Here is a 55723-nt window from a genome sequence, read left to right as displayed (position 1 = left end):
CCATCGAGTACGACGGCCTGCGCCCGGTCCGCCTCGACACCGTCGTCGTGTCGTCGCAGCACGCCGCCGACATCTCCCTCGAGTCGCTGCTGACCCCCGACGTCCGCGAGCACGTCATCGCCCCCGAGCTCGAGGGCCTCGGCATCGACACGGACAACTACCGCCTCCTGGTCAACCCCACCGGCCGCTTCGAGATCGGCGGCCCGATGGGCGACGCCGGCCTCACCGGCCGCAAGATCATCGTGGACACCTACGGCGGGTACGCCCGGCACGGCGGCGGCGCCTTCTCCGGCAAGGACCCGTCCAAGGTGGACCGCTCCGCGGCGTACGCGATGCGCTGGGTGGCGAAGAACGTCGTCGCCGCCGGCCTCGCCGAGCGCTGTGAGACCCAGGTCGCGTACGCGATCGGCAAGGCCCACCCGGTCAGCCTCTTCGTCGAGACCTTCGGCACCGAGAACGTCCCGGTGGAGCGCATCGAGAAGGCCATCAACGCCGTCTTCGACCTCCGCCCGGCCGCGATCATCCGTGACCTCGACCTGATGCGCCCGATCTACCAGCAGACGGCGGCCTACGGCCACTTCGGCCGCGAGCTCCCCGACCTGCTCTGGGAGAACACGGACCGCGCCCAGGACCTGAAGTCCGCCGCGGCCTGAACTTGGTGACGCCGGGAACGGGTGCCTCGACCTCGGTCGAGGCACCCGTCCTGTTCTCCGGAGAAGATGTCGTACCCGCGCGCCAGAATGTGCGGGTGAAGGCGGCGAAGGCGGCGAAGCCAAAACCCGACCGCGAACCCGCGGCCCGGCTGCCGATCGCCCGCGTGAGTGTCGAGGTCCCGCTCGCCCACCTCGACCGTCCCTTCGACTACCTCGTGTCGGTCGCCGACGACGAGGCGGCCCAGCCGGGCGTTCGCGTCAAGGTCCGTTTCGCGGGCCAGCTGGTCAACGGTTTCCTCCTCGAACGGGTGGAGTCGAGCCCGCACGGCGGAAAACTCGCCTACCTCGACAAGGTCGTCTCCCCGGAACGCATCCTCGACCCCGAGGTGGCCCGTCTGGCCCGGGCGGTCGCCGACCGGTACGCCGGCAATTTGTCGGACGTCCTCCGACTGGCCGTCCCGCCCCGCCACGCCCGCGTCGAATCACAGGCCCAGCCCGCCGTCGCCTCCCCCGCGTCCGTGGTGACGGCACCGCAGGATGATCCCGGGGAGCCTGGCGCGATCAGCTCACCCGGGTCCGCATCCGACGTCGCCGATCCGGGGGATGAGCCTTCCCGGGTTTCGGTCCCCGCGGCCGACCGCGAAGGCCCGACATCGGTGAAGTTGGGCCTTCGCGAGCCCGGTGATGGCGTGGAGGATGCGCCGGTCAACGGCCTGCCTCCACCGGTGTCGGCCACGAACGGCGGCGTTCCGGGCGAATTGTCCGGCGCCGGGGCTGATTTCAGTGGCCTCGACAATTCGACTGAAGGCGCGCCTGACGCAAGCGGCGGCGAAGACCTTTGCAGGGCGACGGAGGACTCGGAGCGGCAGGAGAGGTCAGGACAGCCATCGCCGGTCGGGGTGAGCGCGCCGCCGTCCGGAACCGAGGCAGATCCCGCGACGGGTGAGCTGGCGGAACCAGACGCTGGTCTTGGCGCAGCGGCTGGGGCCGGCTCGCTGGAGGGGCGGAGCGCCGAACCGTCCCCGAACGCCGGGTCGGCGGAAACGGCGGTTCAGCACGGGTGGGGGATCTATCCCACCGGGGACGCCTTTTTGCATGCGCTCGGGGAGGGGCGGGCTGCTCGGGCGGTGTGGTCGGCGTTGCCCGGTGAGGACTGGCCGGCGCGGATCGCTGAGGCCGCAGGGGCGACTGTCCGGGGTGGGCGGGGTGTGGTCATCGTGGTGGCCGACGCGCGTGATCTCGAACGGGTGGATCGGGCGCTGAGCAAGGTGCTCGGGGACGGGCGGCACGTGGCGCTGAATGCCGCGGCCGGGCCGGCCGAGCGGTACAGGCGGTTTCTTGCGGCCAGCCGGCATCGGGTTTCCGTGGTGGCCGGGACGCGGGCGGCGATGTTCGCGCCCGTCGCCGACCTGGGGCTCGTGGTCATCTGGGACGACGGGGACGACCTGCACGCCGAGCCGCGGGCGCCCTATCCGCATGCGCGGGACGTGTTGCTCACGCGGGCTCAGCTGGCGGGTTGTGCTGCGCTTGTGGCGGGCTTTGCGCGTACCGGGGAAGCGCAGTTGCTGTTGGAGACCGGGTGGGCGAAGGAGATCGTCGCCAACCGGGACACGTTGCGGGCGCGGAGTCCGCTGATCGCGCCGACCGGGGATGATCCGCAGCTGGCGCGGGATCCCGGGGCCGTCACCGCGCGGTTGCCGAGTTTGGCCTGGCAGGCCGCTCGCGGGGCGTTGCAGGCCGGGGCGCCGGTCCTGGTGCAGGTGCCACGCCGGGGTTATCTGCCGTCGACCGCCTGCGCCGAGTGCCGCACGCCGGCGCGGTGCCCGCACTGTTCGGGGCCGCTCGGGCTGGCCGGTTCGCGGGACGTGCCGGCCTGTCACTGGTGCGGGCGGGCCGCGGCCGACTATGCGTGCCCGGCCTGCGGCGGGCGGCGGCTGCGGGCCTCGATCACCGGGGCGCGGCGGACCGCGGAGGAGCTCGGCCGGGCGTTCCCCGGTGTGCCGGTGCGGACGTCCGGGCGGGACGAGATTCTCGACACCGTTCCCGGGGAGGCTTCGCTGATCGTCGCGACGCCGGGGGCGGAGCCGGTGGCCGAGGGTGGCTACGGCGCGGTGCTGCTGCTCGACACGTGGGCGCTGCTGTCGCGGGCGAATCTGCGGGCGGCGGAGGAGACGATGCGGCGCTGGCTGTCGGCTGCTGCCCTGGCCAAGCCCGGGCCCGCCGGTGGGCGCGTCGTGGTGGTCGCGGACGGTTCGCTGGCGCCGGTGCAGGCGTTGCTGCGCTGGGATCCGGGCTGGTTCGCCGCCCGTGAGCTGGCCGAACGTCGAGAGCTGGGGTTCCCGCCCGCGGCCCGGATGGCCAGCCTGACCGGCACGGCCGAGGCGGTGGCGGAATTTCTGGACGCGGCCCGGCTGCCCGAGGAGGTCGAGGTGCTCGGGCCGGTCCCGGCCCAGGAGGAGCAGGAACGCATGCTGCTGCGCGTGTCGCGCGGCCGTGCCGCCGAGCTGGCCCGCCTGCTGCACGAGGCCGCGGCGGTCCGCAGCGTGAAGAAGTCGGCGCTCCCGGTCCGCATCCAGATCGACCCCGCCGAACTCCTCTGACGGAATCGCCCGCGGAGGCCGCGCCGGCCGTGAAGGTGGGGAAGCCGGGCCCGGGAGCGGTGGGCCGCTCCCGAGCCCGGCAGGGAGTTACGGGAGGACGCGGGGGTCGGGGTTGAGGGACTTCGGGAGTTTGACGGTGATGAACTCGTTGTTGTCGGCGACACCCGGCGTCCGGCCCGCCGAGCCCGGGAAGTTGTTGTCGTTGAGCACCGCGATCGTGCGGCCGTCCAGCAGCGCCACGTCTTCGATGGTCACGAACGGGAAGCGGAAGACCTTGCCGAAGCCGCCCACACCGCGCGGGTTGGCGATGGCGAGGAGGTCCACCACCAGCGTCTTGTCCATGACGCCGTCGTGGTTGCGGTCGCGGCGGTCGGCCAGGTAGATCCGCTTCAGAGCTGCGGCGTCACCCTGGTTGTTGTCGCGTTCGATGATCAGGAAGCGGTTGGCGTCGACGGGGATGGCGTCGCCGATGGCGTTGGACGGGGAGTCCAGGCGGTAGGTCCAGCGCTTGCCGGTGTACGCGGCGCGCCGCACGTCGAACTCGTTGAAGCGCAGGTCACCCGGGGTGTCGCCGGCGACCGTGCCTTCGAGCAGGGGGTACAGGTAGCGGCCGTCGGGGGAGTGGGCCATGCCTTCGAAGCCCTTGCTGCCGCCGAGGTTGGGGGTACCGGCGGGGTTCTCCGGGGCGCGGACGTCGGGGAGGGGGATCGGCGCCGTGAGGAGCCGCCCGGCGCGGTCGAAGTGGAGGAGCCACGGGCCGAACTCGTCGCCGATCCACAGTGAGCCGTCGCGGTCGCGGACGATCGACTCGACGTCGAAGTCGGAGCCGGTCAGGACGCGGTCGGTGCGGGTGAGGGGGAACGGGACCTTCGCGTCCGGGTCGGTGAGGTTGAGACCGCCGAGGACGTCGACCTTGCCCGTCTGCGGCACCGGGCCGATGCGGTGGATGCGCAGCAGGAAGTCGGCGCTGTTGGCCTTGTTGCCGAAACCGTTGTCGGACAGCACGTCGTAGGTGCCGTCGCCGTTCGGGAGGACTCCGGAGAAGCCCTGGACCGGCTGGTCGTCCCAGGGCGCCGCGATGCCGTTGACCGGGGCGGTGCCGAGGGCGGCGCCGGACGGTTCGCTTCCGGGTACAAAAGTGAGAGCCGGCAGGGACGCGAAGCCGGTCAGGGTCGGGGTGGTGGCCAGGTGGGCGGAGGCCGGCGTGGCGATGAGGCCGAGGGCCGCCACCAGGAGGCCGGCACCGGCCGCACGGGTTACAGGTCGCATGGGCCGGACGGTAGAAGACCACGGTGAACCGTGATCGACATGGACGTGACAGGAGACGAGACACAATGGCCCGCATGGATGTCGCCGCCGCGGTCACCGCCCTGCTGTCACCGAACGCGGGACGTGATCCGTTCCCGGCCTACGAGGCGTTACGGGCGCACGGGCCGGTCGTCGCGTACGGCGGTGGGTTCTTCGTCACCGGGTATGCCGCGGCCGACCGCATCCTGCGGGACCCGGGCATGAGCGTCTACGACGCGAAGCTGCTCGACGCGAGCTGGGCCGACTGGCGGCAGAACAAGGGTGTGGCGCTCTTCGTCGACTCGATGCTGCGGCAGAACCCACCGAACCACACGCGGATGCGCCGGCTCGCGTCCGGGGTGTTCACCGCGCGGCGGGTGAGCGCGCTGCGGGAGGTCATCGTCGCGCAGGTCGACGAGGTGCTGGACAACATGGCGCTGGGCGGGCGGGCCGACATCATCGCCGATCTTGCGTATCCGCTGCCCATCGCCGTGATCTGCGCTCTGCTCGGGGTGCCGGCGGAGGACCGGGGGCAGTTCCGGCGGCTGGCGGAGGCGCTCACCGCCGTGCTGGAGGTGCGCTTCACCGAGGAACAGGCCGTCAGTGCGCACTCGGCCGCCAAAGAGCTGGAGGATTACTTCAGCTCGCTGATCGCCCTGCGGCGGGCCGAGCCCGAGGACGACCTGGTCACCGCTCTCGCTGCGGCCCACGACGCCGGTGGGGACAAGCTCACCGCCGAGGAGCTGATGGGCAACCTGGCGCTGCTGCTGGTCGCCGGTTTCGAGACCACCACCAACCTGATCGGCAACGGCCTGCATCTGCTGCTGCAGCATCCGCACCTGCAGGACCGGCTGGTCGCGGACCCGGAGCTGGCGCCGGCCTTCGTCGAGGAGATTCTCCGGTACGACTCGCCGGTGCAGCTCACCGAGCGGTTCGCCACCGCCGACACGGAGATCGACGGCGTACGGGTGCCGGCCGGCTCGGAGCTGATCCTGCTGCTCGGGGCGGCCAACCGGGATCCGGGCCGGTTCGCGGACCCGGGCGCGTTCGATCCCGACCGGCCCGGCAACACGCCGTTGTCCTTCGGCGCGGGGGCGCACTACTGCCTCGGCGCCCCGCTGGCCCGGCTCGAGGCGCAGGTGGCGCTGCCCGCGCTGCTGCGTCGGTTCCCGGGGCTCACCGAGGCGGCGCAACCGGTCCGTCGTGACCGGCTCACGCTGCGCGGATGGGCGACGCTACCGGTCTGGTTCGGCTCCGTAGACTAGGTGGCGACACCAGCTGTGTGAGTCGATCGTCAGGAGTGGCACCGCGTGACCGTCCAGCCCATCCGTCTGTTCGGGGACCCGGTGCTGCGTACGCAGGCCGACCCGGTCACCGGCTTCGACAAGGAACTGCGCAGGCTCGTCAAGGACCTCACCGAGACGATGCAGGACGAGGGTGGCGCCGGTCTGGCCGCGCCGCAGCTCGGTGTGGGACTGCGGGTGTTCGCGTTCGACGTCGACGACGTGGTCGGCCACATCGTCAACCCGGTGCTGTCCTTCCCCGACGAGGAGGAGCAGGACGGCCCCGAGGGCTGCCTGTCGATCCCGGGCGTCTACGTCGACACCAAGCGCCGGCAGAACGTCGTCGCGCAGGGCTTCAACGAGCACGGTGACCCGATCCAGCTGATCGGCACAGGGCTGATGGCCCGCTGCGTGCAGCACGAGACCGACCACCTCGACGGGGTGCTCTTCCTGGACCGGCTGGATGCCGCCGCACGTAAGGACGCGATGAAGCAGATCCGTGCCGCCGAGTGGTACGACGCCGGCGCCCCGCCCACGGTCAAGGCGAGCCCCCACGGCCGCGGCATCTTCGGTCTGGGCCGGTGAGCTGATGCGACTCGTCTTCGCCGGTACGCCCGAGGTGACCCTGCCCTCGCTCGACGCCCTGGCCGCGTCCTCGCACGAGATCGTCGCCGTGGTGACCCGCCCCGACGCCCCCGCGGGCCGGGGCCGTCGCCTGGTGCGGTCCCCGGCCGGCGCGTGGGCCGACGAGCGGGGCATCGAGGTGCTCACCCCGCAGCGCCCGCGGGAGCCGGAGTTCCAGGAGCGGCTGCGGCAGATCGCGCCCGACTGTGTGCCCGTGGTGGCGTACGGCGCCCTGGTCCCGCCGGCCGCGCTGGAGATCCCGAAGCACGGCTGGGTCAACCTGCACTTCTCGCTGCTGCCGGCCTGGCGCGGCGCGGCTCCCGTGCAGCACGCCGTTCTGCACGGTGACGAGGTGACCGGTGCGAGCGTGTTCGAGCTCGAGGCCGGCATGGACACCGGGCCGGTCTACGGCACGCTGACCGAGCAGATCCGCCCCGCGGACACCTCGGGTGACCTGCTCGCCCGCCTGGCCACCGAGGGTGCCGGCCTGCTCGTCGCCGTCCTGGACGCGATCGAGGCGGGCACCGCGCGGGCGCACCCGCAGCCGGCCGACGGTGTCTCGCTGGCGCCCAAGATCTCGGTCGAGGACGCCCGGGTCCGCTGGAACGACCCGGCGTTCGCGGTCGACCGGCGTATCCGGGCCTGCACGCCGGCCCCCGGCGCGTGGACGACCCTGCGCGACGAGCGCCTCAAACTCGGACCGGTCCGCCCGGTCGCGAACGCCGCCGCCCTGAAGCCCGGGGAGGTGCTCGTCGAGCGCTCCCAGGTGCTGGTGGGCACGGCGACCACCCCGGTCATTCTCGGCGAGGTCCGTGCCGCCGGTAAGAAGCCGATGCCGGCCTCCGACTGGGCGCGTGGCCTGCGCCTCAACCCGGGGGAGACCCTACTGTGAGCGACCCGAAACCCGCCGATCAGCCGCGTGGTGCCGACCGCCGGCACAGCGCCGATCGGCCGCACAACGCTGGTCCCCGCCGTCCAGCAGGTCCCGGCCAGGGCCGTGGCCAGGACAGGGACACACGGTCGGGGCGGGCTCCCCGTGCCGGTCGCCCGGCGTCGGATCCGGCCCGGCAGGCCGCGTACGAGGCGATCGCGGCGGTGCACCGTGACGATGCGTACGCGAACCTGGTCCTGAGCCAGATCCTGCGCGAGATGGGTCTGCACGGGCGGGACGCCGCGTTCGCCACGGAGCTGACCTACGGCACCCTGCGCACGCTCGGCACCCTCGACCTGATCATCGCCGACGCGGCCGGTCGTGAGGTGTCGCGGATCGATCCGCCGGCGCGCGACGCTCTGCGGCTGGGGGCGTACCAGTTGCTGCTCACGCGGGTGCCGCCGCACGCGGCGGTGAACCAGACCGTGGACCTGGTCCGGTCGGTCGCGCCCGGCGCGGCCGGTTTTGCCAACGCCGTCATGCGCAGCATCTCGGAGACCAGCTTCGACGACTGGCTGACCAAGCTCGCGCCGGACTACGCCGAGAACCCCGTCGGCAACCTCGCGGTGGTCCACAACCACCCTGAGTGGATCATCCGGTCGTTCGCCGAGTCGCTCGGTGGTGATCTCGAGGACACCGCCCGGCTGCTGATCGAGGACAACCAGCCGGCGACCGTGCACCTGTGCGCGCGGCCGGGACGCGCCGACGCCGTGGACCTGGCCGACGAGGTCGGCGGGACGCCCGGCGCGTTCTCGCCGTACGCCGTCTACCTCAACGGTGGTTCGCCGAGCGAGCTGGCCGCGATCCGTCAGGGCCGCGCCCACGTCCAGGACGAGGGTTCGCAGCTGGTGGCCGCGGCGCTGCTGGCCGCCCCGATCGAGGGTCAGGACAACCGCTGGCTCGACCTGTGTGCCGGGCCGGGTGGCAAGGCCGGTCTGCTGGGCTCGATCGCCGCCCAGCGCGGGGCCGAGGTCACCGCGGTCGAGGTCGCCGATCACCGCGCCCGGCTGGTCGAGCAGGCCACGGTCGGCCTGCCCGTGACGGTGCTGCCGACCGACGGCCGGACCGTCGGGCGTGACCCCGACCTGAACGAGGAAGGCTTCGACCGGGTGCTCGTCGACGCGCCCTGCACCGGTCTGGGGTCGTTGCGCCGGCGGCCGGAGTCGCGCTGGCGGCGTACGCCCGCGGACCTGCCGCCGCTGACCCGGCTGCAGCGCGAACTGCTCGTGGCGGCGCTGCGGGCGGTGCGCCCGGGTGGGGTCGTCGCGTACGTGACCTGCTCGCCGCACATGGTGGAGACCCAGGTGACCGTCACCGAGGGCGCCCGCCGCAGCGGTGTCGAGGTCGATTTTGTCGACGCCCGGCCGCTGCTCCCGCCGGGCATGCCCAAGCTCGGCAACGGCCCGACGGTGCAGCTCTGGCCGCACCGCCACGGCACCGACGCGATGTTCCTGGCGGTGCTGCGCCGCACCAGCTGACGGCTTTCTGCACCTTTCGGGTCAACAAGGTCCGGTATAAAGAGGGGCATGGATGTCATCGGGGCAGGATTCGGTCGCACCGGCACGCTCAGCCTGAAGGTCGCTCTCGAGATGCTCGGCCTCGGGCCGTGCCTGCACATGCTCCCGGTCCTGGGTGACGAGGACCGCGCCGGCCTGTTCCTGCGTGCCGCCGACGGTGACCCCGGCAGCCTCGACAAGGCTCTCGCGGGTCACCGTTCCACGGTGGACTGGCCGGGCACGTACTTCTGGCGCAAGCTCGTCGAGCAGTACCCGCAGGCCAAGGTGATCCTGACCGTCCGCGACCCGCAGCAGTGGTACGACAGCGCCGAGCGGACGATCTACCGGGCGGCGAACGCGGCGGTCGCCGGGCCGCAGGGACTGCCCGCGGCCGGGATCGCCATGCTGCAGCGTCTCATCTGGGACGGCACCTTCGGCGGCCGGTTCGCCGACCGCGAGCACACCGTCCGGACGTTCGAGCAGCACAACGAGGCGGTCCGGCGGACGGTGCCCGCCGAGCGGCTGCTCGAGTTCGAGGTGTCGCAGGGCTGGGGCCCGCTGTGCGACTTCCTCGGTGTGCCGGTGCCGGAGGCGCCGTTCCCGCGCACCAACGACACCGCGCAGTTCCAGGCCCGGACCGAGCACGCCCACACCGAGGGCCGGCTCTAGGGGGTTTCTGGTGGATCACGGCGAGTCTGCGGCGAGGTCCAGGTTTCGCGTCGCCAGTGGGCCGGAAGCTGGGCCCGGCGCAGGCCGTCGTGATCCACCAGACACCCCCTAGGGTCACCTGACCGGCAGCACCCGGGGGCCGGCGTTCTTCAGCGACCGCTCGAAGGTGCGCTCGGCGAAGTAGATGAAGCAGCGCACCCGGCGCTCGCCGGAGAGCCACTCGGTGCGGGTCGGGTTGTAGGAGATCCAGCCGCTGCGATATTGCAGGTCGTCGTTGTGGGGCAGGGCGGCGAACCGGGCGATCACGCTCCTGCAGCCCGTCGCGCTGCGGTCGATGTCCGATTCCAGCTTCGCGTACGCGACGTCGGGCGCTTTCCACAGCCCGGCGAACTCGGCGCGATGGGGTTCGGCGCAGGTGACCGGCAGCATGGTCTTCACGGTCTCGCCGTCGACCGTCGGGTCGAAGCAGGCCAGGTGCAGGGGTGAGGGCCCGGCCAGTTCACCGGCGAGGCTGCCCTCGCGGCTGGTGCGGCTCTGCCCGTCGAGGTCGGCGGTGGTGACGTCGCAGCGGAACCAGCGGGCGCCGCCGGCCCAGCCCGAGCGGGTCGGCCACACGACCTGGACCGCCACCCGGGCGCTGCGCCACGGGCCGCCCAGGAAGTCGGCGGCGACGTCCGAGCACTCCCGGAACGCCGCCTTCGCCCCCGGGGAGCCGGGTGCGGGCACCACGTCGGCGTCCGCGGCCGTGCCCACGTGGAACGTCTCGGAGACGTGCAGCTCGGCGCAGTCGACCGGCCGGTAGTCGTCCACGGGTGCGGTCGTGGCCAGCGCTTCGTGGCACTGGCCGGCGGCCGGACGGAACGGCGCGGGGGTGGCGAGCGCGGCCCAGTCGTCGGTCAGGTCGCCGTCGGTGCCGGGCGGGGGCGTGGCCGAGCAGCCGGCGGCGAACAGCGCCACCAGCAGGACCACCAGCGGCGCCGGCGCCCGTCGCATCTCTCAGCCTCCCGGAGAACCCCATGAGTATCCCGGGTGAGGGCAAACAGGCCATACACTGGCGCGGTGGAGTCATCGCCGATCATCGCCCCCAGCATCCTGGCCGCGGACTTCGCGCATCTCGCCACCTCGGTGCACAACATCGAGGGCGCCGCGGACTGGGTGCACGTGGATGTCATGGACAACCATTTCGTCCCGAATCTGACCATCGGTCTGCCCGTCGTGCAGAGCCTGCGCAAGGCCACCTCGATCCCGTTCGACGTGCACCTGATGATCACGGATCCGGAGCGCTGGGCGCCCGGATATGCCGAGGCCGGTGCGTACAACGTCACGTTCCACGCGGAGGCCTGCGAAAATCCGGTGTCGCTGGCCAAGACGCTGCGGGCGGCCGGGGCCAAGGCCGGTCTGGCCATCGACCGCGACACGCCGGTCGAGCCCTATCTCGAGCTCCTGCCCTATGTGGACACGCTGCTGATCATGACGATCAAGGCCGGGTTCGGCGGGCAGAAGTTCATGCCGGAGATGCTGGAGAAGGTGCGTGACGTGCGCCGCCGGATCAAGGCCAAGGATCTCCAGGTACGCCTGGAGGTCGACGGTGGCATCGCCGCGGACACGATCGAGCAGGCCGCCGAGGCCGGTGCCGACGCGTTCGTCGCGGGCACCGCGGTCTACGGCGCCGAGGATCCCGCCGAGGCCATCCGCAAGCTGCGGGCCCTCGCCGAGCGCGCCATGGCGCCCGCATGAGCACCGGGGTGATCCGGCACAAGGTCGACGCGACGGCGGCGGAGCCGGAGGAGAAGCCCGACCTGATCCTGGTCGTCGACGACGACGAGGACATCGCCAGTTTTGTCGCCTTCAACCTCAAGGTGCACGGTTTCGAGGTGATGCGGGCCCGCGACGGCCAGCACGCCCTCGAGGTGATGGAGACCCGGCGCCCCGATCTTGCGGTTGTCGACTGGATGATGCCGAACATGAACGGCGTCGAGCTGACCCGCCGGCTGCGGGCCGAGCCGCTGACCTCGGCGCTGCCGGTGATCATGCTGACCGCCAAGGGGATGACCGTCGACAAGGTGGTAGGGCTGACCGCCGGTGTCGACGACTACCTGGTCAAGCCGTTCGACACCGCGGAGCTGATCGCCCGGGTCTCCTCGACCCTGCGGCGCAACAAGGAGTTCCGCGAGGTCTCGCCGCTGACCGGCCTGCCCGGCAACGCCCGGGTGCGCCGCGAGATCGTGGACCGGATGAAGACCGGCAAGGACTTCGCGGTCGGCTACATCGACATCGACCGGTTCAAGAGCGTCAACGACGTGTACGGCTTCGACCGTGGCGACGAGTTCATCACCGCCCTGGCGGGCAGCCTGCACCGGGCGGTCGCGGCCACCGGGCGCCCGCCGGTCTTCCTCGGCCACATCGGTGGTGACGACTTCGTCTTCATCTGCCAGCCCGAGCAGGTGCTGCCGCTGACCAAGCGCACGGTGACCGACTTCGAGACCGTCGCCGACCAGCTCTACGACGAGGAGGACGCCCGCCGGGGGTACATCGAGGTGCCCGATCGGCGTGGCAACAAGCAGCGGGCCGCCCTGGTGACCCTCTCGATCGGCGTCGCGCAGGCCACCGTCGAGGGCCGCCGCTTCGACGACGCCCGTGAGGTGGTCGCGGTGGCCTCCGAGATGAAAAAGGTCGCCAAGAGTCAGCCGGGCTCGTTCGTGGCGATCGACCGGCGCCGGGCGGACTCCGAGGATCCCGAGGACCCGTCGTCCGCGGGCATGGGTTTGTGACCTGGATCGCCCGGGAGGTGGCAACCCGCGATCTGCGTGCAAGACTCATGGGTGACCCACCACGCGCTGGCGGGACTCGGTGAAATTCCGAACCGGCGGTGATGCCCTGCTCCGGCAGAGCTAAGCCCGCGACCCGGACGTCGGCACCACGACGGACGGTGGACCTGGTGAGACTCCAGGGCCGACGGTAGGACGGACGGCTGCGAGGCCGATCGTCCTGACAGTCCGGATGGGAGACAGCGCGCGGGAGCAGGATGAGGGCTCGTTGCGGCGTGCTCTCACCGGGGCGGCGCGAAGCGTCCCCTCATGTCCTGTTGCCGCACCTTCCTCCCCTTCTTCCAGCGCGTGTCCGCACCGCGCATGGAAGAAGGACGCAGATGGTCACCGACGACGAGGCGATGGGCCGCGCGATCGCGCTCGCCGCCCGGGGCCTCGGCACCACCAGCCCCAACCCGGTCGTCGGCTGTCTGCTGCTCAGCGCGGACGGCGAGATCGTCGGTGAGGGCTTCCACGCGTACGCCGGAGGGCCGCACGCCGAGATCGTGGCGCTGGCCCAGGCCGGCGAACGCGCCCGGGGCGGCACCGCGGTCGTCACGCTGGAGCCGTGCAACCACACCGGCCGCACCGGCCCCTGCGCGCAGGCGCTGATCAACGCCGGCATCACCCGCGTGGTCATCGCCGTCGACGACCCCACGCCGGTCGCGGCCGGGGGAGCGGCGACCCTGCGCGGCTCCGGGGTGCAGGTCGAGACCGGGATCCGCCGCCAGGAGGCCGAGGACGGCAACGTCGCCTGGCTGACCGCGGTGCGCCGCGGCCGCCCGTACGTGACCTGGAAGTACGCCGCGACGCTGGACGGGCGTTCCGCCGCCGCGGACGGCACCAGCCAGTGGATCACCTCGCCGACCTCCCGCACCGACGTGCACAAGCTGCGCAGCACCGTCGACGCGATCGTCGCCGGTGTCGGCACCGTCATCGCCGACGACCCCCAGCTCACGGTCCGCGACCTGCGCGACGGCAGCCTGGCGATCAAGCAGCCGTGGCGGGTCGTCGTGGACTCCTCCGGGCGTACGCCGAAAACGGCCCGCGTGCGCGATCAGGCCGCACCGACCTGGATCGCGACGGCGGCCGAGGTCGGGGCCGGCCCCGACGGTCACGTCGACCTCGCCGCCCTGCTCACCGAGCTCTACACGCGCGGCGTCCGGGCCGTGCTCCTGGAGGGCGGCCCCACGCTGGCCGGGGGCTTCCTCGCGGCCGGCCTGGTCGACAAGATCGTCGGCTACATCGCCCCCAAGCTCCTCGGCGCCGGTCAGCCCTCGCTGGTCGGCGCCGGTGTCACCACCATCGCCGAGGCCCTGGAGCTGGACGTCAGCGACATCACGCAGATCGGTCCCGACCTGCGCTTCACCGCATCGCTCCGGCAGAAGGAGAACTGATGTTCACCGGAATCGTCGAGGAACTGGGTGAGGTCGTGCGCCTCACCGACGCCGGGGGCGACTCGGCGGTGCTCGCCGTGCGCGGGCCCGTCGTCACGTCCGACGCCCGTCACGGCGACTCGATCTCGGTCAACGGCGTCTGCCTGACCGTCATCGACAACGTCGACGGTGTCTTCACCGCCGACGTGATGGGTGAGAGCCTGCGGCGCTCCTCACTGGGTGTGCTCAAGGCCGGCAGCCAGGTCAACCTCGAACGCGCCGCGACCGTCGGGACGCGGCTCGGCGGGCACCTCGTGCAGGGCCACGTCGACGGGGTCGGCGCGGTCATCGCGCGCGAGCCCGCCGACGAGTGGGAGGTGCTGCGGTTCTCGCTGCCGCCCGAGCTGGCCCGGTACGTCGTGGAGAAGGGCTCGATCACCGTCGACGGTGTCTCGCTGACCGTCATGGAGGTCACCGCCGACTCGTTCAGCGTCGGGCTCATCCCGACCACCCTGAAACTCACCGTCCTCGGTGCCAAGTCCGTCGGCGACCCCGTGAACCTCGAGGTCGACGTGATCGCCAAGTACGTCGAGAAGATGCTGGGAGATCGCCATGTCGGTTGAGATCGAACGGGCCATCAAGGACATCGCTGCGGGCCGGCCCGTCATCGTGGTGGACGACGAGGACCGCGAGAACGAGGGCGACCTGATCTTCGCGGCCGAGTTCGCCACGCCCGAGCTGGTCGCGTTCATGGTCCGGTACACCTCCGGGTACATCTGCGTGCCGTTGCCCGAGGAGGAGGCCGACCGTCTCGACCTCCCGCCGATGTTCCACACCAACCAGGACCGCCGGGGTACGGCGTACGCCGTGACCGTCGACGCCCGTGAGGGCATCAGCACCGGGATCTCGGCGGCTGACCGGGCGCACACGATCCGGTTGCTCGCGGGCGCCGACACCCAGCCGACCGACCTGTCGCGCCCGGGCCACGTCGTGCCGCTGCGCGCCAAGGCCGGCGGGGTGCTGCGCCGCCCGGGTCACACCGAGGCCGCCATCGACCTGTCGGTGCTCGCGGGTCTGCGCCCGGCGGGTGTGCTCTGCGAGATGATCAACGACGACGGCACCATGATGCGGATGCCCGACCTGGAGAAGTTCGCGGCCGAGCACGACCTGGCGCTGATCAGCATCGCCGACCTGATCGCGTACAGGCGGCACCACGAGTCGCAGGTCGAGCGGGTCGTCGAGACCCGGCTGCCGACCGAGCACGGCGACTTCACGGCGGTCGGCTACCGCACCGACGTGGTCGGCGCCGAGCACGTGGCGCTGGTCTTCGGTGAGCTCGGCGACGGCGAGGACGTGCTGGTCCGCGTCCACTCGGAGTGCCTCACCGGTGACGTCTTCGGCTCGGTGCGCTGCGACTGCGGCCCGCAGCTCGACGCCGCCCTGCAGCGGGTGGCCGAGGTGGGGCGCGGCGTGGTGCTCTACATGCGGGGGCACGAGGGGCGTGGCATCGGCCTGTTGCACAAGCTGCAGGCGTACCAGCTGCAGGACCGCGGCCTGGACACCGTGGACGCGAACCTCGAGCTGGGCCTGCCCGCCGATGCCCGTGACTACGGCACCGGGGCGCAGATCCTCTACGACCTGGGTGTGCGCTCGATGCGGCTGCTCACCAACAACCCGGCCAAGCGGGCGGGCCTGGAGGGCTACGGCCTGACCATCACCGGCCGGGAGGCGCTGCCCGTGCGCCTGCACCCCGAGAACGTCCGTTACCTGCGGACGAAGCGGGACCGCATGGGCCACCTGTTCGAGGCGCTGGGCTGATTCCCCGGCGCCGCGACGGCGACCGGGCGCAAACTTAGTCAAAAGGGGGCAACACATGGCCGGTTTCGGGGATCCGCACCTGGGCACCGTCGACGCCGCCGGGCTCAAGCTCGGCATCGTCGGCTCACGCTGGCACGCCGACCTGGTCGACCACATGGTCGAGCGGGCGCAGGCGGCCGCCAAGGCGTGCGGTGTCGACGACGTGATCGTGGCCCGCGTCGCGGGCTCGGTCGAGCTGCCGATCGTCGCCCAGGCCCTGGCCAAGCGCTGCGACGCGGTCGTGGCGCTCGGCGTGGTGATCCGCGGCGAGACCGCGCACTTCGATTACGTCAACGACTCCGTGACGGCCGGTCTGACCCGGGTCGCCCTGGACGAGCAGACCCCGGTCGCGCACGGCGTGCTGACGGTCGAGAGCCTGGGCCAGGCCAAGGACCGCGCCGGCCTGGAGGACTCGATCGAGGACAAGGGCTGGCAGTCCACGGTCGCGGTCCTCGACGCCGTCCTGGCAATCCGCGATCTGGGCAAGTAATCGACGGGGTCCTCTCCTCCCGGGTGCTGGAATACACTGCGGAGCCTCGGGTGGAGAGGGATGTGATGGCAGAGATTCTGAGCGGCAGGCGCTGGTTCCGGACGGCCGCCGCGGTGCTCACCGTCGGTGTCCTGGCCGCCTGTGACAGCGGCAGCGAGGCCAGCCCCGGCGTGATCGCCACCAGCACGGCCTCCAGCGCGCCCAAGGGTGCGCCGGATCTCGGTGCGGGCGAGGAGCTGGCGCACGGCATCGACGTGCCGTGGGGCATGACGTTCCTGCCGGACGGCGACGCGCTGATCGCCGAGCGGGACTCCGCGCGGGTGCTGCGGCTCAAGCCCGGCAGTGGTGAAGCGCGGGAGGTCTACAAGGTCCCGGGTGTGGTGGCCAGCGGTGAGGGCGGCCTGCTCGGGCTCGCGGTCTCGCCGAAGTTCGCCGAGGACAACCTCGTCTACGCCTACTTCACCGCCGAGAACGACAACCGCATCGCGCGCTTCGAGCTCGACGGTGACGGCGCGCCCGAGGTGATCTTCGACGGGATCGCCAAGGCGACCTACCACAACGGCGGGCGGATCGCGTTCGGGCCGGACGGGATGCTCTACGCCGGGACAGGCGACGCCGGTGAGAAGCCGCGCTCGCAGGACCCGGCCAGCCCCAACGGCAAGATCCTGCGGCTGACACCGGACGGCAAGCCCGCGTCCGGGGACTCGCCGGTCTATTCGCTGGGCCACCGCAACGTGCAGGGTCTCGCCTGGGACTCCAGCGGCCGGATGTTCGCCACCGAGTTCGGGCAGAACGAGCTCGACGAGGTCAACCTGATCCAGCAGGGCCGCAACTACGGCTGGCCCGAGGTCGAGGGTGAGGGCGACACCGACGGTGGCCGCTACACCAACCCGCTGGTCACCTGGGCCACCAAGGACGCCTCACCGTCCGGGATGGCGATCTCCGGCACCACCGCCTACGTGGCGGCACTGCGCGGGCAGCGGCTCTGGACCATCCCGCTCGACGGCGAGAAGGCCGGCGAGCCCAAGGCCGAGTTCAAGGAGAAGTACGGCCGCCTGCGGACCGTCCAGATCGCCCCGGACGGCGCCCTCTGGCTCACCACGTCGAACACCGACCGCGGCAAGAAGCTCCACGAGGGCGACGACCGCGTGCTGCGATTCCCCGCGAGTTAGAGCCGCCCGGCCTCGATGATGCGGGCCAGGAACTGCCGGGTCCGGGCCTCGGTGGGCTCACCGAGGACCTGGGCCGGCGGTCCCGCCTCCAGCACGCGGCCGCCGTCGAGGAAGACGACCTGATCGGCCACCTGGCGGGCGAAGCCCATCTCGTGGGTGGCGAGGACCATGGTCATGCCCTCGTCCTTGAGACCGCGGATCATCGTCAGCACCTCGCCGACCAGCTCCGGGTCCAGGGCCGAGGTGACCTCGTCGAGCAGCAGCAGGCGCGGATTGTTGACCAGCGCCCGCACGATGGCGACCCGCTGCTGCTGACCGCCGGAGAGCCGGTCGGGATAACTGTCGGCCTTGTCGGCCAGACCGACCCGGGTCAGCCACTCCATGGCCTGGTCCCTGATCTCCGCGGCCGCCCTCTTGTGTACGCGGGCAGGCGCCAGCGTGATGTTCTTCAGCACGGTCATGTGCGGGAACAGGTTGTACGACTGGAACACCATGCCGATGCGGCGGCGTACGACGTCGGGGTTCACCCGCGGGTCGGTGATGTCCTCGCCGTCGAGCCGGATCGTGCCGTCGTCGATGCCGGTGAGCAGGTTGACGCACCGCAGCAGCGTCGACTTGCCCGAGCCGGACGCGCCGATCAGCGCGATGACCTGGTGCTCGCCGACCTCCAGCGACAGGTCGTCGAGCACGACATTGGTCCCGAAGGTCTTCCGGACGTTCTCGCAGGACAGCAGCATCAGGACCCCGCGGACTGACGGCGGGCCGCGCGCAGCGTGACCCAGTCGGTGACACCGATCAGCGGCAGTGCGAGCAGCACGAACAGCACCCCCGCCACGATGTACGGCGTGTAGTTGGCGTCCTGGGCGACGCCGATCTGCGCGGCGCGGACGGCGTCGATCGGACCGGCCAGCGACACCAGTCCGACGTCCTTCTGCAGCGCCACGGTGTCGTTGAGCAGCGGCGGCGCCACGCGGCGGATCGCCTGCGGCAGCACGACGTGCCGCATCGTCTGGCGGTAGGTGAGCCCCAGTGACCGCGCGGCCGCCAGCTGGCTCGGGTGCACGGACTCGATGCCGGCCCGGAACACCTCCGCCAGGTACGCCCCATAGGTGATGATCAGCGCCGCCCCGCCCAGCACGAGGACACCCGGGGTGCCCTGCAGCCGCAGACCGGGCACGCCGAAGGCCATCAGGTAGATCACGATGATCAGGGGCAGGCCGCGGAACGTGTACGTGTAGCCCGTGGCCAGCGCGCGTACCGGGAAGAAGACCGGGCCGCGCAGGGTCCGCAGCGTGGCGATGAGCAGGCCCAGCCCGAGGGCCAGGACCGCGCAGACGACCAGGAGCCGGACGTTGAGCCAGAGACCTTCGAGGATCTCCGGCAGCCACTCGACGGCGACGTCGGGGCTGAAGAACGACAGCTTGACCCTGTCCCAGCCGGGCGCGCCGGTGACCGCGACGGCCAGCAGCACGCCGACGACCGCGGTGGAGAGCGCCGCGAGCAGCACGGAACGGATCGTCTGCCGTCGCCGGTAGGCGGTCCGCCCGCGCTGGATCTCGGAAGGCTGGTGGAACTCGGTGCTCACGAGAGTTCGGGAGCCCCGCCCGTGCTGGCCAGCCACTGCTTCTCCAGCACCGCGAGGGTGCCGTCCTGGCGCAGCTGGTCCACGGCCTGGGTGACACACCCGGTCAGCGGCGAATCCAGGTCCAGGACCAGGCCGAACTGCTCGGGTACGCCGACCTGCGGCAACTGGCCCACGATCACGCCGTTGTCCAGCTCGGCCGCCGTCATGTAGAACGCGGTCGGCAGGTCCACCACGATGCCGTCGACCGTGCCGTTGACCAGGGCCGCCTTGGCGTCGTCGTTGTTGTTGTAGACCTGGGCCTTGGCGTCGGGCTTGATGATCTCGTTGACGGCCTGGTAGCTCGTGGTGCCGACCTGCGCGCCGAGCTTGGCCGACTTGAGCTCGGCGAGCGTCTTCGCACCGGCGATCTTCGAACCCTTGGTCGTGATGACCGTCTGCCGGACCAGGTAGTACGGCGAGGAGAAGTCCACGGCCTTCTTGCGCTCGGGCGTGATCGAGAACTGGTTGATGTCGAAGTCGAACGTCTTCGGGCCCGGCGCGATGGCGTTGTTGAACGTCACCTGCGCCCAGACGACGTTCTGCGCCGGATAACCCAGGCGCTCGGCGACCTGGTACGCCACCGCGGACTCGAAGCCCTGCCCGTTGTTCGGCTTGTTGTCCTTGAACCACGGCTCGTAGGCCGGGTTGTCGGTGCCGATCGTGAGCTTCCCGGCCGTCTGCGTGTCGAGCGCACCGGTCGCACAGGCGGCACCGGACGGGGAGGCGGACGCGCCGGCCGAGGGGCCCGACTCGTCGGCGGGCGCGCAGCCGGCGAGGGCGGTGAGGAGCACGGCGGCGCTGCTCAGCGCCGCGAGGGTGTTTCTGCTGACCATGGACGCGAGCCTAAGCCACGTTCCCGCCGAAGGGGCCGTCCGTAGCTGTCCCGTGATGAGCTGCAACAATCGTCTCCCGTGAAGACGTTCGAAGAGTTGTTCGCCGAGTTGCAGGCGAAGGCGGTGGAGCGGCCCGAGGGCTCGTCCACCGTCGTGGCGCTGGACCGGGGCGTGCACTTCATCGGGAAAAAGGTCGTCGAAGAGGCCGCCGAGTCGTGGATGGCGGCCGAGCACGAGGGCCCCGAACGAGCCGCCGAGGAGATCTCGCAGCTGCTCTACCAGGCACAAGTCCTGATGATCGCCACCGGGCTCGAGCTCGAGGACGTGTACCGACATCTCTGACGTGCCCTCCGCCTCAATCGAAACCGATCGAAGGAGCACGTCGATGCTGCGCATCGCCATTCCCAACAAAGGCACCCTGTCCGCGCCGGCCTCCCAGATGCTCAAGGACGCCGGATATCGCCAGCGCACGGACCCCAAGGACCTCCTCTGCCGTGACGAGGCCAACAACGTCGAGTTCTTCTACCTGCGCCCGCGCGACATCGCCACGTACGTGGGCTCGGGTGATCTTGATCTCGGTATCACCGGCCGGGACCTGCTCGTCGACTCCGGCGTCCCGGCGCAGGAGGTCCTCGACCTGGCCTTCGGCGGGGCGACGTTCCGCTGGGCCGCGCCCGCCGGCACGCTGACGTCGGCCGACGAGATCGGGGGGCGGCGCATCGCCACCGCCTATCCCGGGGTGGTCGAGCGCTACCTGAGCGAGCACAAGCTCGAGGCCGACGTGGTGCGGCTCGACGGCGCGGTCGAGAACGCCGTCCGGCTCGGCGTCGCCGACCTGATCGCCGACGTGGTGGAGACCGGCACGACACTGCGCCAGGCGGGCCTGGTCACCTTGGGCGATCCGATCCTGCGCAGCTCGGCGATCCTGATCGGGCGCGAGGCCGCCGGCGAGACCGGTCCGGCGGCGCAGCTGGTCCGGCGTCTGCAGGGTGTACTGGTCGCCCGCAGTTTTGTGATGCTCGCGTACGACGTGCGGGCCGACCTGCTGGACCAGGCGACCGCGCTGACCCCGGGCATCGAGTCGCCGACCGTCTCGCCGCTGCACCGCGAGGGCTGGGTCGCCGTCCAGGCCATGGTCCGGCGCAGCGACACCCACAAGATCATGGACGCCCTGTACGACCTCGGTGCGCGCGCAATTCTCGTCACTGACATCTCGAACTGCCGATTGTGAGCGTGGCACAGTGGTTGATGTGACTTCGACCCAGGCGCCCGTGGTGTTCCGGCCTCGCCGCATCCGGTGGGTGGCCGGGTTCTCCGCGGCCGCCGTGGTGGTGCTGTTCACCGTGCTCAGCTTCGGCCTGCACGGCTCGACCGGCGACACGATGGGCCAGTTCCGGCGCGGTGACCAGAGCGCGATGATCGGGCTCGGTGTGCTCATCGGCCTGGGGATCCTCGCCTTCACCCGCCCGCGGGTGATCGCGGACGCCGACGGTGTGCAGGTCCGCAACGTGATCGGCGGCTACGAGCTGCCCTGGGGGTCGATCCGCGCGGTGCGCTTCGACCGCAACTCGCCCTGGGCGTCGCTGGAGATGCTCGACGACGACACGGTGCCCGTCCACGCGCTGCAGGCGGCCGACAAGGAGTACGCCGTGGAGGGTGTTCGTGCACTTCGCGCCCTGCATTCGGCCGCCACGGCGTGAGCTGCTAAACTTTTCCGGTAGTCGACCACGCCCACGTACCTGTGGGCGCGAAAGAGGAGCCCGCTGGCTCCCACCCGTCACTTCTGGTGATCGGGTCCGGTCAACCTCCCGGGGAATATCCCCGGCGTGGTGTGCGTCCTCATGGACGCCGATGACCGGTCGAGCGGGCCCTGGCATTCGTGCCGGGGCCTTCTGCTTTCCTTGTCGCCCGCAGGTGCGGGTCGAGAGGGCCGACCGAACATTGGCTGAATGTAGATCGTTCTGAGGAGGCCCCATCAGCGTCGAACCACGCGTGAACGAGCAGATCCGGGCGAGGGAAGTCCGACTGGTCGGCCCTGAGGGTGAGCAGGTGGGCATCGTCCCGCTCGAGCGCGCCCTGCAGCTGGCCGCGGATGTCGACCTGGACCTGGTCGAGGTAGCGCCGATGGCGCGCCCGCCGGTGTGCAAGCTCATGGACTTCGGAAAGTTCAAGTACGAGAGTGCACTCAAGGCGCGCGAAGCCCGGCGTAACCAGCAACAGACCGTCATCAAGGAAATGAAGCTCCGGCCGAAGATCGACCCGCACGACTACGAGACCAAAAAGGGTCACGTGGTCCGGTTCCTCAAGGCGGGCGACAAGGTCAAGGTGACGATCATGTTCCGCGGTCGCGAGCAGAGCCGCCCCGAGCTGGGTTTCCGGCTCCTGCGCAGGCTCAGCGAAGAGATCTCGGAGCTGGGCTTCGTCGAGGCCAGTCCCAAGCAGGACGGCCGTAACATGATCATGGTTTTGGCTCCCCACCGGGCGACCAAGGCAGCCGCGGCAGCGACGATCGCCGCCAACGCGCGCCCGCCCCGGGAACCGCGCGAGGGCGATGGTGCCGAGGCACCGCCGGCCGCCGCCGACACCACCGCAGAGTAATCAGAAAGAGGCGTTCCAAGTGCCGAAGATGAAGAGCCACACCGGCATGGGCAAGCGGGTGAAGGTCACCGGCGGAGGCAAGATCGTTCGGGAGAAGGCCGGCAAGCGCCACCTCCTGGAGGGCAAGTCCTCTCACGTCACCCGCCGGATGACCGGCACGGTCGTCGTGGCCAAGGCCGACACCAAGCGAGTCAAGAAGATGCTGGGCCGCTGACGCGCGCGCCACTCACGTTCCCCTGTTAGGAGTACCGAAATGGCACGCGTCAAGCGGGCAGTAAACGCCCAGAAGAAGCGCCGTACGCTGCTGGAGACCGCCAGCGGCTACCGCGGACAGCGCTCGCGGCTGTACCGCAAGGCCAAGGAGCAGGTGCTGCACTCGATGCAGTACGCGTACCGCGACCGCCGTGACCGCAAGGGCGACTTCCGCCAGCTGTGGATCACGCGCATCAACGCGGGCGCACGGGCCAACGGCCTGACCTACAACCGCCTGATCCAGGGTCTCAAGCTGGCCGGCGTCGAGGTGGACCGCAAGATCCTGGCCGACATGGCCGTCAACGACGCCGCTTCGTTCACGGCGATCGTCGAGATCGCGCGGGCCGCTGTGGCGGCCGAGGGCACCGGCGGCGCCGCCGCCCAGGCTGCCTGATCTTCTTGTGACGAGGCGTCTCCCGGACACCGGGAGGCGCCTCGCTGCTGTTCCCGACCCGGAGGACACGTGACCTTCTCAGCCCGTACCCCCCGGGTCGTCGCCGCCCGGCGCCTGCAACGGCGCCGCGACCGCGACCAGACGGGCCGCTTCCTGGCCGAGGGACCCCAGGCCGTGCGGTCCGCCCTGGCCGCGGGAGTCGTCCTGGAGCTTTTCGGTACGGACACAGCCCTGTCCCGCCACGCCGACCTCGCAGCCCAGGCACCCCTGGTGTCCCCGGTGACCGATGACGGCCTGGAGGCGCTGGCCGAGACGGTCCAGCCACAGGGCCTGGTGGCGGTGTGCGAGCAGGTCGACGTGCCGCTGACCGAGGCCCTGTCCAAGGCGCCGCGGCTGGTGGCCGTGGCCGTCGAGATCCGCGACCCGGGCAACGCCGGCACGGTCCTGCGCACCGCCGACGCGGCCGGCGCCGGTGCGGTGATCTTCGCGGGTGATGCCGTGGACCCGTACAACGGCAAGTGCGTGCGGGCGTCCGCGGGCAGCCTGTTCAACGTCGACGTGGTGCAGGCGCCGCTGCAGGTGGTCGACCAGTTGCGCGACTTCGGCCTGCAGGTCCTGGCCACCACGGGCAAGGGCGACGCCGGCCTCGACGAGTTGCTCGACGACGGCGCGCTGGCGCAGCCGACCGCCTGGCTCTTCGGCTCCGAGGCCCACGGTCTGCCCGAGCACCTGCTGAAGGCGGCCGACAAGCGCGTCCGCATCCCGATCTACGGCGGCGCCGAAAGCCTCAACCTCGCCGCCGCAGCCGCCGTCTGCCTCTACGCCTCAGCCCGCGCCCAGCGCTGACGGTCCGCTCCTGCAGCCTCGGGCCCGGCGCGGCAGCTGCCTCGAGCCCGGGTAATCACGCACCTGGCAGGGTGGGCTGCCGAAGGCTGGGCCCGCCCGGTCCCCGGCGGGAGCGACGGTCGTGCCGCCGACGAACCCGGGACAATGGATTTGTGTTTGGCGGTATGCTCTTTTGCATGCGTCGAGTGCCCATGTTTATGCAGCCCGCTGGTCGCGGGCGCTGACACTCCTCTGCGCTGACTCCTGACCGGCGGGCTGCGGCTCAGCCGCGCCTCCGTACACTGCCCGATGGCTCATCCGGTGTGAGGGAGTTCGCCCGACCATGTCCTACCGCAACGATCCGTACGATCCGAAGCAGGCCGTCCTGCTCGCCCCCGAGGCTCTCGAGTCGGCTGTGGCCGACGCCGAGAAGGCTTTCGCCGCGGCGTCCGATCTCGACGCGCTCGGCGCGCTGAAGCCCGCGCACCTCGGCGACCGGTCCCCGGTGTCGCTGGCGCGGCGTGAGATCGGCTCGCTGCCGCCGCACGCGAAGTCCGAGGCCGGCAAGCGTGTCAACATCGCCCGGCAGTCGGTGCAGGGTGCGTTCGACGCGCGCCTGGCCGAGCTCGAGCTGGAGCGGGCCGCCCGTGTCCTGGTCGAGGAGCGTGTCGACGTCTCCCTGCCCTGGGACCGCGCCCCGCGGGGTGCGCGGCATCCGCTGACCACGCTGATGGAGCACATGGGCGACCTGTTCGTCGGCATGGGCTACGACGTGGTCGAGAGCCCCGAGCTCGAACTCGAATGGGCGAACTTCGACGCGCTCAACATCGGCGCGGACCACCCGGCGCGGGGCCTGATGGACACGTTCCACGTGGACCTGCCCGGTCTGGTGATGCGCACGCACACGTCGCCGGGCCAGGTGCGCACGATGATGACGCGGCAGCCGCCGATCCACGTCATCTGCCCCGGCCGGGTCTACCGCACCGATGACCTCGACGCCACGCACACCCCGGTGTTCCACCAGATCGAGGGTCTGGTCGTCGACGAGGGCATCACGATGGCCCACCTCAAGGGCACCCTCGACCACTTCGCCAAGGCGATGTTCGGACCCGACGCCCGGACCCGCTGGCGGCCGCACTACTTCCCGTTCACCGAGCCGTCGGCCGAGTTCGACGTGTGGTTCGAGGAGCACCGCGACGGCCCGCGCTGGGTCGAGTGGGGTGGCTGCGGCATGGTCAACCCGCGGGTGCTCACCGCCTGCGGCATCGACCCGGAGCGGTACTCGGGCTTCGCCTTCGGCATGGGCGTCGAGCGGACGCTGATGTTCCGCAACGGCGTGAGCGACATGCACGACATGGTGGAGGGTGACGTCCGGTTCACCCGCAACTTCGGTATGGCGGTCTGATCATGAAGTTGTCTCTGTCCTGGCTCCGCGAGTACGTGGAGCTGCCGGCGGGTGTGTCCGCCGACGACCTCGAACGCAAGCTGGTCGACCTCGGCATCGAGGTCGAGTCGATCGTCGACCAGGCCGCCACGATCAAGGGTGACCTGGTCGTCGGCCGGGTCCTCGAGATCGAGGAGCTGACCGGTTTCAAGAAGCCGATCCGGTTCACCCGGGTGGACGTCGGTGGCGCCGCGCCGCAGGAGATCGTCTGCGGTGCCCGCAACTTCGAGGTCGGCGACCTGGTCGTTGTCATCCTCCCCGGCGGTGAGCTGCCCGGCGGCTTCAAGATCGGTGCGCGCAAGACGTACGGGCGCAACTCCAACGGCATGATCTGCTCCGCCGCCGAGCTGGGCCTCAGCGGTGACCACTCGGGCATCGTCGTGCTCCCGCCGGACTCGTCGCCGACGGGCGTCGACGCGCGCCCGATCGTCGGCCTCGACGACGTGGTGCTCGACCTCGAGATCACCCCCGACCGCGGGTACGAGATGAGCGTCCGGGGCATCGCGCGCGAGCTGTCGTACGCGTACACGTCGGCGTACACGGATCCGGGTGTCCGCGAGGTGCCCGGTGCGACCGCCGAGGTGCCGTACCCCATCCGGCTCGACGACACGGTCGGCTGTGACCGCTTCTCCGCACGGGTCGTCCGCGGGATCGACCCGTCGGCGCCGTCACCGGAGTGGATGCAGCGCCGGCTGATCACCGCCGGTGTGCGCACGATCTCCCTGGCCGTCGACATCACCAACTACGTGATGCTCGAGCTGGGCCAGCCCATGCACGTGTTCGACCTGAACCTGCTGCACGGCGGCCTGGTCGTACGCCGCGCCCGGCCGGGGGAGAAGCTGACCACCCTGGACGGTGTCGCCCGTGTCCTGGACGCCGAGGACATGGTCATCTGCGACGACTCCGGCCCGATCTCGCTCGCCGCGGTCATGGGTGGCGAGACCAGCGAGGTCCAGCCGGACACCGTCGACGTGCTGCTCGAGGCCGCCCACTGGGACCCGGTGATGGTCGGCCGCACGGCCCGCCGCCACAAGCTCTTCAGTGAGGCCGCCAAGCGCTGGGAGCGGGGTGTCGACCCGCAGCTGACGCTGGTCGCCCTCGACCGGGCCGTCGAACTGCTCACCGGGCATGCCGGCGGCACGGTCGACGAGCGTGTCCTCGACCTCGACCACGTGGCCGCCCCGGCCCCGATCCTGCTGCCGGCCTCGCTGCCGACACGCCGCATCGGTGTCGCCTACGACACCGAGCAGGTCACGGCCCTGCTGAGCCAGATCGGCTGCTCGGTGCGCGGTGTCGAGCCGCTGGAGGTCACACCGCCGTCCTGGCGCCCGGACCTGCAGGCCCCGATCGACCTGGTCGAGGAGGTCGCCCGCCTCGGCGGCTTCGACGCCATCCCGAGCATCCTCCCGCCGGCCCGCGGCAGCGGCGGCCTCACCCCCGAGCAGCGCCGCCGGCGTCTGATCGGCCGGGCCATGGCCGAGAACGGCTACGTCGAGGTCCTGTCGTACCCGTTTGTCGCCCCCGGCGCGGCGGACGCGTTCGGCCTGCCCGCGGACGACCCGCGCCGCAGTGCCGTACGCCTGACCAACCCGATCTCCGAGCAGGAACCGCTGCTGCGCACGTCGCTGCTGCCACCACTGCTGGGAACCCTCAAGCGCAACCTCGGCCGCGGCGACCGCGACCTGGCGCTCTACGAGACGGGCACGGTCTTCCTCCCGCACCTGACGGCCACCGCGCCGCCGGTGCTCGGTGTGGACCGCGGCCCCACCGAGGAGGAATGGTCGGCGGCCAACGCCATCGTCCCGGAACAGCCGTGGCACCTCGCCACGGTCCTGACCGGCGAGATCGCCCCGGCCGGCTGGTGGGGCGCAGGCCGCACCGCCACCTGGTCCGACGCGATCGAGGCCGCCCGCATCGCCCTCGCCGCGGCGGGCATGACCCCGGACCGCGTCACGGTCCGCGCGGCCGACCACGCCCCCTGGCACCCCGGCCGCTGCGCCGCGATCGAGGTCGACAACAAGGTCATCGGGTACGCGGGAGAGCTCCACCCCGGCGTCATCTCGTCCCTGGAACTCCCGAAGCGCACCTGCGCCATGGAGATCGACCTCGACGCCGTACCCCTGCCCCCGGTGACCCAGGCCGTCCACATCTCCACCTTCCCCCCGGCGCTGATCGACGTGGCCCTGGTCGTCGACGCCACGGTCCCGGCCGCGGAGGTCGAGGCCGCACTGGTCGCGGGAGCGGGCGACCTGCTGGAAGCGGTCCGCCTGTTCGACGTGTACACGTCGGACCAGGTGGGCGAGGGAAAGAAGAGCCTGGCCTACAAGCTCACCTTCCGCGCCCCGGACCGCACCCTGACGGTCGAGGAAGCGGTAGCGGCCCGCGACGCAGCGGTGTCGCTGGCCTCGTCCCGCATGGGAGCCACCCTCCGCGGCGCCTGACCCGAACGAACAGCAACGGCCAGGTCCTCTCGACGAAGAGGACCTGGCCGTTTGTCGTTGCTTTCTCAGACCAGCTCGACCGGGGTGCCGGAGCGGGGGAAGTTGAAGAGTTCGGCGGCGTTGCCGCCGCGGGACAGGAGTTCGAAGCAGGTGCGGCGGCCGGTGGTGGTCGGCCAGCCGGAGCTGCCCGGGGCGAAGGACAGCGCGCCCGACGGGACCGCGAACACCCCGTCGCTGACCACGGCTTCGGCCTCGGCGTCACCGATGCGGACGCGGACCTTGGTGCCGGTCGGGGCCGGGGGCTCGTACCAGCTGGTTTTGAGGTTGCCGTAGCCGTCGGTGTAGATGACCGACCGCGACGGTGGTGGCGGGACGGTGAGTTGCTCGCCGAGCAGCGAGTCGTCGCCGGCGATGAGGCCGGCGACGGCTGCGGGGAAGACGTCTCGGGAGCGGAACTGCGAGCCCGCGTCGGCGACCTTCACGGCGTACAGGGGGATGTTCTCGGCGGCGAGGAACGACAGGCTGGCGCCGGATCCGACGGCGACGACCAGGACGCCGGAGGGCAGGCGGGCGGCGGCCAGGCGCTCGCCGGCGTTGTCCTCGCGGGGCTGATCCTCGTCCTGGCGGGGTGCGACGTTGGCGTAGATCACGCGGTCGGCCGGGCCCGCGCCGAAGGCCAGCTGGGCCACGCAGAAGCCGGCGCTCACCGTGTCGAAGGCGGGCACCGGCAGGGGCGACACGTCAGCTTGCGGGACCAGGGCGGCGAACGTCTGGCGGACCTCGGCGAAGGCCAGGTCCCCGGTGCCGTAGTCGGCGACAACCGTGATGAGCATGTCACCAGCCTAGAAGCTCAGTCGATCGTGTGGCCGCCGTTCACGGTGAGGCGCTCGCCGGTCATGAAGCGGGCCGCGTCGCTGGCCACGAAGGCGACCACGTCGGCGATGTCCTCGGGCCGGCCGAGCCGGCCCAGGGGGACGTCGCGTACGTAGCCGGCGCTGTCCTCGGCGGTCACCTCGCCGTGGCGTTCGACCGGGATCCAGCCGGGTGCCACCACGTTGACCGTGATCCCGTACGCGCCGAGCTCGCGCGCCCACGTGCGGGCCAGACCGATCTGGGCGCCCTTCGCCGCGTTGTACGCCGAAGCGCCGGGCAGCGCGCGCTCGAACGAGTCCGATCCGATGTGCACGAAGCGGCCGGTGCCGAGGCTGCGCATGCCGGGCAGCACCGCCTGGAGCAGCAGCGTCGGGCTCTTCACAAAAAACGTGAGCTGGTCGAGGTGCGCCTGCCAGGTCACGTCCTGCGCCGGCGCGAGCGGTTGTGGTCCGGTCGCGTTGGCCACGACCACCTGCACCGGGCCGAGTTCGGCGGTGACCGCGGCCACCAGCGCGGCGACCTCGGACTCGTCGGTGACGTCGGCCCGGAACGCCGCCGCCCGGCCACCGGCTGCGGTGATCTCGTCGACCACCTTGGCGGCGCCGGCGGGGTCCGAGCGGTAGTTGACCGCGACCGGCCAGCCGTCCGCGCCGAGCCGCCGGGCGATCTGGGCGCCCAGCCCGCGGGAGGCGCCGGTGACCAGCGCGCTGCCGGAGATCGTCACGTCATTCTCCTGTCGTGCCGTCGAGCAGCTCGCGGACGGCGTCGGCGTGGCCCGCGTGCCGGGCCGTTTCGTTGATCAGGTGCAGGAGGACAAAACGGAGATCCGTGTTGTCGCCCCATCGGCACGGCGTGGTGAGATCGTGCAGCTCCCGGACCGCGGCGTCGGTCACCGCGGCCCGCTCACGGTACGCGGTGCAGGCGGCGTCGATCGTCAGCTCCGGGCCCGGTGTGTACTCGTCCTCGGACTTGCCGGCCGGACCACCCAGCATCCCGCCGTCGATCCAGCGCCGCTCGACGTTGGTGAGGTGGTTGACCAGGCCGATCAGCGGCAGGAGTTTGCCGTCGGGGCGCCAGCGGGACTGCTCGTCGGTGATGCCTGCGGCCTTGCGCAGGACGGCCCCGCGCAGGAACGCCAGCCAGCGCAGGTGCAGCTCCAGCTCGTCGGCGGTCCCGTCCGGGAAGTCGCTCACAGGACGCCGCCCACCACCGTCAGCGCCTGGCCGGTGAAGTCGCCGGTCAGCATCGGCATCGCCTGCGCGATCGCGGCCCGGGTCTCCGGCAGCTGCAGCGACGCGGCGTGGTGCTGCTCGCTCTCCCAGATCTCGTTGATCCAGATCAGGTCCGGGTCGTCGTCGGAGACACCCACCGCGTACAGCCGGCAACCGGCGGCCCGCAGGCCGTCCTCGCCGCTGACCAGGATCTTCACGACGTCGTCGCGGTGGCCCGGCTTGGTACGCATGGTGGCGAGGTAACCGAACGGCATGGGAGCCCCTAAGCTCATGGGATGAATCGGCGACCCGGTTATGACGGATCCGGCCCCGGCGACATTACGCCGGACGGTTGTGCCGTGGACTTCTACCGCCGGTTGCCGGTGGGGACCGAGCCGGACGTGATCGCGGCGGCCGTGCCGCCACCGGCGACGCTGCTCGAGCTGGGCTGCGGCGCCGGGCGGATCACCCGGGCCCTGACCGCCCGGGGATACGTCGTGACGGCCGTCGACGAGTCGCAGGAGATGCTCGACGCGGTCGAGGGCTGCCGCACGGTCCGCAGCCGCGCGGAGGATCTGGACCTCGGCGAGACCTTCGACGTGGTGGTGCTTGCGTCGTTCCTGGTGCACGCGGGTGACCCGGCTGTCCGTCAGGCCCTGCTGCGCTCCTGCCTGCGGCACGTGGCCGCGGACGGTCTCGTGCTGATCCAGCGCGAGGGTGAGGGCTGGCACGACATCGTCCCGCGGGAGCGGCCGCTGCTCGACGGCGTCGCGCGCGTGACGGCCTCGACCGACGCCGGCGACGGCGTGCGGTCGGTACACGTCGAGTACGTCTTCCCGGACGCCCACTGGACGCAGACGTTCCTGTCGCGGCCGCTGACGACGGAGCAGTTCGAGCAGGCGCTGGCCGACGCCGGCCTGAAACTGGACCGCTACCTGACCTCCGACGGCACCTGGGTCAGCGCCCGGCCCTGAGGGGTCAGCTCGACGGCTGCGGCGCCGCCACCGGGCTGCGGTGACCGTCGCGGTCGACCGCGCGGACGCCGAAGAAGACGTTGTCCTTCGACAGGTCGATCGTCACCGTGGTGACATCGCCGACCGCCTGCACGTTCGTCCAGTCGGAGGCGGTCGTCTCGCGCCAGACCACCTCGTAACCGGCCAGGTCGGCCGCCGTGGACGGCTGCCAGCGCAGTGTTGTGGCGTTGGTCAGCTGCGTCGTGTCGATCACCACGCCGCGCGGGGTGCCCGGGGCCTGGGCCAATGACCACAGTGCGGCGGCGTTCACCCGGGCGACGCGGGCGATGTAGGCGAAGTCGCAGAACTCGACCAGATCGCCGTACTGCACACCGTCCTCGACGCGGACGTCCTGGTGCTCGTGCGCGAAATTCTCCCGCGGCTCGGTGAAGCGTGCCGCCGGGTAACCGCGGAGCAGGAACGAGATGTGGTCGCTGCCGCGCAGGTAACGGTCCCGGCGCCAGATCACGCGCACCTTCATGCCGGTCTGCGGATTGGCGGCGACGTCCTGCACGAACCGCCCGAGCTGCCGCGACGGCCCGTCGTTCTCACCCCCGACCGACTTGCGCACGTTCGCTTCCGCCGCCGTCTCCGCGGTCGGCACACCCTCGACGAACAGCCGGACGGTACGCGGATCAGCAGCCGTCCCGTCATGGGCGTCACCGGTGCCGACGATGTCGTTGCTGAACATGGCCTGCACGTCGGTGCCCGCGTCCTTGAACCGCTGCGCGAGCTGGTCCGACCCGTAGAGGCCCTGCTCCTCGCCGGCGACTGCGGCGAAGACGATCGTGGCCTCGGTGTGCCGCGTGGCCATCACCCGGGCCAGCTCCATGACCGCCGCCACACCGGACGCGTCGTCGTCGGCGCCGGGAGCGTCGCTGGTCGCGTCCATGACGTCGGTGACCCGGGAGTCGTAGTGGCCGGTGACGACGTACACGCGGCCGGGGTCGGTGTCACCCCGCAACGTGGCGACGATGTTGGTGATCCGGGTCGGCACGGGCACCCGCGGCGACACCGGCTGCACGAACGACTGCAGCTCCACGGTCATCCGCCCACCGGACGCCGCCGCGTACGCGGTGAGCCGCTCGAAGATCCAGTCACGCGCCGCGCCGATGCCCCGCTCGGGGTCGTCCTGCACCGACAGCGTGTGCCGGGTGCCGAAGGCGGCCAGCCGCGTGACGATCGCCCCGATCCGGTGCGGATCGATCTCCCGCAGCAGCGCCCGCAGCTCCCGATCGGGGGTCTGCCCGCGCAGTTCACGGCCGGCGGCCCGGGCGGCACCGGACCCGAGCACCGGCGTCGCGGCGACGGCAGCCGAGGCCGACAGGAACGCGCGTCGCGAGGAGATGGGCTTTTCGCGCTGATCTGTCATACCCCTGCATGCTTGTCCACCGAGGACAAGATGTCCATGCTCATCGATGTCAGATCTCGGCTCTTGACCTCGAGCCGACTTCAGGTTCTACCGTCGGCGCCATGGTCGTGAAGACGTATACGCAGGCAGAGCTCGTGGCGCAGCCGATCGGTTACTGGACGGGTGCGGCGTACCGGGCGGTGGTGGGCCGGATCCGCGCGGACCTGGCGGCCGAGCAGCTGGCTCAGCCGCACTGGTGGATCCTCAACCACGTCGCGGGTGCGCCGGGCACGTGGGACCGCGCCGGTCTGACCGGCAAGCTGGCGCCCTTCGACGACCAGGACACCGACTTCGCCGCGGTCTTCGACAACCTCGAGGATCGCGGCTGGCTCGTCGCGGCCCCGGACGGGACGCTCACGCTGTCGGAGGCGGGGGAGCAGGGCAGACTCCGCGCCCGCACCCGTGGCCGGCACGCCCACGAGCAGATGCACGAGGGCGTCACCCCGGACGAGTACGCGGCCACCCTGACCGTCCTGCGCCGCGTGATCGACAACCTCGGCGGCGACAGCGACCTCCCCTGACACCCGGCTACTCAGCCGCCCCGTGGCACGATGTGCCCGCGGCCTGTCCGTCCGATAGTCGAGAGGGTGCTTCGTGAGACTGGCGAAGACGGCCGAGTTCGGGCTGCCGGACAAGGTGGGCGGTCCGATACGGGCAGGGTCGTGTCTGGTGTCCGGTGCCGGAGTGTTCTCCGCGGTCGTGTGGTGGGACGGCGGGGCCCGGTACGCGTTGGTCTCGATCGCCGATCAGGTGGTTCGGACGATGGTGCTCGACGAGCTGGGTGACCCGTTCGACGCCTATGACGCCCCGGCGCCGGTGTTGCTCGACGACGGCTCATTCGGCGTGATCGCCGATGCCGGCACGTTGCGGTTGTACGGAACCGATCTGCGGGTGCAGCGTGAGATGGCGATCGCCGGCGACGAGGTGCTGCATCGCTTTGCCAGACACGGGCAGCGGCCGCGGGTGTTCGGCCACGCGAGCAGGGGAGCACTCGCGAGCGAACACGTGGTCGTGCTCGATGAGCCGATCGCGACTGGCAACCCGCGATACCTCGCGTTCCTGCGCATCGGCGAGACGAGCGCGTCATGGACACGGATCGGGACTCTCGGCCCGGACGGGTTCCCGGTCGACCGATTCGGCGACGACGAGCTGAACCAGAGCCCCGACGTGTCGGTCGGCGGCTGCATCATCGGTGATGCGGTCGGCCACAGCGGCAGCCTGCTGGTCTGCGTCGAAGGCTCGGACGCCTCGAGCGTGCGCAGGTACGGGGCCGACTTCTTCACCATCACCCGTGTCACGCCGGACGGGTCGGTGACCGAGCCGCTCTATCAACAATCGGGATGGAAGCGCCTGCCGGGTAAGCACGCCATCAACGGCAAGGTCACCTCCTCGGGGCGCTACGTGCTGCTGACACCGGTGTTCGCGTCCGGCGACTGGAAAGGCAGACAGCGCCTGTTCGATCTCGAAACAGGCGAAGTCCTGGAACCCGTGCTGCCTCGCGGTGCCGCCAAGATGCGGATCGTCGACCATGCCGGAACAACGTTCTGGCTCAGCGACGGCGCGCAGCAAATCCTGTGCGCCGAAGCCGAGGGCCCGCACGGATAGGTCGCTTGCCCTCAGATCAGGCGGCGGCGTACCCGCCACACCACCACCGCGATCAGGACTGCTGCGACGGCGATGAACAGGGCCGCTTCGATGAGCTGGAACGTCCAGAACCGGTCGGCCGGGTGGTAGACCCCGAACTGCTGGATGCCGCGTGCGTGCAGGAACTGGTTGAGGTTGGTGCCGGCCCGGTCGGCGGCGTCCTCCAGCTCGTAGTACTCGGCCGAGCTCAGCCTGCGCCCGGCGGCGTCCGCGTAGCCCTGTTCGATCGTCCAGTCGGCGAAGCCCGCCACGGAGCTGTGCCCGGCCTGGTTCGCCGAGCCGCCGACGGGGACCGGTTCCGTGGTGGTGAGCGGTCTGGCGTACGCGGGGCGGGCCAGCAGCGCCACCGGCATCCGGGTGGCCAGGAACGCCCCGAACGCGACACCGAACGCGGGCAGGCTGCGCCGCAGGATCGCCCCCGCGGCGGTGGCGACGGCGAACGCGAACAGCGCGTAGGCCACCGGAACGAGCCCTTCCACGTCGAAGGCGTCGTACTGGAACCGTCCTTCGCCCGCGTCGAAGGGCTGACGGAACCAGGTGAGGACCGCGGTGAACAGCGCGGTGAGCGCGACCGTGACACCGCCCAGTGCCACCAGCTTGGCCGCCAGCCAGCGCATCCGCGGCACGGCCTGTGTCCAGGCGAGCTGCCAGGTGCCGTCCTCCAACTCGCGGGCCAGCAGCGGCGCACCGAGGAACGCACCGATGACGACGGGAACCAGGTAGAAGCCCGTCAGGAGGTTCTCGAGGTACCCGAACTTCTCGTCGAGGCGGCGGAAGGAGGCCGCGCAGGCCTCGTTGCCGCCGCACCGGGCGGGACCGCCGGGGAACAGGTCGTGTGCCTGCATCCCGAGCACGAGCAGGGTGGCGCCGAAGATGCCGACCAGCAGGCCCAGGACGAGGACCTCGGTCCGGTGCTGGCGCCAGATCAACCAGGTCATGCCGTCTCCTCCGGCTCGGACGGCCGGCGCAGGTAGGCCAGCACCAGGTCTTCCAGGCCGACCGGCTGGGTCTGCCACCCGGGTGCGGCCGGGAGCGCACCGTCGCGTACCAGAAGGGTCGTGTGCCGGTCGCTGTGGACGGCCTCGACGACGGCGCCGGCCCGGTCGAGGTCGGTGGCCGTGCGCGGGCCGACGAGCAGCCGGTGCTCGGTGAGCAGGGTGTCGAGGTCGCCGGTGAGCGTGACCCGGCCCTGGTTGAGCACGACCAGGTGGTCGCAGACGCGCTCCAGCTCGTGCACGACGTGGGAGGAGAACAGGACGGTCACCCCGCCCTCGGCCACTGCGCCCATGAGGACCTGCAGGAACTCGTGCCGGGCGAGCGGGTCGAGGCTGGCCACCGGTTCGTCGAGGACGAGCAGGTCCGGCCGTTTTGCCAGGGCCAGAGCCAGCGCGACCTGGGCCTGCTGCCCGCCGGAGAGTGTTCCGGTCCGGCGGTCGAGCGGGATGCCCAGCTTCGCCAGCCGGCGCTCGGCCAGCCCGTGGTCGAACCGCAGGTTGCAGGCCCGGCCGAAGCGGAGCATCTCGGCGACGGTGAAGCGCTTGTACAGCGGGTGGTCCTGCGCCAGGAACCCGATCCGGGACAGGGTCTGCGGGGTGCTGGCGGTGACGTCCTGGCCGAGGACCTCCACCGTGCCGGTGCTCGGTGCCAGCAACCCGACGGCCAGGCGCAGCAGCGTGGTCTTGCCCGCGCCGTTCGGCCCGACCAGGGCGATCACGCCGCCCGCCGGCAGGGCCAGGGTGCAGTCGCGCAGCGCCCAGCCCTTCCGGTACCGCTTGCCCACACCGTCGGTACGCAGCGCGAACCCGGTCGCCGTCACGCCACTTCCTCGTTCCTCGTCTGCTGGTGAACGGAGGCGAAGAGCGCGTCGACCGCCTGCTCGTCGAGGCCGGCCGCGTAGGCGCGGCGCAGCCAGGTCGCCAGGCCGCGGTGCAGTGACGTGTACGTCGACGGCGAGATCGCGGCCGACTGCTGTTCGGTGACGAACGTGCCCTGGCCGGGCCGGCCGGTGGCCAGGTTCTCCTGCTCCAGCTGCCGGTACGCCTTGGCGACGGTGTTCGGGTTGATCGCCAGGTCCTCGACCGCCTCGCGGATGAGCGGGAGGCGGTCACCGGGCTGGAGGAAACCCAGCAGCACTGCCTGGCGGACCTGCTGGACGAGTTGCAGGTACGGCGGCACGCCGGAATGGGTGTCGAGCCGGAAGACGAACACAGGAACTCCTTACTGCTTTACTAGAAACATAGTAAAGCAGTAAGGAGCTGGTCAAGCGCCTACGTGGATGCCGGGGCGGCGCTGGGGGTCGGGTTCGTACTGGCGGAGGATCTCGCGCGTGACGGGTGCTGTGTCACCGCGGCCGAGCAGGAAGTAGCGGACCATGTGCACCAGCGGGCTGCCCTCGGCCCAGGCGAAGTAGCAGTGCGGGCGTACGCCGGTGCTGTCACGCAGGGCGAGCAGGATCGCGGCGATGGCGTTGGGGGCGGCCGGCGCCTCGGCGCGCAGGACCCGGTGGCCGCCGACCTCGGCGCCGTGAACGGTGAGGACCTCGCTGAAATCGGACGGGTCCACCACCTCGATCTCCAGGAAGAGCACGTCGGCGCTGCCCGGGACCGGGTTGTCACCACGTTGTTCGCGTTCCTTGGCGGCGTAGTCCGCCGCGTCGTCGGTGGCGTCGCGGCGGCGTCTCGCGATCAGGCTGATGCGATTGTCGTGGGCGAGGGTGTCGGTGATGAACCGGCGGGCGTCATCGTCGAACTCGATGCGGTCGGCGCGCAGCTCGGTGGTGCGGGAGACCCGGGAGGTCAGCGACACGGCGATGATCCCGGCGATGAACAGCCCCGAGATGGCGATGCCGTCCGGCTTGTCGATGACGTTCTCGGCCAGCGCGTAGAACAGCACCGCGGTGAGCAGGCCGAACCCGATCGCGGGGAGCCGCTTGTGCCGCCGGGCGGTGGAGACGGTGACCGCGAACGCCCCGGAGACCATCATGGCCAGGATGCCGGTGGCGTACGCGCCGGCCTGGGCATCCACGTCGGCGCCGAACGCGATCGTGATGATGATGCTGATCAGGGTGTAGACGAGCACGACCGGGCGTACGGCGCGGCCCCACTCCGGCGCCATCCCGTAGCCGGGCAGGTACCGCGGCACGATGTTGACCAGGCCGGCCATGGCCGACGCACCGGCGAACCACAGGATCAGCACGGTGCTGACGTCGTAGACGGTGCCGAACAGCTCACCCAGTTCCTCGTGGGCGAGCCAGGCCAGGGCCCGGCCGTTGGCCGCGCCGCCCTCGGCGAACTCCGCCGCCGGAATGAGGATGGTGGTGACCAGGCTGCTGGCCAGCAGGTACACGCTCATGATGACGGCGGCCGCGGTCAGCAGCTTGCGGGTGTTGCGGACCCGGTTGGCCAGCCGTTGCTCGGCGTCGGCGCCGTCGGCGGCGACCAGCGGCATCATGGCGACCCCGGTCTCGAAGCCGGACAGGCCCAGTACCAGCAGCGGGAACGCGAGGACCGCGGGGACGACCAGACCGCTGAACCCACCGCCGTCCGCGGTCAGGGCAGTGGTCCACGCGGACCAGGCGCCGGGCGTGGTGACGATCCTGGTCAGCCCCACGATGATGACCACCGCGTTGAGGCCCAGGAAGACCGCGACCAGCGGGATGGCAACACCGACGGCTTCGCTGAAGCCCTTCAGGAACACCCCGCCCAGGATCAGCAGCAGGATCACGGTGATCAGCACCGCGTGGCCCTCGAGGAACTGCGGGGCGTGCGGGTTCTCCAGCACGTGCAGGCTGGCGTCCGCGGCGGACAGGGTGATGGTGATGATCCAGCTGGTGGCGACAAAGCCGAGCAGGATCAGGACGAAGATCTTGCCTTTCCAGAACGGCAGCAGCCGCTCCAGCATCGCCACACTCCCCGCGCCGTGCGGGCTCTCCTTCGCGACCCGCCGGTACATCGGCAGCATGCCCAGCAGCGTCAGGCCGACGATCAGCAGGGTGGCCAGCGGTGACACCGCCCCGGCCGCCGCCGCGGCGATCGCGGGCACGTAGGCGAGGCTGGAGAAGTAGTCGACCCCGGTCAGGCACATCACCTTCCACCAGGTGTGCTGCTCGGTGTCCGACTGCGCGGCGGCCGGCCCGACCGGCTGCACCTGATGCCTGAGCAACCACCGCGACAACGTGCCGCCGGGCTCCTGCCGCCGGGTGGGGGTGTCCACCGCTGCCGGCACCACGTACTCGGGCTCCGCGACTTCTTCGGTGGTGTCCATCAGGTCCTTTTTCTGTGCCGCCGCCGCGGCGGAGGCCACAGCCTCGATCACGGTACGACCACCCCGCGCCCGGACACCGGCAGGGGTGCTGGTCGCGGCGGACACCACGGTCCGCCGCGACCGTACAGAAAGGGTCAGCCGCCCTTGACCGGGTGGAAGGGCTTGGGCAGGGAGCGGGGTGCCACCGAGCGGGCCCGGGCCGCGGACGGGACCGGCGGGAGGTTGTCCAGCATCGTGCGGCCGATCTTGGCGTGGGCCTCGACCGCGGGGTGGGTCGCGCCGTAGTTCTCCGGTTCGCCGAGGCCTTCGGCGAACATCGCGTAGGTCAGCAGCGGCACGCCGTCGGTGGAGAACATGATGCCGGCCTCGTGGCGGGACTCGCCGAGGTCGTTGAAGTCGGCGCCGTACTTCGTGGCGATGCGTTCGCGTTCCTTCGACGACATCAAGCGGCGGACACCGTCGTGGTAGCCGTTGACCCAGCGGGTGATCCGCAGCAGGAAGTCGCAGGACTCGGGGGACAGCAGCGTCTTGTTGGCCAGGCGCCACAGGAGGTCGTGCATCTCCCGCGGGGTGGTCGGGCCGAGGAAGAACCGGTTCGGGTTGGCGACCGGCTCGACGCGGGTGTGGACGAAGCCCTTCGCCGCGAGGATCTCGTTGATCTCCAGGGCGGGGACGACCCGGCCGCACATGCGCACGGCGGTGTTGTCCGAGACCAGGAGCATCGCGGTGAGGAAGTTCGCGACGGTGATCTCGTCGCCGTAGACGCCGTGCAGGTGGTAGATGCCGGAGCCGCCGAGGATGATGTCGGCCTGCAGGTCGAGCTTGGTGCCCAGCGTCAGCTGGCCGCGGTCGATCTTGTCCATGACGGCGGTGGCCACGGCGAGCTTCTGCACGCTGTAACCGTAGGTGACGTGATCGGCGTCGTCCTCGACGATCGGCTTGATCGTGCCGGTCGCGTCGACCGCGGCGATGTGCGTGTGCCAGATGCCGCCGGCCTTGGCTTTTTCCTTCTCGTACACCTTCTTGATCTGAGCCGTGCCGGACTTGGCGGCTTGGGCGGGCGAGCTCATGCCGACGCTCGCAACCGCGGCCGCGGCGGCGCCCAGACCCAGTGCCGAACGGCGAGAAACATTGGCGGACATCGTTCTCCCTCAGTGGACGGACGGGTGACCACGCCGCAAGGTACAACATGTCCGCTCATGATCGGAGATAGCGCAGGACAGCCAGCACCCGGCGGTGATCGGTGCGCGCCTGCGGCAGGTCGAGCTTGGTGAAGATGGCCGTGACGTGCTTCTCGACGCTGCGCTCGACCAGGTGCAGGGCGTCCGCGATGGCGACGTTGGACCGGCCCTCGGCGAGCAGCCCGAGGATCTCCCGCTCGCGGCCGGTGAGCCGGGCCAGCCCCGCATCGACGGCCGGCGCGGCGAGCAGTTGGCGGACCACCTCCGGGTCGAGGGCGGTGCCACCGGCCGCGACCCTCTGCAGCGCTCCCACGAACTCGCCGGTGCTCACGATGCGGTCCTTGAGCAGATAACCGACGCCGCCCACGTTCACGGAGAGCAACTGCCGCGCATAACTGGTCTCGACCCACTGCGAGAAGACCAGGACACCCATTTCCGGGTACGCCGACCGCAGCGTGAGTGCGGCGCGCAGCCCTTCGTCGGTGTGGGTGGGCGGCATCCGTACGTCGACGACCGCCGCGTCGGGCGGGTCGGCGGCGACAGCGGCCAGCAGGGCCTCGGCGTCCGGCACCGCGGCGGTGACCTCGATGCTGTGCTCCCCGAGCAGCAGCGCGATGCCGTCACGCAGCAACGGGTTGTCCTCGGCGATCACCACGCGCATCTCAGGCCTCCACCGGCAGGGTCATGGTCACGGTAGTCGGCCCACCCGCCGGCGAGTCGACGGTGAGCGAGCCGTCCAGCGCCGCCGCGCGCCGCGCCAGCCCCGCGAGCCCGGTCCGGGCCGCTGCCGGACGCGGCCGGCTCTCACCGTCGGAGCCGGCCGCGGAGGAACCAGGCCCGGTACCGGTGTCGGTTCGTAGTGTGCTGGGGGATATGGCCGCGCCGCCGCGGCCGTCGTCGGTGACGGTGAGGCGCAGGTGGTGGCCGACCGTGCGCAGGTCGATGCGCACGCGGTGGGCGTGGGCGTGCCGGGCGATGTTGGTGAGCAGCTCGGCCACCGCGAAGTAGAGCGCCGAAGCCGTCGCATCCGGCGGCCGCGAGGCCAGCTCGACCGTTACCTCGGCCGGTACGGCGCTGCGGGCCGCGAGGGTGGACAGCGCCACGTCCAGACCGTCGTCCAGCGCGGGCGGGTGCATGCCGCGGACGATGTCGCGCAGCTCGGCCAGCGCCTCGGTCACCGTGCCGCGGGCGTCCCCGGCGAGCTTGCGCACGTCCTCGTCGGCGCTGCGGTGCTCGATCCGCGACAGGGTGACGCCGAGCGACACCAGCCGCGCCTGCGTACCGTCGTGGAGGTCGCGTTCGACGCGGCGCAGCATCGCGGCCGCGTCGGCCTGCAGCGCCGCCCGGCCGGCCTCCAGCTCGGCGATGCGCTGCTCGGCACTGCTCGGGTGCAGCAGGGCGCGGGTCAGGAAGCCGTCGGTCAGGACGATCAGCCGCAGCCACCAGGGCAGCACCAGCACGACGGCCACTCCCTGCAGCGCGACCACCCAGGTGTGTCCCCAGGTGTCGGTGTCGACCAGGGCGAAACGTTCGGGCACGAGGAACCACCACAGTGGATAGGTCAGCGCGACCGGACCCGCGACCACCGTGAACGCCGCCGGGTACGCCCCGGCGACCGTCACCGGGAACCGGGCGAAGCAGTAGGTCAGCGCCCGCCACGCGGCCGGGTCGCGGGGCAGCGCCAGGATCCGCCGCCAGAGGGTGCGGCCGGGCAGCGGTGGCGGGTTGTCCCACCGCCACCCGAGGATCCACCGGGCGTGGGCGCGGAAGTACCGCGGCGTGAGCCGGGCGAGCGCGAGCACCCCGATCAGCAGCGGCAGGCCGACGGTCAGCACCGAGGCCGCCGCCACCACGATGCCGACCACCGCGAGCGCGAAGGTCGGCACCGAGATCAGCACACCGGACAGCACGTAGGCGAGCTCACGCCAGGTGCGCCGGGTCAGCCAGGCCCGCAGGACGATCACCCGATGACCTCGATCGGCGGCCGGCGCAGCGCCGCGGCGGCCGGCACCCAGGTGCCGGCGAGCACCAGCGCGGCGGTGCCGAGCACACCCGCGAGCAGCCACGACGGCGGCAGCCACGGGGTCCAGGTGCCCAGCGCGGTGTGCAGCAGGGGCAGCAGCGTTGCCACCGCCACACCCGCGGCCACCACCAGAGCCGTACCCGTCACCACCAGAGCCTCGCAGAAGACGACCCCGAGCGTGCGCCGCCGGGTGCCACCGGCGAGCTGGGTGACCGCGAGATCACGACGCCGGGCCAGCATCATCGTGATGAGGGTGTTGAGGGCCGCGACCGCCGCAAAAACCGTGTAGACGCCGGTGCCGGAATACTCCAGCCAGCGGTCCGAGGCCGAGCCGGGATCACCGGTGACGTGCGCGGCCGTCGTGTACGAGACGACTTTCACCGCGGCGAACGCGACCGCGAGCGTGAGTGGCACCAGCGCGCCGGACAGCCCTCTGGCCCGGACCAGGACGTTGTCGGCCGCCAGCCGACCGGTGTCACCGAAGAGCCGGGCGACCGGCGCGGCCACCGTCAGCAGCGCGGGCCCGAGGCAGCCGGCGCCCACACACATCGCCAGCATGACAAAGAGCCCGAGGTCGTTCGCGACCTGCGCCGACCGGTCCGCGATCGCCACGGACAACCCGATCCCCCCGCAGACCAGGACGAGGCCCACCACGGTACGGACGATGCCCACGCGTCGCCGGGGTGCCGCGGTCTCGGCCAGTGCGGCTGCCGGGCGTACCCGGGAGGGCCGGATCGCGGCGATGAGCGCGCCGATCACCGAGGTCCCGACGGTGACCGCGAGCGCGATCGGCAGGGCGCCGCCGTGGGCGTGGAACGTGATCGCCGGTGGTGCGATGCCGTGCGCCACCAGCCCGTCGAGCCACGCCCGGGCGCCGACGGTGCCGAGCGGAACGCCCAGCAGTGTCGCGGGCACGGCCACGACGGCGGCCTGTGTGGCGATCGCCCGCCGCACCCGGCCCGGGGTGGCCCCGATGGCCCGGACCAGGGCGATGTCGCGCGCCTGCTGGGCGATCGTGGCGTTCATGGTGACACCGACGATGATGATCGACAGGTAGATCGCCAGCATCAGGAAGACCATCGCCATGTCCGGCAGCCCGCTGTCGTCGACGGCCTGCCGGGTCGCGGCATCGAGCGGGGCCCGGCTGATCGAGGTCATGACGGCGAGCGCCCCGGCCACCAGGGCCGCGGCCAGGAACTGCGTGGTCGCCGGCCCGAGAAACGACCACGGATTACGCCGCAACGCCTGCCGGATCATGCCGTCACCGCCGTGAGAATCCCGGAAGCCCTCCCGGCGGCCGGCATTGTGCGGCCACCGCCGCCACCGACCGCAAAGATCCGCGCGTCGCCCCGGATCATGCCGTCACCGCCAGGGAGACGTCGCGGAGGCGGTCGGCGATCGCCGGGGCGTCCGGGGTCGGGTCGTCCGCGGCGAGCGTGCCGTTGCGCAGCAGGATCAGCCGGTCGCTCCAGGCCGCGGCGGCCGGGTCGTGCGTCACCATCACCACGGTCACGCCGTCGCGGTCGGCCGCCCGGCGCAGCAGGGCGAGGATCTGGCCGCCGGTGGACGGGTCGAGCGCCCCCGTGGGCTCGTCCGCGAAGATCACCGCCGGCGCGGTCACCAGGGCCCGGGCGATCGCCACCCGCTGGCGCTGCCCGCCGGAGAGCTCACCGACCGGGCGTTTGCCCAGCCCGCCGAGACCGACGGTTTCCAGCACGTCCTCGACGCGGCGCGGCCGGGGACCGCCGAGACGGCCGGGCAGTGCGACGTTCTGCCGCACGGTCAGCTCGGACAGCAGGTTGTAGGACTGGAAGACGAAGCCGAGACGGTCGCGCCGCAGCCGGGTCAGTGGGCCCTCGCGCATCCGGGTGATGTCGCGCCCGGCGAGGCGTACGGCGCCGGAGCTGACCCGGTCGAGTCCGGCCGCGCAGTGCAGCAGGGTGCTCTTGCCCGAGCCGGTCGCGCCCATGACGGCGACGAACTGGCCGCCGGGCACGGCCAGGGAGACGTCGCGCAGAGCGAGCACACCGCGCGGGTAGCGACGGGTGACGGCCGTGAGTTCCAGTAACGGTTCCATGCTGTCCAGCCTGGTCGGCGCGGGCACCGCGGTCAGCCGGGCGGGCACGCCTCGACGGGTACGGGTAGCCGAACCTCAGTGACTGGCGAGGGCCGCGCCGACACCGGGTTCGTGCGGGCCGAGGAAGACCGGGTCACGCCCCGACACGACGTCGGCCAGGGCTTTGACCACCGCACCGCGCTCGCGGACGACGCTGTTGCGCCACGGCTCGGTGTAGATCCGGACCGTGTCGTCGCCGACTCCGCTGGCCTGCACGCCGAGCCGGCGGCACAGCGCCACCGCGCGGTCGATGTGGTAGCTCTGTGTCACCACGATGGCTGAGGTCACGCCGAAGACCTCCTTGGCCCGGGCGCACGAGTCGTAGGTGTCGAAACCCGCGTGGTCCAGGACGATGCGCTGGCTCGGCACACCGCGGTCGACCAGCCACTGGAACATCGCGCCGGGCTCGTTGTAACCCCAGGCGATGTGGTCACCGGAGACCAGGATGGCCTTGACCTTGCCGGCCGCCAGCAGCTGCCGGGCGATCTCCAGCCGGGCGGCCAGGAACGGTGACGGGTTGCCGTCGGGATACACCTCGGCGCCCAGCACCAGCGCGACCGGTGCGGCAGGAACGTCCGCGACGCCGTGGACGTGGCCGTGAGCCTCCGCGCGGACCCACAGATCGCCGGTGGCCATGGCCAGCACCATCGCGGCGACAACCAGAGAGCCTGCGACCACCGAACGCCGGAACCACACCAGGAGCATGCCGGTCACGATGCCAGTCACCGTCAAGCGGAACACGATTGGCAAAATGGTCGGCGATGATCACCCTCAATCACCTCCCCGCCGACGACGATCCGCTGCTGCTCTGGGGCGCTCAGAACATGCGCCCGGAGGTACGGGTCTGGGCGCTGGGCGACGCCGCGGCGGTGGCGTGCCCGGACGTCGCGCGCCGCGACCGGCTCGTGGTGCGGGGCAGCGCCGCCGACGCCGCCGAGCTCGTGCGGCGGCTGCTCCCGGACCTGCCGGGCTTCCATCCGATCGCCGACCAGTCGCTGATCGAGGAGCTGGTGGAACGGCTGCCGGACCTGGAGGTCGCCGGTCGTTTCGGGTGGATGGACACCACGATCGACACGGGTCTGCCGGCCGGTACGGCACACTGGCTGACCGACGCCGAGATCCCCGAGGTCGCGGCGCTGCTGGAGGCCGATCACCCCGACTCGTTCGCCCTGCCCGGCGGTACGGGGGTGCTGCGCTGGGCCGGGATCCGTGTCGACGGGGTGCTGCAGGCGGTCGCGGCCGATGCCTGGTCCGTACCCGAGATCGGTTTTGTCGGGGGAGTGGCCACCCGGAGAGCCGCGCGCGGAACCGGCCTGGGCACGGAGATCTGTGCGTTCGTGACACGGGAGATGATCGGCCGCGGGCGGGTCGCGCTGCTGGTCGACCATCGCAACGCGCCCGCGATCCGGACCTACGAGAAGCTGGGTTACCGGATGCGGAGGATCGCCGCAGCGCGCGTCAGGCGGTGAAGTCCGGTGGCTGGCCGGTCGCCTCGAGCACCGACAGCCACAGGTCGCCGTCCGGGTCGACCTGGTTGCGCCCGGAGACGGCCAGCGGGATCGGCACGTGCACGAACCGTCCCCGCCACATGCCCACCACCAGCTCGGTACGCCCGGCCATCGCCGCGTGCACCGCCGCCTGAGCCAGCCGCAGGCAGTAGACGCTGTCGTACGGGTTCGCGGGCACGCTGCGGATCGCGTAGCTCGGGTCGATGTACTTGAGGTTGACCTCCCGGGCCGCCGCCGCGAAGTCGTCGAGGATGCGGTCGCGCAGGTGCAGGCCGAAGTCGCCGAGCTTGCGGTTGCCGGAGGCGTCGAGGCGCAGCGGCGCGTCCCGCAGGTGCTCCTGGCCGGCGCCCTCGGCCACCACCACGAGTGCGTGCCCGCGGTCGGCCACCCGTCGGCGCAGGGCGGGCAGGAAGCCGTCGAGGGAGAACGGCACCTCGGGGATCAGCACGTAGTCGGCGTCGTTGTTGGCCAGCGCGGCGTAACTGGCGATGAAACCGCTGTGCCGGCCCATCAGCTGGACCAGCCCGACGCCGGAGGGCTGCGCGGCGGCCTCGACGTGCGCGGCGCGGATCGACTCGGCGGCCTTGGCGTACGCGGTCTGGAAGCCGAAACTCTGCCCGATGTACGGGATGTCGTTGTCGATGGTCTTGGGCACCCCGACGACCGCGATCCGCCTGTCCCGCGCGGCGATCGTCTCCGAGATGAGCCGGGCGCCGCGCATCGAGCCGTCCCCGCCGACGACGAACAGCAGGTTGACGCCCAGCTGCTCGAGGCAGTCGACGATCTCCTCGGGGTCCTGGTTGCCGCGCGAGGTGCCGAGGATCGTGCCGCCGTGCTCGTTGATGTACTCGACACCGGCCGGCGTGAGCTCGACGACGCTGTGCCCGGCCCCCGGCGTCAGGCCCTGGTATCCGTTGCGGAAGCCGAGGATGCGCGACACGCCGTACTGGTTGTTCAGGGTCAGGACCAGGCCGCGGATGACGTCGTTGAGGCCGGGGCAGAGCCCACCGCAGGTGACGATCCCCGCCCGGATCTTGGACGGGTCGAAGTAGATCCGGCGGCGCGGCCCGCCCGGCTCGAACGACGGCAGCTCGTCACCGCGCGCCGCCAGCATCGCCACGGTGTCGTCGAGCAGCACCCGATCGGCCTCGTCGACGTAGTGCTCGGTGGTGCCCCGCCGCGTGAGCAGCGAGCCGAGCGGCGACGGGATGCGCGACTCGCCGAGCGACCGCACGATCAGCTGCCCCGGATCCACCATGCCCGGAGATTAGGCCGCGATCGTTACGACGAGGTTTTGCGCCAGGAATGCTCGGGCTCGTAACCCAGGACCCGGCGGGCCTTGTCGATCGAGAGCAGGGTCTCGTGCTCCCCGAGCTCCTTGGTCACCGGTACGCCCGGGAAGACCTCCGCCGCCAGCGAGGCACTCGAGCGGCTCATCACCGTGTCGGCGTTGGCGATCACGAACACGTCCACACCGCGGGCCTCGTGCGCCAGCGCCTTGCGCACCGCCTGGGCGCCGTCACGGGCGTCGATGTAGCCCCACAGGTTCCAGTGGCGGCTGCGCGGGTCGGCGTCGAACGACGGGAACTCCGCGTAGTCCTCGGGGTCCATGACGTTGGAGAACCGCAGGCCGATCATCTTCAGCTCGGGGTTCCACCGGCAGAACTGCGCCGCCATCTGCTCCTCGAGATGCTTGACCAGCGAGTACGTCGACTCGGGCCGCGCCGGGTACTCCTCGTCGACGGGGATGTACGGCGGCGGCGTCGAGAACGGCAGCCCCAGCACGGTCTCGCTCGATGCCCACACGACGTTGGTGATCCCGGCCAGCCGCGCCGCCGAGAAGACGTTGTAGGTCGCCGTGATGTTGTTCTGGAACGTCGCGGCGTTCGGGATGAGACCGGGCGCCGGGATCGCGGCCAGGTGCACCACCGCGTCGATCTTGTCGTAGCGGTCGTCGATGCGGGTCAGCGCCTCGACCGTCTGCCCGTAATCGGTCAGATCGATCTTCAGCGCGGGCCGCGGCGCGGCCACGTCGAGGTTGAACACCTCGTTGCCGTGCGCCTCCAGATCGGCGACCACCGCCCGCCCCAGCTTGCCGCTACCCCCGGTAACCGCGATCCGTGTCATGACGCTGTCTCCTCCACAGTTTCGGTCAGCTGCACCCAGGACTCCGCGTCGTTCGCGTCGCCGTGGTGCGGGCGGCGGAACCGGTCGGCGTACTCGCCGAGCTCCGCGATCGTCCACCGCAACCGGTAGAGCTCGAGCAGCTCCGCCAGGGGAGTCACCCCGGTCGCCGCCGCGTAAACCGCATGATCGCCGTCGAGATGCCACAGGTCCCGCTCCGGCGGCGCGACCAGCGCCGTGTCCCAGTCGATCAGCTTCCAGCCCGTGACGGTCAGCATCGTGTTCGCCGCGTGCGGTTCCCCGTGCGTCAGCACCGCCCGGCCGAGGTCGGCCCCGGCGGCCAGCGCGTCATAACGGTCCAGAACACTGCGGATCCGGCCCGCGTGCGCAGCGATCAGCTGCGCGGCCGGGGCCGCATAAGGACCACAGTCCGCGACCTCACGACCGTCCAGGGCGGCGGCCAGCGAGTCCCGGTGCGGGACCACAAAATCCTCCACCCGCGCGACCCCGCCGCCGGCCCCGTGCAGCTCCACCAGCATTTCCTGTACGCCCACAGCGCGCGTCACCCCACCGAAGTCCTCGCCGGGCACGCTGTCGAGGTACTCGTACCGGGCCGCGGCGTACCGCGAGGTGAGCCGGACCAGCGGGTCGTGGGGTGCGACGACAAACGGCAGGCGCACCGCCCGCGCGGCGTCCAGTGCCTGAGCGAGCCGCGCGAACGGCTGGTCCAACGGCTCGCCCGCGGCGTACCGGCCCTTCTCGAGGTCGTCGACCGTGACGAACCACCGCCGGCCGCCGGTCTCGGTGACCAGCCAGTGGTGGCTGCCGAAACCGACCGGCCGGTAGTCGGCCGACGCGACCTCGAGACCCCACGCGGGGGCCACGGGGTCGATCAGGTCCGCCGGGGGTGCGAGCATCAGCCGATCCGGAACCTCGCGCTGAGCAGGCTCTCCGGGCGGGAGTTCGGGCCGACGAGCAGGTCGAAGTCGCCCGGCTCCACGACCCGGCGCGCGTCCGAGGTCACCAGGGTGCACGACGACGCGGGCACCTGGATCTGCACGGTGACACTCTCGCCCGCCGGCACCAGCACCTGCGTGTACGCCTTCAGTTCCTTGGTCGCCCAGGTCACGCTGGTCACCAGGTCGCTGACGTACGCCTGCACGGTCTCCAGCGCGGGCCGCGTACCGGTGTTGGTCAGGCGGACGGCCGCGGTCACCGTGCCGTCCGCGGTGACCTCGGGCTGCGGGATGGTCAGGTCGGCGTACTCGACCGTGGTGTAGCTCAGGCCCTCACCGAACGCGAAGAGCGGGTCCTGGGTCAGGTCGGCGTACCGCGTGCCGTGCTGGCCGCGGATCTGGTTGTAGTAGACCGGCTGCTGGCCGACGTGCCGGGCGGCCGACAGCGGCATCCGGCCGGAGGGCTCGATCAGGCCGAGCAGCAGCTCGGCCAGGGCCCGGCCGCCGCGCATGCCGGGGTTGAAGGCCTGCACGATCGCGGCCGCGCCCAGGGCGGACGGCGGCAGCGCGGCCGGCTTGGAGTTCAGCAGCACCAGCACGATCGGGGTGTCGGTGTCGGCCAGCGCGTCGAGCAGCGCGATCTGGCCGCCCTGCAGGTCCAGCGTCGCGGTCGAGCGGCTCTCGCCGGTCAGGGCGACGGTGTCACCCACGACGACCACGGCGTAATCGGCGGCGCGAGCTGCGGAGACGGCCTCGGCGATCAGCGCGGGGTCGGCCGTGGCGGGCTGCGAGATCGGCGGTCGCGGCTGGCCGTCGGGGTAGGTCTCACCGTCGGGGTCCGGGACCAGCTGCTCGATCTCGCCACCGAGCGCGGTGGTGATCGTCCAGTCGGCCGGGGCGATGGCCCGGAAGCCGTCCAGGACGGTTTCGATCAGCTCGCGGGGCTGGCCGTCGGGCATCCAGTCGACCTGGCCCGACGCGCCGGCCCAGTCGCCGAGCTGCGACTGCGGTGCGTCGGCGTTCGGGCCGATGATCGCGATCGTCTTCGGGTCGCCGGTCGTCGCGGCGCGGCCGTCACCACCGGGGACCAGGCCGCCGGCCAGCGGCAGGGTGCCGTCGTTGGTGAGCAGCACCAGCGAGCGGCGGGCGACCTCGAGGTTGAGGGCGGCGTGGTCGGCGTGACCGATCACGGCGGCCTGCCGTGCGGCGTCGGGTGCCCGCGGGTTCTCGAAGAGTCCATAGCGGAACTTGAGGCTCAGGATCCGCCGGACCGCGGCGTCGATCTCGTCCTCGCCGATCAGGCCCTGCTCGACCGCGGTGATCGCGCCCTCGAAGAAGCCGGGGGTGGTCATGACCAGGTCGTTGCCGGCGCGGACGGCCCGGGCGGCGGCATCGACCAGGTCGGGGGAGACCTTCTGCTCCCAGACCATGCGCCCGACGTTGTCCCAGTCGGTGACCAGCGTGCCGGTGAAGCCCCACTCCTGCCGCAGGACGTCGTTGAGCAGCCAGCGGTTGAGGGTGATCGGCACACCGTCCATCGACTGGTAGCCCAGCATGAACGAGGCGCAGCCCTCGCGCGCAACCCGTTCGAACGGCGGCAGGAACCAGGAGCGCAGCTTGCGCGGGCTCAGGTCGGCCTCGCTGGCATCGCGCCCGCCCTGGGTCTCCGAATAACCGGCGAAGTGCTTCGCCGACGCCATGATCGCGGTCGGGTCGGTCAGGCCGTCACCCTGATAGCCGCGGACCATCGCGGCCCCGAGCTCCCCGATCAGGTACGGGTCCTCGCCGAAGGTCTCGTTGACCCGCCCCCAGCGCAGGTCGCGGGTGATGCACAGGACCGGGGAGAAGGTCCAGTGGATGCCGGTCGCGGAGACCTCGATCGCCGTGACCCGCGCGACGCGCTCGAGCAGCTCGGCGTCCCAGCTCGCCGCCATCGCCAGCTGGGTCGGGAAGACGGTCGCCCCGGGCCAGAAGCCGTGCCCGTGGATGCAGTCCTCGGCGGTGATCAGCGGGATGCCGAGCCGGGTGCCGGCGGCCAGGTCGATCGCCTCGAGCATGCGCTTGGGGGAGGCGTGCAGGATCGAGCCCGCCAGCCGCGTGCTGACCGAATCCTTGAGATCCTGCCGCGCGTCGAGCTGCAGCATCTGCCCGACCTTCTCGGGCAGGGTCATCCGGCCCAGAAGGTCGTCGACGCGCTGCTCCACCGGCAGGCTCGGATCACGGTACGGGTCGTCAGCGGCCACGAGTTTCCTCCGGATCGACCGCGCGACACACGGTCTTCGAAACGCAACACATCGGTAAGCGTTCGGAAGTGTCGCACAGCCCGGAACCGGTACCGGAGACCCCAGGGGTCGGATCTTTGGTCAATTGGTACCGGAACCAGAGCGAACGGGAGCGAATTTGTGCGTTCCGCCGTCAGGCGTCGGGGTCACTGCCGTCGACGCTGGACACCTCGATACCGGTCGATTCCAGGGCGTCCAGGCGGGCGCCGGCGGCCTCCTTCTCCCGCTCGACCAGCGTCGCGTACTCGATCTGCACCGAGGGGTCGTCGAGGTCCTCGACCCGGTCGAAGAAACGCTGGGTGGTGCGGACAGCCTCGGCGTACGCCAGGGCGGTCTCACGGATGCGGAGCAGATCCTTGTCAGCCATGGAAGCAGTCTTACCCGCCGCCCGCACCACCCGCCAGCCCGGCCTGCTGGGCGAGGAGGCCGGCCTGGGTGCGGTTGGCGCACTGGAGCTTGACGAGCAGCCGCGAGACGTAGCCCTTGACGGTCGCCTCGGCCAGGTGGAGCCGCGCGCCGATCTGCGCGTTGGGCAGGCCGTCGCCGAGGCACGCGAGGACCTGCGTCTCCCGCTCGGTCAGCTCGCCGACCAGCGCCAGCCGGCGATCGGCCGCGGGGGTGCCCAGCAGGCGCCGGGTGACCACGGGTGACAGCACGGTGTGTCCCTCGGCGGCCACGCGGACCAGGTCGATCGGGTCCTCCGGTGGTGTCGACTTCAGCAGGAAGCCGACCGCGCCGGCCCGCAGCGCCCGGGTGACGAAGTGGTCGGCGTCGAAGGTCGTGAGCGCCACGACGATCGGCGGCGCCGGCAGCGCCGCGAGCCGCTCGATGGCCGTCAGCCCGTCCAGGCCGGGCATCCGCAGATCCATCAGCACGACGTCGGGCCGGTGCCGCAGGACCGAGATGATCGCCGCGGCGCCGTCGTGCGCCCGGTCGACGACCTCGATGTCGGGCACCGAGCCGAGGATCGTCCGCAGGTGGGCGCAGACCATCGGCTCGTCGTCGACGACCAGCACCCGGATCAGCCGGCGGCTCACGGCTCACCCCCGACCGTGACCGGCAGCTCGGCCTCGACCCGGAAACCACCCGTGCCGTCCGGGCCGGCGCTCAGGGTGCCGTCGACCAGCTCGACGCGCTCGCGCAGACCGAGCAGCCCGTTGCCCGAGCCGCTCGCCGCCAGCCGCGGATCGGGCCCGCCGGCCGGTGCGGTGCTGTGGACGCTCAGCCGTACGCGTTCCGGCAGGTAGCGCAGTGTGACGGTGACGCGGGCGCCCGGCGCGTGCTTACGGACGTTGGTCAGCGCCTCCTGCACGATGCGGTACGCCGTCCGGGCCACCACCGGCGACGGCTGTGCGGGATCACCGTCCTCGACGAGTGCGGCGTCGACCCCGGACTCCGCAACCAGCCGGGCCAGGTCGGCAACCGGCGCCTCCGGGTCGAAGCGCAGCGCTCGGAGCAGGTCCCGCAGCTCCTCCAGGGTCTGGCAGCCGGTCGTCCGCAGGTCCTCCGCCGTCGTCCGGGTGGCCGCGTCGGTCGCCGTCACCTGCAGCGCTCCGGCCTGCAGGACCATCAGGCTGACACGGTGCGTCACGAGGTCGTGCATCTCGGCGGCGATCCGCGACCGCTCCTCGGCCCGGGCCCGCCCGGCGAGCAGCCGCTGCTCGCGTTCGGCGCGCTCGGTGCGGTCGAGCAGCGACCGGAGGAGCCGGCGGCGCGCGGCGACGTACAGGCCCAGCAGCGCCGGTCCGCCGATGAACAGCAGGCTCTGCAGGGTCCACGGTGAGTCCGGCGGCGAGTCCCAGCCGTGCGACACGATCACCACCAGGACACCGGCCGGGACCAGGCCGGCCCAGCGCTTTCCGGCGTGCGCGGTGGCGCTGTACGCCGCGAACGGCGCTGCCGCGGGCAGCCACGGCATGGCATTCGAATCGGTGGTGACCGGCGTGAGCGGTCCGGACCCGGCGACGGCGATCACGGCTGCGGCGGCCACCATCAGCCACGCGAGAGCAACGGGGAACCGCCGCCGGGCGAAGAGGCACACCGACAGCGCCACCTGGGCGACGAGCATCCAGCTGCCGCCCGGTGCGGGAAACGCGGACGACCTCACCATGAGCACGCCGATCGCTGCGGACAGCACCACGGCGGCCGCGTCGGAAACCCTGGCCCGGTTCACGTCCCGACCGTACGCGGGGTCCTCCCCGGGCGGCCCGAGGTCCATACGAAAGTCGCACGCTGTCGCGACGTTCCGGGCTCCTGCCGGCCGCGCCCGCCGCCTTGGATGAGAAGCATGATCGAAGTGCAGGAACTGACCAAACGGTACGGCCGCACGACCGCCGTCGACTCGCTCTCGTTCACGGTGGAGCCCGGCCGTGTCACGGGTTTCCTGGGGCCCAACGGCGCCGGCAAGTCCACGACGATGCGGATGATCGTCGGACTCGACCGGCCCACCGCGGGCACCACCCGGGTGAACGGCAAGCCCTACCCGGCCCACCGTGCGCCGCTGTGCGAGGTGGGCACACTGCTCGATGCCGGCGGTCTCCACAAGGGACGGACGGCCTATCACCATCTGCTGGCCCTCGCCCGGACCCACGGCCTCGGACCCCGGCGGGTGGCCGACGTGCTCGACCTCACCGGCCTGGCCGGCGTGGCACACCGCCCGGCGGGCGGCTTCTCGCTCGGCATGGCGCAGCGGCTCGGCATCGCGGCCGCCCTGCTCGGCGACCCGTCCGTGGTCCTGCTCGACGAGCCGGTCAACGGGCTCGACCCCGACGGTGTGCTCTGGATCCGGACGCTGCTGCGCGACCTCGCCGCGCAGGGCCGGACCGTGCTGGTCTCCAGCCACCTGATGAGCGAGATGGCGCTCACCGCCGACCACCTGCTCATCATCGGCCGTGGCCGCCTGCTGGCCGACACGACCGTCGACGACCTGATCGACGGCGCCGCCGGCGGCAGCGTCCTCGTCCGCACCCCGGACGCCGACCGGCTGCGCCACCTGCTCACGGCGGCCGGGGCCTCGGTCGCCGACACGGACGACGGCGCGCTGCGGGTGACCGGAGCCGGTGCCGGGCGGATCGGTACGACCGCCCGCGACCACGCGCTGGTACTGCACGAGCTCACCCCGCACCGCGCCTCACTGGAAGAGGCGTACATGGACCTGACCCGCACCGCGGTCGAGTACGGAGGCACCCGATGAACCACGACGTCACCCTGCGCCGGGTCGTCCGCTCCGAGTGGACCAAGGTCAGGTCGATCCGCTCGACCTGGATCATGCTGGCGGTCGCCGCCCTGCTCACCCTCGGACTCGCGGCGGCCTTCGGGTACGGGTACGGCCAGCAGGTCCGTACCGGCGAACTGGCCGGGACGCCGGCCGCCGCCGTGAGCACGACGTTCATCGGGCTGGACCTGTTCGCGCTGGTCACCGGCGTGTTCGGCGTGCTGCAGCTCACCGGCGAGTACGGCTCGGGACTGATCAGGCGCAGCCTGACCGCCGTTCCGCGCTGCGTGCCACTGATCGCCGCCAAAGCCGTGGTGCTGCTCGCGCTGCTCGTCCCGCTCTCGGTCACGGTGTCCCTGACGTCGTTCCTGCTGTGCCAGGCGCTGGCCGGCAGCAGCGGTGCGGGGCTCGGCGACGACGGTGCGGTGCGCGCGGTGCTCGGTGCTTCGGCGTACCCGGTGGCCACGGCTCTGATGGGTCTCGGTCTCGGCGCGCTGCTGCGCCACACCGCCGGAGCGGTCACCGGTTTTGTGGCCGGCTTCCTGATCATCCCGGCGCTGCTGCCGGCGGCGCTGCCGCAGCAGATCCAGGACGAGACCCTGCAGTACCTGCCGATCGCCGCAGCTCAGGCCGTCTATGCGCTGACGCCGGAAGGCCCGGTGCGCCTGCTCGGCCCGGCCGCCGGTGCCCTCGTCCTGGTGGCCTGGGTCGTCGCGGTCCTCGCCGCCGGCACGGTCCTGCTTCGGCGCCGCGATGCCTGACCCCGCGACCACCTGACGGGTTCACCCGGTGAGCGAGAGGGCCCGGCTCGGGCACAGGTACAGCGCCTGTCGTGCGGTGGCCAGCGCCTCGTCGGAGAGGTCGTCGCGCAACAGCACGACCGTGCCCTGCGTGCTGTCCTGGGCGAACGTGGCCGGGTCGGTGAGCACGCACTGGCCGGCGCCGACGCAGCGGGTGGTGTCCGCCACGATGCGGGTCACGGCGCCGTCCAGGTCACCGGCAGCTCGTACAGGCCGTAGATGTTGGCGTCGTCCTTGAACGGCAGGTCGTCGACGGGGACGGCGAGGCGCAGTCCGGGGATCCGCCGCACCAGCGTGTCGAGGACGATCTGCAGTTCCAGGCGTGCGAGGTTCTGCCCGAGGCACTGGTGGGCGCCGAAGCCGAACGCGATGTGGTGCCGGGCGCCGCGCTCGACGTCGAACCGGTCGCCGTCGGTGAAGGCGGCGGGGTCGCGGTTCGCCGCGTTGGACAGCACGACAACTCCCTCGCCGGCCCGGATGTGTTTCCCGCCGAGCTCGACGTCGCCGACCGCGACCCGCGACAGCGAGAACTCCCCGATCGTGAAGTACCGCAGCAGCTCCTCGACCGCGAGCGGGGTCTTGGTGGGGTCCTCACGGATCACGGCGAGCTGGTCCGGATGCTCCAGCAGCATCATGACGCCGAGGGAGATCATGTTCGCGGTCGTCTCGTGCCCCGCGATCAGCAGCAGCATCGCGAGGCTGACCACGTCCTGCGGCTCGGCGGCCTCACCGAGCTGACGGCTGAGCAGGTCGTCACCGGGTTCGGTGGCTTTGCGCGCGATCAGCTCCTGCAGGTACGTGTACAGACCGCCCAGGGCTGTCTGCCGCTGCTGCGGCGGGGTGCTCCGCAGCAGCAGTGCTTCGGTGCTGCGCTGGAAGAACTCGTGATCGGCGTAGGGCACGCCGAGCAGGCGGCAGATGACCAGTGACGGCACCGGCAGCGACAGTGCCCGGACGAGGTCGGCCGGTTGCGGGCCGGCCAGCAGCGTGTCGAGGCATTCGTCGACGATCTGCTGGATCTGCGGGCGGAGTGCGGCCATCTTCCTGGCCGTGAATTCGCCCATCACCGCACCGCGGGCCACACCGTGCTCCGGCGGATCCATCGAGACCATCATGCCCTTGAGCGCGCCGGCCATGGCCCTCCGGCCGGGGTCGAGGTGCGGGAAGCCGGGATGCGTGCGGTCGGCGCTGAACCGCGGATCGGTCAGCATCGTGCGAACATCGTCGATCCGGCTCAGCGCCCACACCTGCTCCCCGGTGGGCAGCGTCACCCGGGCCACGGGTTCGGTCTCCTGCAGGCGCAGATGCTCCGCCGGCGGCGCGAACGGGCAGGTACGGGTAAGCGGCAGTACCTCGCTCATGACAGTCGATCCCCTCGCTGACGTCAGGTGGCTGACAACGTACGCCAAAGTTGTCAGTCACTGTCAACTCTGGCTGTCAGTGATAGG

General features: G+C 71.4%; 58 protein-coding genes and 1 riboswitch (1 of these 59 only partly in view). Of the genes, 29 read left to right on the top strand and 29 right to left on the bottom strand.

Annotation, left to right across the window (positions count from 1 at the left end):
* Together metK and AFR_RS45465 are read left to right on the top strand one after the other, a co-directional pair.
* Positions 1 to 653, top strand: partial view of a methionine adenosyltransferase gene (gene metK, locus AFR_RS30725; RefSeq protein WP_023560712.1) — the 3' portion only. 538 nt of this gene lie to the left of the window's left edge; the window shows 653 of its 1191 coding nt (coding positions 539–1191); its start codon lies beyond the left edge, outside the window; the stop codon is at positions 651 to 653.
* 164 nt (positions 654 to 817) lie between these two features.
* Positions 818 to 3253 carry a primosomal protein N' family DNA-binding protein gene (locus tag AFR_RS45465; protein WP_148308329.1) on the top strand — a complete coding sequence of 812 codons (2436 nt, stop codon included), beginning with the start codon at positions 818 to 820 and terminating at the stop codon, positions 3251 to 3253.
* Between the two features lie 87 nt (positions 3254 to 3340).
* Here AFR_RS45465 and AFR_RS30715 read toward each other — a convergent pair whose 3' ends face one another.
* Positions 3341 to 4522, bottom strand: coding sequence for an esterase-like activity of phytase family protein (locus tag AFR_RS30715; RefSeq protein WP_084298199.1), 1182 nt, complete (start codon positions 4520 to 4522; stop codon positions 3341 to 3343).
* Positions 4523 to 4596: 74 nt separating this feature from the next.
* Between AFR_RS30715 and AFR_RS30710 the strand changes: the two genes are divergently transcribed.
* Genes AFR_RS30710 through AFR_RS30690 form a run of 5 tightly spaced genes read left to right on the top strand, consistent with a single transcriptional unit; the run spans position 4597 to position 9543 of the window.
* Positions 4597 to 5805, top strand: a complete 1209-nt coding sequence (locus tag AFR_RS30710) for a cytochrome P450 (RefSeq protein WP_041842945.1) — start codon at positions 4597 to 4599, stop codon at positions 5803 to 5805.
* 45 nt (positions 5806 to 5850) lie between these two features.
* Positions 5851 to 6408 carry a peptide deformylase gene (gene def / locus AFR_RS30705; protein WP_023560708.1) on the top strand — a complete coding sequence of 186 codons (558 nt, stop codon included), beginning with the start codon at positions 5851 to 5853 and terminating at the stop codon, positions 6406 to 6408.
* A 4-nt stretch (positions 6409 to 6412) separates the two neighbouring features.
* Positions 6413 to 7339, top strand: coding sequence for a methionyl-tRNA formyltransferase (fmt, locus tag AFR_RS30700; RefSeq protein WP_023560707.1), 927 nt, complete (start codon positions 6413 to 6415; stop codon positions 7337 to 7339).
* Entirely contained in the window at positions 7336 to 8856 is a 1521-nt protein-coding gene (locus AFR_RS30695; RefSeq protein ID WP_023560706.1) for an RsmB/NOP family class I SAM-dependent RNA methyltransferase, read from the top strand. The genes fmt and AFR_RS30695 overlap by 4 nt, the downstream gene beginning before the upstream one ends.
* Positions 8857 to 8904: 48 nt before the next feature.
* Entirely contained in the window at positions 8905 to 9543 is a 639-nt protein-coding gene (locus AFR_RS30690) for a sulfotransferase family protein (RefSeq protein WP_023560705.1), read from the top strand.
* A 114-nt stretch (positions 9544 to 9657) separates the two neighbouring features.
* Here the strand turns inward: AFR_RS30690 and AFR_RS30685 are convergent, their stop codons facing one another.
* Entirely contained in the window at positions 9658 to 10536 is an 879-nt protein-coding gene (locus tag AFR_RS30685) for a septum formation family protein (RefSeq protein WP_023560704.1), read from the bottom strand.
* A gap of 66 nt (positions 10537 to 10602) precedes the next feature.
* Between AFR_RS30685 and rpe the strand changes: the two genes are divergently transcribed.
* The 7 genes from rpe (at position 10603) to AFR_RS30650 (ending at position 17245) form a co-directional block, all read left to right on the top strand.
* Positions 10603 to 11280, top strand: coding sequence for a ribulose-phosphate 3-epimerase (gene rpe / locus AFR_RS30680; protein WP_023560703.1), 678 nt, complete (start codon positions 10603 to 10605; stop codon positions 11278 to 11280).
* Positions 11277 to 12314, top strand: a complete 1038-nt coding sequence (locus AFR_RS30675; RefSeq protein ID WP_052359514.1) for a GGDEF domain-containing response regulator — start codon at positions 11277 to 11279, stop codon at positions 12312 to 12314. Before rpe ends, AFR_RS30675 begins: the two co-directional genes overlap by 4 nt.
* Before the next feature lie 61 nt (positions 12315 to 12375).
* A riboswitch (FMN riboswitch) is annotated at positions 12376 to 12559 on the top strand.
* A gap of 132 nt (positions 12560 to 12691) precedes the next feature.
* The gene (gene ribD, locus AFR_RS30670; protein WP_023560701.1) at positions 12692 to 13747 is read left to right on the top strand and encodes a bifunctional diaminohydroxyphosphoribosylaminopyrimidine deaminase/5-amino-6-(5-phosphoribosylamino)uracil reductase RibD; all 1056 of its coding nucleotides are present in this window, start codon (positions 12692 to 12694) and stop codon (positions 13745 to 13747) included.
* Positions 13747 to 14349: a riboflavin synthase gene (locus AFR_RS30665; protein WP_023560700.1), complete on the top strand. Its 603-nt coding sequence runs from the start codon at positions 13747 to 13749 to the stop codon at positions 14347 to 14349. The genes ribD and AFR_RS30665 overlap by 1 nt, the downstream gene beginning before the upstream one ends.
* The gene (locus AFR_RS30660) at positions 14339 to 15544 is read left to right on the top strand and encodes a bifunctional 3,4-dihydroxy-2-butanone-4-phosphate synthase/GTP cyclohydrolase II (protein ID WP_023560699.1); all 1206 of its coding nucleotides are present in this window, start codon (positions 14339 to 14341) and stop codon (positions 15542 to 15544) included. Before AFR_RS30665 ends, AFR_RS30660 begins: the two co-directional genes overlap by 11 nt.
* A gap of 55 nt (positions 15545 to 15599) precedes the next feature.
* Positions 15600 to 16073: a 6,7-dimethyl-8-ribityllumazine synthase gene (gene ribH, locus AFR_RS30655; RefSeq protein ID WP_023560698.1), complete on the top strand. Its 474-nt coding sequence runs from the start codon at positions 15600 to 15602 to the stop codon at positions 16071 to 16073.
* 65 nt (positions 16074 to 16138) lie between these two features.
* Positions 16139 to 17245, top strand: a complete 1107-nt coding sequence (locus AFR_RS30650; protein ID WP_023560697.1) for a PQQ-dependent sugar dehydrogenase — start codon at positions 16139 to 16141, stop codon at positions 17243 to 17245.
* On the opposite strand, the gene AFR_RS30645 is transcribed toward AFR_RS30650, so the two are convergent.
* From AFR_RS30645 to AFR_RS30635, 3 genes are read right to left on the bottom strand one after another with little or no spacing between them, the layout of a single operon-like run.
* Complete coding sequence (locus tag AFR_RS30645) at positions 17242 to 17982, bottom strand: amino acid ABC transporter ATP-binding protein (protein WP_023560696.1); 741 nt, start codon at positions 17980 to 17982, stop codon at positions 17242 to 17244. The genes AFR_RS30650 and AFR_RS30645 overlap by 4 nt on opposite strands.
* Complete coding sequence (locus AFR_RS30640; protein WP_023560695.1) at positions 17982 to 18830, bottom strand: amino acid ABC transporter permease; 849 nt, start codon at positions 18828 to 18830, stop codon at positions 17982 to 17984. Before AFR_RS30640 ends, AFR_RS30645 begins: the two co-directional genes overlap by 1 nt.
* Complete coding sequence (locus AFR_RS30635; protein WP_023560694.1) at positions 18827 to 19702, bottom strand: ABC transporter substrate-binding protein; 876 nt, start codon at positions 19700 to 19702, stop codon at positions 18827 to 18829. The genes AFR_RS30640 and AFR_RS30635 overlap by 4 nt, the downstream gene beginning before the upstream one ends.
* Positions 19703 to 19780: 78 nt before the next feature.
* On the opposite strand from AFR_RS30635, the gene AFR_RS30630 reads away from it, so the two are divergent.
* From AFR_RS30630 to pheT, 9 genes are all read left to right on the top strand, one after another.
* On the top strand, positions 19781 to 20044 hold the full coding sequence (locus tag AFR_RS30630; protein WP_023560693.1) for a phosphoribosyl-ATP diphosphatase: 264 nt from the start codon (positions 19781 to 19783) through the stop codon (positions 20042 to 20044).
* Between the two features lie 43 nt (positions 20045 to 20087).
* Positions 20088 to 20933 carry an ATP phosphoribosyltransferase gene (hisG, locus tag AFR_RS30625; RefSeq protein WP_023560692.1) on the top strand — a complete coding sequence of 282 codons (846 nt, stop codon included), beginning with the start codon at positions 20088 to 20090 and terminating at the stop codon, positions 20931 to 20933.
* Between the two features lie 10 nt (positions 20934 to 20943).
* Positions 20944 to 21402, top strand: coding sequence for a PH domain-containing protein (locus tag AFR_RS30620; RefSeq protein WP_438829909.1), 459 nt, complete (start codon positions 20944 to 20946; stop codon positions 21400 to 21402).
* Positions 21403 to 21694: 292 nt separating this feature from the next.
* Positions 21695 to 22300, top strand: coding sequence for a translation initiation factor IF-3 (gene infC, locus AFR_RS30615; RefSeq protein ID WP_023560690.1), 606 nt, complete (start codon positions 21695 to 21697; stop codon positions 22298 to 22300).
* 19 nt (positions 22301 to 22319) lie between these two features.
* The gene (gene rpmI, locus AFR_RS30610) at positions 22320 to 22514 is read left to right on the top strand and encodes a 50S ribosomal protein L35 (protein WP_023560689.1); all 195 of its coding nucleotides are present in this window, start codon (positions 22320 to 22322) and stop codon (positions 22512 to 22514) included.
* A gap of 39 nt (positions 22515 to 22553) precedes the next feature.
* A complete protein-coding gene (gene rplT / locus AFR_RS30605; protein WP_023560688.1) occupies positions 22554 to 22946 on the top strand; it encodes a 50S ribosomal protein L20 in 393 nt (130 codons plus the stop codon).
* A 69-nt stretch (positions 22947 to 23015) separates the two neighbouring features.
* Positions 23016 to 23792 (top strand): TrmH family RNA methyltransferase, encoded by a 777-nt coding sequence (locus AFR_RS30600; protein WP_023560687.1) that lies wholly within the window; start codon positions 23016 to 23018, stop codon positions 23790 to 23792.
* 322 nt (positions 23793 to 24114) lie between these two features.
* Positions 24115 to 25176 carry a phenylalanine--tRNA ligase subunit alpha gene (gene pheS, locus AFR_RS30595; protein ID WP_023560686.1) on the top strand — a complete coding sequence of 354 codons (1062 nt, stop codon included), beginning with the start codon at positions 24115 to 24117 and terminating at the stop codon, positions 25174 to 25176.
* Between the two features lie 2 nt (positions 25177 to 25178).
* Complete coding sequence (gene pheT, locus AFR_RS30590; protein WP_023560685.1) at positions 25179 to 27656, top strand: phenylalanine--tRNA ligase subunit beta; 2478 nt, start codon at positions 25179 to 25181, stop codon at positions 27654 to 27656.
* Between the two features lie 65 nt (positions 27657 to 27721).
* On the opposite strand, the gene AFR_RS30585 is transcribed toward pheT, so the two are convergent.
* From AFR_RS30585 to AFR_RS30570, 4 genes are read right to left on the bottom strand one after another with little or no spacing between them, the layout of a single operon-like run.
* Positions 27722 to 28489, bottom strand: coding sequence for an SAM-dependent chlorinase/fluorinase (locus AFR_RS30585; protein WP_023560684.1), 768 nt, complete (start codon positions 28487 to 28489; stop codon positions 27722 to 27724).
* Positions 28490 to 28506: 17 nt separating this feature from the next.
* Complete coding sequence (locus tag AFR_RS30580; protein WP_023560683.1) at positions 28507 to 29253, bottom strand: SDR family oxidoreductase; 747 nt, start codon at positions 29251 to 29253, stop codon at positions 28507 to 28509.
* Between the two features lies 1 nt (position 29254).
* Positions 29255 to 29722: a mycothiol transferase gene (locus tag AFR_RS30575; protein WP_023560682.1), complete on the bottom strand. Its 468-nt coding sequence runs from the start codon at positions 29720 to 29722 to the stop codon at positions 29255 to 29257.
* Positions 29719 to 30015, bottom strand: a complete 297-nt coding sequence (locus tag AFR_RS30570) for a putative quinol monooxygenase (protein ID WP_023560681.1) — start codon at positions 30013 to 30015, stop codon at positions 29719 to 29721. Before AFR_RS30570 ends, AFR_RS30575 begins: the two co-directional genes overlap by 4 nt.
* 21 nt (positions 30016 to 30036) lie before the next feature.
* On the opposite strand from AFR_RS30570, the gene AFR_RS30565 reads away from it, so the two are divergent.
* Positions 30037 to 30714: a class I SAM-dependent methyltransferase gene (locus AFR_RS30565; RefSeq protein ID WP_041841262.1), complete on the top strand. Its 678-nt coding sequence runs from the start codon at positions 30037 to 30039 to the stop codon at positions 30712 to 30714.
* 4 nt (positions 30715 to 30718) lie between these two features.
* Here the strand turns inward: AFR_RS30565 and AFR_RS30560 are convergent, their stop codons facing one another.
* Complete coding sequence (locus AFR_RS30560) at positions 30719 to 32125, bottom strand: M20/M25/M40 family metallo-hydrolase (RefSeq protein WP_023560679.1); 1407 nt, start codon at positions 32123 to 32125, stop codon at positions 30719 to 30721.
* A 101-nt stretch (positions 32126 to 32226) separates the two neighbouring features.
* On the opposite strand from AFR_RS30560, the gene AFR_RS30555 reads away from it, so the two are divergent.
* Positions 32227 to 32685 (top strand): MarR family winged helix-turn-helix transcriptional regulator, encoded by a 459-nt coding sequence (locus tag AFR_RS30555; protein ID WP_023560678.1) that lies wholly within the window; start codon positions 32227 to 32229, stop codon positions 32683 to 32685.
* Positions 32686 to 32758: 73 nt separating this feature from the next.
* Positions 32759 to 33769, top strand: a complete 1011-nt coding sequence (locus tag AFR_RS30550) for a hypothetical protein (protein ID WP_023560677.1) — start codon at positions 32759 to 32761, stop codon at positions 33767 to 33769.
* Between the two features lie 11 nt (positions 33770 to 33780).
* Here the strand turns inward: AFR_RS30550 and AFR_RS30545 are convergent, their stop codons facing one another.
* The 10 genes from AFR_RS30545 to AFR_RS30500 all read right to left on the bottom strand — a co-directional run bounded on the left by AFR_RS30545 (position 33781) and on the right by AFR_RS30500 (position 44117).
* The gene (locus AFR_RS30545) at positions 33781 to 34746 is read right to left on the bottom strand and encodes an ABC-2 membrane transporter-related protein (RefSeq protein WP_023560676.1); all 966 of its coding nucleotides are present in this window, start codon (positions 34744 to 34746) and stop codon (positions 33781 to 33783) included.
* Complete coding sequence (locus AFR_RS30540) at positions 34743 to 35624, bottom strand: ABC transporter ATP-binding protein (protein ID WP_023560675.1); 882 nt, start codon at positions 35622 to 35624, stop codon at positions 34743 to 34745. Before AFR_RS30540 ends, AFR_RS30545 begins: the two co-directional genes overlap by 4 nt.
* Positions 35621 to 36016, bottom strand: coding sequence for a GntR family transcriptional regulator (locus AFR_RS30535; RefSeq protein ID WP_023560674.1), 396 nt, complete (start codon positions 36014 to 36016; stop codon positions 35621 to 35623). The genes AFR_RS30540 and AFR_RS30535 overlap by 4 nt, the downstream gene beginning before the upstream one ends.
* A gap of 51 nt (positions 36017 to 36067) precedes the next feature.
* Positions 36068 to 38071, bottom strand: a complete 2004-nt coding sequence (locus tag AFR_RS30530) for an APC family permease (protein WP_041842942.1) — start codon at positions 38069 to 38071, stop codon at positions 36068 to 36070.
* Positions 38072 to 38205: 134 nt separating this feature from the next.
* Complete coding sequence (locus AFR_RS30525; RefSeq protein ID WP_023560672.1) at positions 38206 to 39213, bottom strand: serine hydrolase; 1008 nt, start codon at positions 39211 to 39213, stop codon at positions 38206 to 38208.
* Between the two features lie 55 nt (positions 39214 to 39268).
* The gene (locus tag AFR_RS30520) at positions 39269 to 39913 is read right to left on the bottom strand and encodes a response regulator transcription factor (RefSeq protein ID WP_023560671.1); all 645 of its coding nucleotides are present in this window, start codon (positions 39911 to 39913) and stop codon (positions 39269 to 39271) included.
* A gap of 1 nt (position 39914) precedes the next feature.
* Positions 39915 to 41216 carry a sensor histidine kinase gene (locus AFR_RS30515; RefSeq protein ID WP_023560670.1) on the bottom strand — a complete coding sequence of 434 codons (1302 nt, stop codon included), beginning with the start codon at positions 41214 to 41216 and terminating at the stop codon, positions 39915 to 39917.
* Positions 41213 to 42532 carry an ABC transporter permease gene (locus AFR_RS30510; protein ID WP_023560669.1) on the bottom strand — a complete coding sequence of 440 codons (1320 nt, stop codon included), beginning with the start codon at positions 42530 to 42532 and terminating at the stop codon, positions 41213 to 41215. The genes AFR_RS30515 and AFR_RS30510 overlap by 4 nt, the downstream gene beginning before the upstream one ends.
* A gap of 97 nt (positions 42533 to 42629) precedes the next feature.
* Positions 42630 to 43352, bottom strand: coding sequence for an ABC transporter ATP-binding protein (locus AFR_RS30505; protein ID WP_041842940.1), 723 nt, complete (start codon positions 43350 to 43352; stop codon positions 42630 to 42632).
* 75 nt (positions 43353 to 43427) lie between these two features.
* Positions 43428 to 44117: a SanA/YdcF family protein gene (locus AFR_RS30500; RefSeq protein WP_438829948.1), complete on the bottom strand. Its 690-nt coding sequence runs from the start codon at positions 44115 to 44117 to the stop codon at positions 43428 to 43430.
* A gap of 35 nt (positions 44118 to 44152) precedes the next feature.
* Here AFR_RS30500 and AFR_RS30495 point away from each other — a divergent pair, with 35 nt between their 5' ends.
* Positions 44153 to 44860: a GNAT family N-acetyltransferase gene (locus AFR_RS30495; protein WP_023560666.1), complete on the top strand. Its 708-nt coding sequence runs from the start codon at positions 44153 to 44155 to the stop codon at positions 44858 to 44860.
* Here the strand turns inward: AFR_RS30495 and AFR_RS30490 are convergent.
* From AFR_RS30490 to AFR_RS30460, 7 genes are all read right to left on the bottom strand, one after another.
* Positions 44850 to 46157 carry an ATP-dependent 6-phosphofructokinase gene (locus AFR_RS30490; protein WP_023560665.1) on the bottom strand — a complete coding sequence of 436 codons (1308 nt, stop codon included), beginning with the start codon at positions 46155 to 46157 and terminating at the stop codon, positions 44850 to 44852. The two genes, AFR_RS30495 and AFR_RS30490, sit on opposite strands and share 11 nt — an antisense overlap.
* Before the next feature lie 23 nt (positions 46158 to 46180).
* Positions 46181 to 47026: an NAD-dependent epimerase/dehydratase family protein gene (locus AFR_RS30485; protein ID WP_023560664.1), complete on the bottom strand. Its 846-nt coding sequence runs from the start codon at positions 47024 to 47026 to the stop codon at positions 46181 to 46183.
* A complete protein-coding gene (locus tag AFR_RS30480) occupies positions 47023 to 47940 on the bottom strand; it encodes a phosphotransferase (RefSeq protein WP_023560663.1) in 918 nt (305 codons plus the stop codon). The genes AFR_RS30485 and AFR_RS30480 overlap by 4 nt, the downstream gene beginning before the upstream one ends.
* A complete protein-coding gene (locus AFR_RS30475) occupies positions 47940 to 50222 on the bottom strand; it encodes an exo-beta-d-1,3/1,6-glucosidase (RefSeq protein WP_023560662.1) in 2283 nt (760 codons plus the stop codon). Before AFR_RS30475 ends, AFR_RS30480 begins: the two co-directional genes overlap by 1 nt.
* 172 nt (positions 50223 to 50394) lie before the next feature.
* Positions 50395 to 50628 carry a hypothetical protein gene (locus AFR_RS30470; RefSeq protein WP_023560661.1) on the bottom strand — a complete coding sequence of 78 codons (234 nt, stop codon included), beginning with the start codon at positions 50626 to 50628 and terminating at the stop codon, positions 50395 to 50397.
* A gap of 10 nt (positions 50629 to 50638) precedes the next feature.
* The gene (locus tag AFR_RS30465; protein WP_023560660.1) at positions 50639 to 51298 is read right to left on the bottom strand and encodes a response regulator; all 660 of its coding nucleotides are present in this window, start codon (positions 51296 to 51298) and stop codon (positions 50639 to 50641) included.
* On the bottom strand, positions 51295 to 52434 hold the full coding sequence (locus AFR_RS30460; protein WP_041842935.1) for a sensor histidine kinase: 1140 nt from the start codon (positions 52432 to 52434) through the stop codon (positions 51295 to 51297). Before AFR_RS30460 ends, AFR_RS30465 begins: the two co-directional genes overlap by 4 nt.
* A gap of 114 nt (positions 52435 to 52548) precedes the next feature.
* Between AFR_RS30460 and AFR_RS30455 the strand changes: the two genes are divergently transcribed.
* Both AFR_RS30455 and AFR_RS30450 read left to right on the top strand, forming a co-directional pair.
* Positions 52549 to 53454, top strand: a complete 906-nt coding sequence (locus tag AFR_RS30455) for an ABC transporter ATP-binding protein (protein WP_023560658.1) — start codon at positions 52549 to 52551, stop codon at positions 53452 to 53454.
* Positions 53451 to 54236: an ABC transporter permease gene (locus AFR_RS30450; RefSeq protein ID WP_023560657.1), complete on the top strand. Its 786-nt coding sequence runs from the start codon at positions 53451 to 53453 to the stop codon at positions 54234 to 54236. Before AFR_RS30455 ends, AFR_RS30450 begins: the two co-directional genes overlap by 4 nt.
* A gap of 21 nt (positions 54237 to 54257) precedes the next feature.
* Here AFR_RS30450 and AFR_RS30445 read toward each other — a convergent pair whose 3' ends face one another.
* Together AFR_RS30445 and AFR_RS30440 are read right to left on the bottom strand one after the other, a co-directional pair.
* On the bottom strand, positions 54258 to 54455 hold the full coding sequence (locus AFR_RS30445; protein WP_023560656.1) for a ferredoxin: 198 nt from the start codon (positions 54453 to 54455) through the stop codon (positions 54258 to 54260).
* Positions 54452 to 55636 (bottom strand): cytochrome P450, encoded by a 1185-nt coding sequence (locus tag AFR_RS30440; RefSeq protein ID WP_023560655.1) that lies wholly within the window; start codon positions 55634 to 55636, stop codon positions 54452 to 54454. The genes AFR_RS30445 and AFR_RS30440 overlap by 4 nt, the downstream gene beginning before the upstream one ends.
* Between the last annotated feature and the right edge of the window lie 87 nt (positions 55637 to 55723).

Origin of the sequence: Amorphoplanes friuliensis DSM 7358 (assembly GCF_000494755.1) — a bacterium.
Classification (GTDB): domain Bacteria; phylum Actinomycetota; class Actinomycetes; order Mycobacteriales; family Micromonosporaceae; genus Actinoplanes; species Actinoplanes friuliensis.
This window is presented reverse-complemented; position numbering and strand designations above follow the sequence as displayed.

Excerpts from the sequence above, each read along its gene's own strand:
- AFR_RS30715 (WP_084298199.1), bottom strand. The coding sequence starts at position 4,522 with ATGCGACCTGTAACCCGTGCGGCCGGTGCCGGCCTCCTGGTGGCGGCC.
- AFR_RS30710 (WP_041842945.1), top strand. The coding sequence starts at position 4,597 with ATGGATGTCGCCGCCGCGGTCACCGCCCTGCTGTCACCGAACGCGGGA.
- fmt (WP_023560707.1), top strand. The coding sequence starts at position 6,413 with ATGCGACTCGTCTTCGCCGGTACGCCCGAGGTGACCCTGCCCTCGCTC.
- AFR_RS30690 (WP_023560705.1), top strand. The coding sequence starts at position 8,905 with ATGGATGTCATCGGGGCAGGATTCGGTCGCACCGGCACGCTCAGCCTG.
- AFR_RS30685 (WP_023560704.1), bottom strand. The coding sequence starts at position 10,536 with ATGCGACGGGCGCCGGCGCCGCTGGTGGTCCTGCTGGTGGCGCTGTTC.
- AFR_RS30675 (WP_052359514.1), top strand. The coding sequence starts at position 11,277 with ATGAGCACCGGGGTGATCCGGCACAAGGTCGACGCGACGGCGGCGGAG.
- ribD (WP_023560701.1), top strand. The coding sequence starts at position 12,692 with ATGGTCACCGACGACGAGGCGATGGGCCGCGCGATCGCGCTCGCCGCC.
- AFR_RS30665 (WP_023560700.1), top strand. The coding sequence starts at position 13,747 with ATGTTCACCGGAATCGTCGAGGAACTGGGTGAGGTCGTGCGCCTCACC.
- AFR_RS30660 (WP_023560699.1), top strand. The coding sequence starts at position 14,339 with ATGTCGGTTGAGATCGAACGGGCCATCAAGGACATCGCTGCGGGCCGG.
- ribH (WP_023560698.1), top strand. The coding sequence starts at position 15,600 with ATGGCCGGTTTCGGGGATCCGCACCTGGGCACCGTCGACGCCGCCGGG.
- AFR_RS30650 (WP_023560697.1), top strand. The coding sequence starts at position 16,139 with ATGGCAGAGATTCTGAGCGGCAGGCGCTGGTTCCGGACGGCCGCCGCG.
- AFR_RS30645 (WP_023560696.1), bottom strand. The coding sequence starts at position 17,982 with ATGCTGCTGTCCTGCGAGAACGTCCGGAAGACCTTCGGGACCAATGTC.
- AFR_RS30635 (WP_023560694.1), bottom strand. The coding sequence starts at position 19,702 with ATGGTCAGCAGAAACACCCTCGCGGCGCTGAGCAGCGCCGCCGTGCTC.
- hisG (WP_023560692.1), top strand. The coding sequence starts at position 20,088 with ATGCTGCGCATCGCCATTCCCAACAAAGGCACCCTGTCCGCGCCGGCC.
- rplT (WP_023560688.1), top strand. The coding sequence starts at position 22,554 with ATGGCACGCGTCAAGCGGGCAGTAAACGCCCAGAAGAAGCGCCGTACG.
- pheS (WP_023560686.1), top strand. The coding sequence starts at position 24,115 with ATGTCCTACCGCAACGATCCGTACGATCCGAAGCAGGCCGTCCTGCTC.
- pheT (WP_023560685.1), top strand. The coding sequence starts at position 25,179 with ATGAAGTTGTCTCTGTCCTGGCTCCGCGAGTACGTGGAGCTGCCGGCG.
- AFR_RS30585 (WP_023560684.1), bottom strand. The coding sequence starts at position 28,489 with ATGCTCATCACGGTTGTCGCCGACTACGGCACCGGGGACCTGGCCTTC.
- AFR_RS30570 (WP_023560681.1), bottom strand. The coding sequence starts at position 30,015 with ATGCCGTTCGGTTACCTCGCCACCATGCGTACCAAGCCGGGCCACCGC.
- AFR_RS30565 (WP_041841262.1), top strand. The coding sequence starts at position 30,037 with ATGAATCGGCGACCCGGTTATGACGGATCCGGCCCCGGCGACATTACG.
- AFR_RS30560 (WP_023560679.1), bottom strand. The coding sequence starts at position 32,125 with ATGACAGATCAGCGCGAAAAGCCCATCTCCTCGCGACGCGCGTTCCTG.
- AFR_RS30555 (WP_023560678.1), top strand. The coding sequence starts at position 32,227 with ATGGTCGTGAAGACGTATACGCAGGCAGAGCTCGTGGCGCAGCCGATC.
- AFR_RS30545 (WP_023560676.1), bottom strand. The coding sequence starts at position 34,746 with ATGACCTGGTTGATCTGGCGCCAGCACCGGACCGAGGTCCTCGTCCTG.
- AFR_RS30530 (WP_041842942.1), bottom strand. The coding sequence starts at position 38,071 with ATGGACACCACCGAAGAAGTCGCGGAGCCCGAGTACGTGGTGCCGGCA.
- AFR_RS30525 (WP_023560672.1), bottom strand. The coding sequence starts at position 39,213 with ATGTCCGCCAATGTTTCTCGCCGTTCGGCACTGGGTCTGGGCGCCGCC.
- AFR_RS30520 (WP_023560671.1), bottom strand. The coding sequence starts at position 39,913 with ATGCGCGTGGTGATCGCCGAGGACAACCCGTTGCTGCGTGACGGCATC.
- AFR_RS30510 (WP_023560669.1), bottom strand. The coding sequence starts at position 42,532 with ATGATCCGGCAGGCGTTGCGGCGTAATCCGTGGTCGTTTCTCGGGCCG.
- AFR_RS30505 (WP_041842940.1), bottom strand. The coding sequence starts at position 43,352 with ATGGAACCGTTACTGGAACTCACGGCCGTCACCCGTCGCTACCCGCGC.
- AFR_RS30495 (WP_023560666.1), top strand. The coding sequence starts at position 44,153 with ATGATCACCCTCAATCACCTCCCCGCCGACGACGATCCGCTGCTGCTC.
- AFR_RS30490 (WP_023560665.1), bottom strand. The coding sequence starts at position 46,157 with ATGGTGGATCCGGGGCAGCTGATCGTGCGGTCGCTCGGCGAGTCGCGC.
- AFR_RS30485 (WP_023560664.1), bottom strand. The coding sequence starts at position 47,026 with ATGACACGGATCGCGGTTACCGGGGGTAGCGGCAAGCTGGGGCGGGCG.
- AFR_RS30480 (WP_023560663.1), bottom strand. The coding sequence starts at position 47,940 with ATGCTCGCACCCCCGGCGGACCTGATCGACCCCGTGGCCCCCGCGTGG.
- AFR_RS30470 (WP_023560661.1), bottom strand. The coding sequence starts at position 50,628 with ATGGCTGACAAGGATCTGCTCCGCATCCGTGAGACCGCCCTGGCGTAC.
- AFR_RS30455 (WP_023560658.1), top strand. The coding sequence starts at position 52,549 with ATGATCGAAGTGCAGGAACTGACCAAACGGTACGGCCGCACGACCGCC.
- AFR_RS30450 (WP_023560657.1), top strand. The coding sequence starts at position 53,451 with ATGAACCACGACGTCACCCTGCGCCGGGTCGTCCGCTCCGAGTGGACC.
- AFR_RS30440 (WP_023560655.1), bottom strand. The coding sequence starts at position 55,636 with ATGAGCGAGGTACTGCCGCTTACCCGTACCTGCCCGTTCGCGCCGCCG.